Genomic DNA, 57671 nt, shown 5'->3' on the forward strand with positions numbered 1-57671 from the left:
AGAGCGCCGACGACTACGAGGCGCTGCTACCCTGGAAGCTGGGCAAGCGGGAGCACGAAAAAAACGTCTAGGTCAAGTCTGCGGGAGGGACGTGCTTCGCTGATCGCTTACATTCATCGGAACTGCCTTCGTTACGTCACGCTCCCAACAAGTTGACAGTGCCGTGCCGTTCACTATCCTTAAAGTGCACGTGTCAGGTGCATTCATTTTCGTGCATCTTTTGACAAACGGGTGTGGAAGGTGCTCGGTTAACACCATGGGGCTTGTCCGAGCAGTCCTTCTTGTATAACTTCCCAGGGGCGGGGCCGTCCCCAATATTCCGCGAGAAACGATGATGCGATATAACGTAGGTGACCGCGACCACCTGACAACCATGTCCGACGAGCGCCGCCGTATCGTAGCCTTGATCGCCGAGTGCATCTGGGTCAACCCCATCACCGCAGACATAGTCTCCAGCCGGCGGAAAGGCTGGCTGGGCCGTCTCGCCGATGGGACTGGCGTCAGGCGCTTGGTGCTTCGACGGGTCATCTCCGATATGGGTAATCGCGAGTTTGAAGCGCTTTTGGCAGGTAACCCCGTGGGCGACGCTCCCGTGGTAGTCCTCTCCGACAGCGCAATGGCGAGTACGTACGGAAGCTGTCTGCACGGCACTGGGACGTGCGGAAGCTGCCTACACCAAACTGGCACCTGCGGCACCTGCGCTACCTGCTATGCGCCGGAAGTTGGTCTGATGAACTGACGCTGGAATGCGCTCAGTCGAACGGCGCGTTCTTGTCCTTCCGACAGACTACGGCCTTCGGCAATCGAGTGCCGGAGCGTCCGGGGAAAAATTAATGGTCTGGAACTCGAAGATACTGCGCCTGCACGAACGTGCGGCATCAGGCATCGCGTCTGCGCAACCGACCGAAGATGACCTCGCTAGGCTTCGGCAGTGGACGAAACGTTATTTCCTCGGGAAGCCGAGTTCACTCAGTGCTCACCTTAGCTCCGCTGGCCTTTCGCTAGAAGCCGCCATCGCCGCCATGCGTGCGGGAGACCTGCCACTGTCGGAGTCGCGCTGGCATCTGCTTGGGGAGCCTTTGGGCGCGGAAGTCCTCCAGATGGAGGAAATTGTCCTTAGGTCCAGGCATGGAGTAGACGCGGTATGCAGATATCTCTTGGACGAAGCGACTACCCGATTCCGCGACGCCGCGGAAAATACAAGGGAAGCCCGTGTCGCCGATCTGGCATTCTTGGCGAGCGGTTTCAGGGATAACGTCGAGCGTCGACTGTCTCCACTGCTGATGCCATGCCTTGTGCTTGAAGCGAACCTCGCAAGGTTGACGCGCTCGCCTGACGCGACCTCGGCCGACGGTTTGAGCGCGTTCATAGAGCGTTTCCGGTCGCGGGAGGCTCGTGATGCGTTTTGGTCGAAGTATCCGGTGATTCATCGGTTGGCGACGGCGACGGCGCGCAACGCTGCCGCTGCCGCCGTGGAGGCGATCTGCCGGATCGGCCGTGACCGGGATAAGCTTTCGGATGCCTTCGACATCCCCGAATCGGACGCGCTATCCGACATCTCGTGGAGCGGAGGGGATTCGCACCGCCAGGGTAGGAGCGTCTTGATCCTCCGATTTGTCGACCGCAGAGTCGTCCTCAAGCCGCGCCCCATGGCGATCGACGTCGCCTACAATGGCCTGCTTCGCTGGTACGTTAGGCGCGCAGCAGTTGCCGACCCAGAGCGCCTCGTCCCCGCCAGTCATCAGGTGCTGGACATGGGAGACTACGGCTATGCCGAATTCGTTCCTCATCGCCCAGCAGCGGACAACGAGGCTGCCGCGCGGTTCTACGATCGTCTCGGCCAGATCCAATGCATCGCATGGATCCTCGGAATCACCGACCTGCATCACGAAAACTTGATCGCAGACGGCGAGAATCCTCATTTGGTCGACGTCGAGGCGGTAGGCGCCAAGCCCGTCGCGGAGCCCCGCGTACGCCGGACTTACCAACGGTCGATGACACGCGCCTTCAGGGCGTTCGGGTTCGGGACGGGCCTGCTGCCGATGCGGGTGAAAGGGGAGGAGGGCATTGTGGACATGAGCGCCATTGGGTCGCTCGGGCCGCAGACCGCTCCAACAAGACGGCCGCAGATCGAGGGCTATGGCGGCGACGACGCACGCATCGTGGTCAAGAAGGCGATGATGCCCGCGATGCAGAACGCGCCCGTCGTAGAAGGCAAGTCCGTATCCCCGGTCAGACACCTCGCTACACTGAAGAATGGGTTCGCAACTGCGAGACAAGTGTTCATGCAGGGACTTGACGAACTCGAGGCCCCCGACGGCCCACTGAGCGCATTTGGACCCTGCGTCACGAGGTTAGTCGCTAGGCAGACGCAAGATTATGCCGACCTTATCGGCAAGGCTGCCCATCCGAGCATCGCTGTCGATGCGGCGGAGTGCGACGCGATGTGGGCTGGAAGTCTGCGCGGCTTAGCTGGCGACGCCCGCAATCTGGATCGCCTAGTCCGTTCCGAGACGGAGTGCCTGTGGGCCGGTGACGTACCCTACTTCTCTGTCGCGATCGACTCGTGCGACTTGATTGACTCGCGGGGCGACCTCATCCCGGGCTTCTTTGAGGAAGACGGGACCGCGGGCATGTACTCGCGCCTGATGGCGCTCGACCGCATGACGCTGATCCACGATGCAGCGCTCGATTCAGCAATCAGGAGCACCGTCCCGTTGTCCTCCGGGCCGTCCTATGCATCAGTGCCGGAGCGTCTCAGCATTCAGCCAGACGTCTTCGTTAGGGTGGCCTCAGCCATCGGCGACAGTATCGTTGCACACACCGCCTGGGTCGATGGCATGCCGTATGGCGTTGGGCTGATACCACTCGAGGTCGAGAATTACACAGCAGTTGTCCTGCCCGCCGACCTCTATGACGGTCTACCGGGCGTGGGGCTGTTCATGGGGTATCTCGCCCGCCAAACTGGAGACTCCTGTCACGCGACCTTCGCACGTGGTGTGCGGGAGCTCGTCCGCCGCCTGATTCGCGAACGTGCCGGTCCCACAGCATGTGGGGCCTTCAATGGGCTGGCTGGCCTGATCTATGCCGACCTTCATCTATCCCGCTGCTTGGGCCTGCCGTCGTCCGACGAGGCGATGCATGCGTTGCCGCGCCTGCGGCGGCTGGCTGAAGTTGACCCACATTTGGACATTGTGTCCGGCGCGTCGGGCGCACTCCTAGTCTCCTTACGCATGTACGAGGCGACGGGCGACGCGGCCGCGCTGGCCGCCGGTGCCGCGGCGGCGCGGCGTCTAGCCGAGAAGGCGGAGCGGCAAGACCACGGTATCGCCTGGCATACGCTGAAGAACCACGATAACCGTTTGGGCGGCATGGCCCATGGGGCGACAGGGATTGCTTTGGCGCTCTGTCAATGGAACAGGGTTGACGCGAGGGAGGAATGGCGCACCCTGGTCGAAGGCGCCTACGTGTTCGAGCAGTCCTTGTTCGATGAGCGGACCGGCGCGTGGGCGGACATGCGCCGAGAAACCCCGGCCATGACGTGCTTCTGGTGCTATGGCGCACCCGGCATCGGCCTAGCGTTCGACGGCATGCGTGACGTGTTGGGCAATCCGGCCTGCGATCGTGTATTGGAGACGGCGGTCGATGCCACTTGGCAGCGCGGCCTGGTCGACAGTCATTGTCTGTGTCACGGCAACCTCGGTAACGCCGAGACATTTGCCGCGGCGTACATGCGTGACCACGCGTGCCGGTTGGCCGAGGCGGCGTTGGGTGACTTCCTTGAGACCGGCTCGTGGAAATGCGGTCTTCCGGCGGGTGCCACGACGCCGGGCCTTATGTGTGGTCTAGCGGGCATTGGCTACGGTCTGCTGCGTCACGTCAATCCAAATCTTCCGAGACTGCTCCTGCTTGAGGGACCCGCCGCGTGCGATTGATCCGCTCAGACCCTCGCGACACGCTGTCAACTGACAACCATCCGTGCGCGTGCTGGGCTTTGCCGCGACAAGTCTTTCGTGGAAGTCATTCGCACGAGTTGAAATCCGTATTGTTTGCAGTAGCGTGGGTCCCGTCTCCATCGGCTCACGCTTTGTCAGTGGGCGCCCGGCGATCCCGTCTTGACGATACTGATGTGGGTCAGGCCGCCGCTGAGCGTCAATGATGAGGTAGAAGCAGCGAGGGCGACGATCGCCGTGAACGGATTGCGACTTGCGGGGGCAGCGGACAAAATTCTGCAGAACACGGAAACAGTTTTCTGCAAGCCGACGACCGTTGGTTTGCAGAAATCTGTTTCCTGCGTGCGGCCAGTCGAATCGGGACTCGCAGAGGCGCTGGGAACAAGTTTGCTTCAGAAAGTTCTGCAGAAAATTGTTCCTCTGACGAGCGTTTGAGGCAATTTTGTAACTTTCCCGACGCCTCCCGCACGTCGCAGAATTTGAGCTCCGACGAAAGCACTCCCGCTTGACGTTGCCTTGTGCGGTGGGGGTGAGCTTTTGGTATTACGCGGCGCTTGTTTCACGGCTAGAGGCTAGAACAGATTTCTGCAAGGAGCGGGAACGGTTTTATGCAAACCGACGACGACCGCCCCTTAGGAAGGCGTTGCCACCGATTTAATTTGACATAACATAATTTATCAATAAAAGTACGATCGTGCTTTTATTTTGCATCTATTTTACACCGTCCTCGTCGCGAGAATCACCCCCAGCCAGCAGCGGTTTACCGGGCCACGAAATCGTTGGCGGTTAGCGACAGTCGGTCGTCGGGCCGCGCAAGCAGCTTTCTCTGTGCGACCGCGACAATGCGGTTGCGGCCGTTTTCAAATGTTTTGAGCGTGCGCGTCGCGTCGGCGCTACGCGGTAGCCAGAAATGCTCTTCGAGTGCGTCACGGGCAATTGCGCCTTCGACTTCGCGGCCGCGGACGGACAGCATGAAAACCACGGCGCGTCCGTCCGGCGAGACGGCGGGCGCGCGATCAAGAAGTTCCATGACGTACCTCGACAATATCATTCACGGTCTTTGTATTTGTCCTGTGCCGCTCAACGATTAATCTACCAGAAGTCGAGAGCAGCGCAATCGTCAATGACGCAACGGCTCAGCTTCCCCAGGTATCCGTTATCGATAACCGCCGGCGACGTACGTGTTCGTTATTTCTTCAGACGACCGGCGCGTTGCAGGCGGTTTCGTGTTTTGACGTGTACGCAATCGAGACAGACCGTTAGTTGCGTATTAGAAATCAACATCCTCCGTTAGGGTGAGCTTTTTCGGGAGGACGCGTGTACCACCATCTGGCGAGTGATCCGGCACTACAGCGTGAGGACTCCCACCTGTAAGGCTGAATTTATCACCGAGAACGCAATAGTCGTTTCTGGAGAAGCGTTCGTAGATCGCGGCGCGTATCGGTGACGACGTGAATGTAAATCGTGTCGTCGCGCACCTCATAGATAACCCGATTCTGGCCGCTCAACGCTTCCCGGAAATTCAGGCCGCCGAAATCTGCAAGCTCCGCCGGGACATAACCGCTCTGAGGAAACTGCCTGATATTGCCAAACGTGACAGCCAATTCCGCAGACGTCTGCTTCCACGTCTGAGCACCGAAGCTTTTGAGGATGTAGCGACGCAAATCCTTTGTATCCTCCTGCGCCTCGTCGAGAATCAGGAGCTTCAGCATCGCCTGCCCCATCAGCGGATTTTCTCCTTCCTATCAAGATCGTCGAGCTCGGCGAGAAACTCATCAGCGTCCTTGAATTTTCCTTGCTCGATGTCCTTCTGGCCTAAGGCCAGGATCTTGAGCAACGCCAGCGTTTGCTGAGTGTCCTCATAGCTCTGCACGTCCTGCACGACGAGCTTCGCCTCACCATTCTGCGTAATGAGCAGCGGCTCGCCAGAAGCCGTCAAATCCTTGACGATCTGCGCTGCGTCGCTTTTCAGGTAGCTGATTGGCTTTACGTGGTCTGCCAGGCGCATGTCTGATCCTCCGTTGGTCGCGTCATTCAGACCGAATATAGACTAAATTCAGTTTTATGCAAAGTCCTGAATCAGGCAGCGGCCGCTTCGTGGTCTGTCATCGGAGGCCCGATTTTCCCGCCCACAAATATGCTGCCGTTCGGCGCCATTCATTGGTCGCTAAGAATACGCCGCCCTATCCTGCTTCGCCCGCCTCACGGGCCACGGGCGATGCAGCGCGCTGGTCGGGCCTCAGCCTGCGCTTTGCGGCGACGGTGCCGACACATATCCCCTGCGGTTGCCCTTTGACGCCATATCAATTCTACGAACTAGCAACATAAGTAGTACTTCGCATACCGGTCAAATTTCCTCCGCGAGCGTTACTGCGACAGAACCTGTTGATGCGCAGGCTGGCGACTTCGCGCTCGCTTTCGCTATTGGTACCTCAACCGGCGGGAGCAACACCGTCAGCGTTTGGATCACCAGAACGACTCGTTGGCTGAAGACAAGCCCGCCGTGAGTACCCCCTCGCTTATAATCCCCGCATTGATAGTGATTTCACCGGCGGAGAGCCCCACTCTATGAGTCAGCCACATGGGCGATATGCGGGATCTCGAGACAAGGGCCCGCGTCAATCGCGCCAACCGTCGACTTCTCATCGACAGAACAAGCCATACGCAAAAACTCCACCTGCCCGGGATCCAGCCCAGACGGCATCCATTTTCAAAACACGTTCGTTTAAATGGCTGGTCGATGCGGTGGGCGCAGAGAATATTGCACTGGGACTCGATTCCAACCTGACGCGCGTGGCCGAATTAATAAACGGCGAGAGATTCACACCCGAGACGCCTTCCACATTGAAACGACGCTCGGGCTGCCCGATGGGTTTTTCGATCAACCCAACCCCGCCCTCACATCCGAGACCATCGGTCGTTTGAAGGCGCCGCTTGACTTTATTCGCGCTAACGCTGAACCGGAATCGGCGGACGAGCAGGCATCGGAACCGGCTCCTGCAATGCCAGCGAACCGCCGCCCTACCCCCACTGACCGTTTGCCCAGGGAACTAGAAATGCCAAAGAGAACCGATGGTGGCTCGCCACAGGCCGTCGCGAAGAGCAAGCCCACAGCGGCAAGGACTACCACGGTTACTTCGTCGAAACCGGCATCAGCGAAAGCTAAAGTGTCCGTGAAGTCGGGCGCCCAGCAATCCTTGCCGTTGAACGACGTGGTCGCTCTGCAAAACATTCGTCGCGCCAACCTGCACGTACTCACCTCCCGTAAGGGATCGAAGGTGCAACTCAGCGCGGTAATGGGTATCAGCGCCTCCAACCTGGACAATCGTCTGTATGGGCAGAAGCGCATGGACGACGCCGAAGCCAGCCGTTTCACTGAACGCCTCGGGTTGCCAACTGCGTGGCTGGATATTCCGCGTTCAGTCACGGACATTCCGGAGTCTGTGTCGGCTCTGCTTGATCCACAGTCCGGTCGACCTGCATCTGATCAACAGGAGCTATCGGCTAAGATAAGGCCGGAAGCGGCGGTGGCAAGAAAGTCCCCGGGTAAGAAGGCGAAAACCGTGAGCGGTCGACACGCCCAACCGTCCGAGGCGGATCACACCAGCGATGCCGCCGTGACGAAGGCAGACGTGGAGCAACTCGATCCAGTACTCCCATCTGCCTCCGATCTGGCGATCCGGCAAACTGTTGACAACGATGTCACACCGTCCGCCTCTCACCAGCAGACTGTGCCGGCCTCCGTCACAGAGTTCATTGCGGAGCCGCGCCGTTCTGCTACCGTGACGAGCCTGGACGATCTGATAGGCATTGAACCCATAGCAGAAGCCCTGATCAAGACGCTCGCAGGGAAAGCACGGACTGGGCAGCTGGATGAGATGAAAGCGCTGGAACTATTGCAACAGGTCGTGTCGCTCTGACCTGAATCGAAAGTTCAGCAGAATTCCGAGGCGGCGGGGCTGCCCGGTCGCCCGCGTTTGCCTGACACCAGTCCGGCAACGCCCGCGCCCGATAGCGCTGCATCAGGCGCTCGACTTGCCGCACGCTCAACGCAAGGCGGTCCGCTGCCTGACCTGGCTTCAGACGCCGCTCGCAAACGGCCTGTACAACCTTCAACCGGTCCAACTCGGTCATCGACATGGTGATCGTGCCGGATGCGTTCATGGCCAGCGCTCCTCAAGGCATGCTGGCCACCAGCCTGAACCCGCAAACACGACATTTCAATTTAGCGGAAACACGACATCTGAACTTTGGACTAACACAGACCACATAAAGCGATTCTTGGCACCTACGGCGCGGCGTTGCGCGACAAAGGGAATGGTCGATGTCAGCGTTTATCGACGCCTGAGTAATGTTTTGCAAGGGAAAACCAATAGGAACCGTTGCGTCGCATGCGTGGCCATTTCTGTTGCGCAGAATCCGGCTGGAAGCCTTGAGCTGCTGTCGCCGGACGCCATAAAAACGCAACAGTAAAAAAGGTACCTCTGAAAGTGATCATTTCTTTTATGTCAAATTCAGGAATCCTATCTATATTTCTGCACGGAAAGCCACGCACCAGAGCCTCGACTAAGGCGACATCGAAATCGGAGAGTCGCTCTTCCCCGTCAGAAAACACCTCAGATGTCGCTCGGCTTCCAGGACCTCATGCAGTCGCGCGCTTGCGAGCTGGGCGTCATAAAGCGAAAGCAGCGTTTCGAAATCACTGATGACATCAGACGCAATTCGCCATTTACCGGTCTCATGCGCGTGCGCCAGCGTGTTCTCAACGGCATATTCGGCGATCTTGAACTGCTCGGGCGGCAGATTTCCATAACCGGCGCGCTGCAGGTACCAGCTGAGGTACACCGCATGCATGAGCTCGTTGATCAGGTGGCTATTTCCATGGCCGTCACGACAAGCAGCCAGTGCGAGATGACACGATAGCGAACGTTGACTGGCAGAGGACCGGTCCATCGGCAACAGAAGCGTTTTCGTCAGGGGCTTGCGGGCTTGGCCACCGCGAGACTTGCTTTGCCTGGAGGACATTTTTGACGTTATGGCTGGGGAAGCGAGAAATTATAGCGAACCTCTTTCCGCGATTGTCCGCAGTCGACCCTCAACTGCCGTTCGCAGCGGCGAGTCACCAATGGCCGGTCGCCGGGTACAACGGCCCTTTCTTTGATCATTCGTCCGCCCCTTGTCGGTCATATCCACGGTTCGCGACGCCGTGATAACGGCCATGCCGCAATGACCGCTTTTAACCCTCGCCGGGTAGCGGGTGGCACTTTACTGACGAACGTTTAACGCGCGCTCGTGACATACCGCTTACGCCATTCTCGCGGCGACATTCCGTGCCAGCGCCGGAACGCATGACTGAACGAACTCTGGGTCGCGTACCCAAGCAGCCCCGCCATCAATGACAGGCGCACCGCCGGATCAGCAAGATATTTCTCTGCCCCCGCACGCCGTGCCGCCTCGACGAGATCTTCGAATACCAGCCCGTTTTGCTCCAGGCGTCGCTGAAGCGTACGCACGCTCACATAAAAATGACCTGCCACGGTCTCCAGATTGCAGCGTCCCGTCGGCAACAATTTACGCACCATCAGATCTATCTGGTCGCCTAACGAATTGACAGCCGGGTCCGCGCTCTTCTCGATGTAGTTGCTGATCAGACTTTTTAGTTCGGGATCGTTGCGCAACATCGACCGCTTCAAATCGGCAGAAAAAAGCTCCACTCCATATCCCGCTTGTGAGAACCGAACCGGGCAGCCAAAAAAATGCGTGTAGTGCGCCAACGGCAACAACGGCGCGTGCGGTAGCAGGATCGCTTTCGGACGGGCCTTGTCACTTGTTATCAGGCGGAACACGCGTAGTCCGACGGCGAGGGTCCACTCTTCAAACTGACGGGAGGGACCGGCGCGTAACACCTTCAGTTCGTACGACATGCGTGAACCGGAACGCCTGTTCAGCAGTTGCAACTCCAACGCCGAATTGAGGAGATTGAGATAGCGCGCAATCGCCTCGAGGGCTTCGCCTACCGTCGCGCAATGAAGCGCGACCAGCGCAATCGGTCCGAGCGCGTCGCGCCCTTGCGCGAATCCTGCGCGCAGGCCAAAGTCGGGACAACTCAAGTCCTCCGCGCAGGCTTCCAGCAGTCTCACCAGACGATCACCTGGAAACTGCATGTCTGCATCGCCTGTCAGCCTCAATGGCAACTGGAAACGATCCGCGTAGGCATCTAGATCGCCCCCCGCATTGGAGATGGTTTGGCCCAGGCCCTGCAATACCCAGGCGCGGAAATAGGGTATAGACATGCTGTCATTAAATCACAAGTTTATGACATGAAATAGCAAATTCTGTGCTGCCCACTTGCCTAGGATATGGGTCATAACACACCCCCATTGGAGACAAGATGGCAAAGCATAGCGTTGTTGTCTATGGTGCGAGCGGCTATACAGGCATGCTTACCATGGACTGGCTGATCGATCAGAACATTCCATTTACCGCCGTGGCGCGCAATGCCGCGCGCACGCTGGAGATGATGAAACAGCGCGTGGTGCGCCTCGAATCGGCCACCTACGAAATCATCGAGTGCGAGCATGACGTCGACAAGTTGGTCGAGGTGTTTAAGGGCGCAGAAGTCGTATGCAACACGGTCGGCCCCTTCGTCAATTTCGGCCTGACAGCGGTGGAAGCGGCGCTGAAGGCCGGTTGCCACCACCTCGACACCACCGGTGAGCAGGGCTACATCATCGAAGCGCGCGACCGCTTCGGCGAGAGCTACGCGCAAGCAGGCCTGGTGCTGTCGCCCTCGGTCTCGTATATGTACGCCATGGGCGAAATCGCCGCCGAACTGGCGTTGGAAACGCCCGGCGTCGACGCGCTGGAGACGGCCAGCCTCTCGCGTGGCCCGATGCAAGGCTCCGGTGTGACCGTCGGCTCAACTGCGTCAATTTTCGAACTGTTCCGCAGCAAGCAGTTGCACCTGTGGGACAACCAGATGGTTGAATGGTCAGTCGGCAGCTCAGAGGAAATCTGCGTACCCGAGTTCCTGAAGCCGGTGTTTTGCCTGCCGTGGGGCGGCACCTCGCTGCCGGTGATTTATGAGCGTGACCCGCGCGTTCGCTACTGCAGGTCGATGGTCGGCTTCTACGACAACCCGGCCATGCGTATGGTGCACGGCCTGACCAGGAAATGGGAAGAAGAGTTCAAGCATCTGCCGCATGACGCCCAGGACGCCGTCGTGCAGAAGTTCGTCGCCGCCACCACGCCAGCGATGCCGCCGCGCGAACGCACCACGCTGAACCGCTCGGTCGACATCGCGATCGGGCGCGGCCAGTTGGCCAGCGTGCGCGCCAGCGTCACTTCGATTACACCGTATATCGCAACCGGCGCCCTGCAAACCGCCGCCGCCTTGAAGCTGCTCGACGGCGAGACGCGCAAGGTTGGATTTGCTTCGGCATGCCAGGCATTTGATCACCGTTACCTGCTCGGATTCCTCGAGCAACGCGGCCTGGCGCGCGGTCACGTCATGCAGCTGTGACGCTGCCAGTTCGAGGAATGTGATGGCTATTATCGACTTTTTTGACCGCGGCTGGCGCAGCGCACCGGGCACCGTGGCCTATATTCAGGACGAGCGGGAGTTCAGTTTTCGCGAGGTTGGCGAACTGTCGTGCCGCATTGCCCATACTCTGTTGGCCGCCGGTTTGTGCAGCGGCGCGAAAGGCGCTGTCTGGGCCGGCAACGATGTGCAGGCGTGGACCTGTACGCTTGGGCTGTGGCGCGCCAACATGGTCTGGATCCCGGTCAATGCGCGCAACGTGACCGAAGAAAACCAGGCTCTGCTTGACGCGTTCGACTGCGAAGTGGTGTTCTACCAGCACGCTTACGCTCCCGCGATTGAAACGCTGCGCGGCGCATTGCCTAAGGTCCGACTCTGGATCTGCATCGAGACCGAACTGAACGCGTGGTGCGCGGCCCAGCCGGCCACGCACCCCAGGCTCGAATATGGCATGGACGACGTGGTCATGCTGTCGCCGACTGGTGGCACGACGGGCACCCCGAAGGGTGTGATGAACACCCACCGCAGCGTGCAGACGTTCGTGGCGCACTACATGCTGGGTTGCCACTACGGCCACGGCGAGCGGCCGGTCAACCTGGCCGCCGCACCGATGACGCATACGGCCGGAGTGCTGTCGCTTCCCACTACGGCCCGTGGCGGTACGGTCGTCGTGGTGACGAAGCCGGATCCCGCCCTCATGCTGGGTGCCATTGCACGCCACCGCGTCACCGAATTCTTCCTGCCGCCGACCGTAATTTACCGGTTGCTTGAAGTGCCTGGTATCGACAAGTTGGACTTCAGTTCGCTCAAGTACTTCCTCTATGGCGCGGCGCCGATGTCGGTCGACCGGCTGAAGAAAGCCATCAAGGTGTTCGGCCCCGTCATGACAGGCGGCTACGGGCAGACCGAGGCGCCAGCGTCCATCGCGATGCTGCCGCCGGACCAGCACTTCGCCGGCACCACGCTTGCCAGCGACGGGCGTCTGTCGTCAGTAGGCCGTCCCAGCCCGCTGATCCGGGTAGAGATCATGGACGAGCAGAACCGCATCCTGACGCCAGGCGCGACCGGAGAGATCTGCGTGCGCGGCGATCTGGTGATGAAGGGCTACTACAAGGCGCCCGACAAGACTGCCGAAACCATCATCGATGGCTGGCTGCACACGGGTGACATCGGCCACCTCGACGCCGAAGGCTACCTGTATGTCACCGACCGCAAGAAGGACATGCTGATCACCGGCGGCTTCAATGTCTACCCGAGCGAAGTGGAACAGGTGATCTGGGCCCACCCCGCCGTACAGGACTGCGCGGTGATCGGCGTCCCGGACGCCCAATGGGGCGAAGCGGTGAAGGCTGTCGTCGAACTCAATCCCGGCCAGAGTGTTACGGCCGAGGAACTGATCGCGCTCTGCAAGGAAAAGTTGGGCAGCGTCAAGGCTCCAAAGAGCGTGGAGTTTATGCCGGCCCTGCCACGCAGCACAGCCGGGAAGGTGCTCAAGAAAGATTTACGCGCCCAGTACTGGGCAGCTGCCCAACGAAAAATCTGACGAAGAAACAACAGGAGACATTCATGGATTACCAGGCGTTCAATACCCTCCGCGTCGACGTGGTGGCCGGCATAGCCCGTGTCACGCTCGACCACGGTCGGATCAACCTGCTGGACATGGCGATGCTGGCCGACCTCGACCGCGCGGGTCGCATGCTGGAGGAGGATCCCGCCGTCAAGGTCGTCATCCTGCAAAGCGCCAACCCCGACTTCTTCATCGCCCATGGCGATGTGAGCGCGATCCAGCAATTACCGGCCACGCCGACGCCGCGAGAGCAAAAGTTAGGTGACGTCCATGCCATTCTGGATCGCTTCCGCACCATGCCGAAAGCGACCATTGCCAAGATCGAGGGCCGCTGCCGGGGTGGCGGCAGCGAACTGGCGCTTGCCTGCGACATGCGCTTTGCCGCCATCGGCCGCGCGTTCATGTGCCAGCCTGAGGTCGGCGTAGGCATCATCCCCGGTGCGGGCGGCTCGGCCCGGCTGCCGCGCATGGCGGGTCGCGGCCGTGCGCTCGAGATTATCCTCGGGTGCGCTGATTTCAACGCGGAGACCGCGGAGCGTTACGGCTGGATCAACCGCGCGCTGCCGGCAACGGAGATCGACTACTTCGTGAACGCGCTGGCGATCCGTATCGCCGGCTTTCCGGCCGCGACCGTTGCGAAGGCAAAGCAGATGGTAGACGCCATCGACCGCACGATCGAAGACGACCTCGCACTGGAGGAGCGTCTGTTCCTGCAATCGGCTAATAGCGCAGGCGCCAAAACACGCATTGCGGCGGCCATCGGCGGCGGCATGCAGACCAAAGGCATGGAGATGTGCTGCTTTACCCACATCTGGGAACCGATGGCGGGGCTGCAATGAGGAAGGGACAATTCCACGGCAAAGTTGCCGTCGTCACGGGCGCCGGTTCCGGCATCGGGCGCGCGCTGGCCGTCAGGCTGGCCGCGCGTGGCGCCCGGCTGGCGCTGTCGGACATCGACGAAACGAGCCTGGCCGTCACCGTTGGCCTTTGCGACGCAGTCGAGACGCGCGCCTACAAGCTCAATGTGGCCGACCGTGACGCGGTGCTGGCCCACGCGGCCGAGGTCGAACGCGACTTCGGTGCGGTGCACTTTGTGTTCAACAATGCCGGCGCCACCCTGGTGGGCACCTTCGAGCACTCCAGCCTGGAGGAAATCGACTGGCAGCTGGGCATCAACCTGTGGGGAGTGATCCATGGCAGCAAGGCTTTCCTGCCGCTGATGCTCTGCCAGCGCGAAGGCTGCATCGTCAATATTTCCAGCATCTTTGGTCTGCTCGGCTACCCGTCGCAAAGCGCCTACAACATCTCCAAGTTCGGCGTGCGCGGCCTGACCGAATGCCTGTGGTCGGAACTGAAGGGCAGCGGCGTGCGCGCGGTGTGCGTGCACCCGGGCGGCATCAGCACCAACATCGAACGTGCGGGGCGCCGCGTCAAGCTGGCCAACGAGCAGGAAGTGGAGTTCGCCGGCAAGGCCGAGAAGATGCTGGTGACGCCGCCGGAAGAGTGCGCGCAAGACATTCTGCGCGGCATCGAGGCCGGCAAGCAGCGCATTCTGACCGGCTATCGCTCGCGCACTGTGTTCTGGATCTCGCGCCTGTTCCCGAACAGCTATCCGTCCCTCTTCAAATACCTGAGCTGAGGCGCCTCGTGGAACAACTCTATATCGCCGGCATCGCGATGACGGTGTTCGGCCGCCACCCGGCCCGCACCCTGGACGATCTGGCGCGCGAGGCCCTGGACGGTGCGCTGAACGATGCCGGCTGCAGCCGCGCCGACCTCGGAGCGGCGTACTACGCCGGCATGACCAACGGACCGCTCCAAGGCCAGATTTCGATTCCCGGGCAGGTGGTGTTTTCCAGGATCGGTATCGAAGGCATTCCCATCTTCAACGTGGAAAACGCCTGTGCCTCTGGCAGCACGGCCGTGCACCTGGCGCTGCAAAGCCTGAAAGCCGGTGCCTGCGACGTGGCGCTCGCGCTCGGCGCGGAGAAGATGAACATCGCCGACAAGGCGAAGGCCTTCTCGCTTTTTGAGGCGGGTTGGGACGTATCGCGCGCGCAGGAAAACTACGACACCCTGCTCGCGATGGGTGCCGGCATCACAGCGCCACCAGGCAGCGAGTCGGACAGGCCGTACAGTCGTTTCATGGCCATCTACGCCGCGCTGTGCCGTCACCACATGCACACCTACGGAACAACGCAGCGCCAGATTGCTGCCGTCTCGGCCAAGAATCACACGCACTCGGTGCATAACCCGTATTCGCAATTCCGCCAGCCCTTCACAATCGACGAAATTCTGGCCGCACCGCCCATCACCTACCCGCTCACGCTGCCCATGTGCGCCCCGCTGTCGGACGGCGCAGCGGCCGCCATCGTCTGCACCGAGGATGGCTTGCGGCGCATCGGCGCGGACCGAAGCCGATGCATCAAGGTGGCGGCCAGCGTGCTGCGCAGTTTCACGCACCGCCCGCTTGAGCGGCCGGATCTGAACATCGGCAGGCTGGCGGCAAAGCAGGCGTACGAGATCGCGGGCCTGGGCCCGCAGGAGATGCACGTGGCAGAAGTGCACGATGCGTCGGCCATGGGCGAGATCATCCAGGCGGAGAACCTGGGCCTGGCCGCGCTGGGCGAAGGTGGCCCCTGCGCGGAGCGCGGCGACTTTACGCTTGGGGGCCGGATTCCGATCAACACGTCGGGCGGCCTGGAGTCCAAGGGCCATCCATTGGGCGCCACTGGCATTGGTCAGTTATCCGAACTTGTCACGCAACTGCGCGGTGAAGCAGGCGCGCGCCAGGTTCACGGGGCTCGCCATGCAATCCAGGAAAACGGCGGCGGCCTGCAGGGCGTCGAAGAAGCCGCGCTGGCAGTCCACATCCTTAGCAAATAAGAAAGGGAAATCATGCAACTCAAACATGCACGCCTGCTGTTCTACGTCGCCGCAGTCTTCAATTTCGCCGCTGTCGTGCTGCTGCACCCGGCCTCGGGAATGGCCGCCATCCTGGGTCTCAGCCCCGCTCCCGGTTCGGGTGTGTTCGACCAGATCGCGCTGCTCGCGATCTTCGCCTTTGGCGTCGGCTACTGGCTGGTTGCGCGCAACCCCGAGCGCAACCGCGATCTCGTCAAGATCGCCTTGGCCGCCAAGCTAGGGGTCGTGGCCATCATCGTCGCGCACTTCCTCGCGGACTCGGCCAATGCGAGGCTGGTTCTGCTGGTGTCGGGCGACCTGCTTTTCTCGCTGGCTTTTCTCTATTTCCTCACTGCGCGTGCATCGCAGGCGGTTCGTGCGTAGCAAGCCTCGCGCAGATCACCGTCTGCGGCGCACCGGCGCACCGGCGCACCGGCGGACCTGATTCATACACCAGATAAATACGTAGGCTTTCCTGAGACAACTCAGTTGCCGAGAGACATGGCACGTCACGCCATGAGTGTGAATTGAGCAGAACACTATAAAGAGGAGACGAAAATGAAGTTGAAATGGTGGACCGCAGCCGCGCTGGCTGCATTCGGAAGTGCGGCCTATGCGCAATCGTCGGTGACCCTGTATGGCGTGATCGATTCGGGTTTGTTGTATCAGAGCACGTCCGCCGCATCGTTCAGCCCGACGGCGAAGAACCTCGGGTCCGTGTATCGCTACAAGGACGGTGGCATCTATGCGAGTTTCTGGGGCTTGAAGGGCGTTGAGGACGTCGGCGGCGGCTACGCCGTCAACTTCAAGCTGCAGGGCTCGTTCGACAGCGGCACCGGCAAGTTTAGTTTGTCCGATACGGCAGGCGCCGTGGCGATCTTCAACCAGGTGTCGACGGTCGGACTGTCCGGCCCGTTCGGCTCGGTCAACGCCGGCCGCCAGTACGCGCCGATGGCCTTTGCGATGGTGGACACCGACGTTCGCGGGGCCCGCTATTTCGGCAGCATCCTGACTGCCTGGATCGGCATGAACACGGCGGCAGGGTGGCCCGGCACCAGCACCAACGGGCCAATCGGCGCGCTGTACGACAGCAACGCGATCGTCTACCAGTCGCCGAGCTTCGGTGGCGTGAGCGCTGCGCTCGAATATGCGCCAGGGGGCGTAGCCGGAAGCTTCCAGGGGGGCACACGCGAATCGGCGGTCCTGAAGTACTCAAACTATGGCCTGAAATTGTCGGCAGTGTATTACAACGGCCATGACACGAACCCCGGTCCGACGACAGTCCCGAACGGGTTGAACAACAACCGCTTCTGGTATCTGGGTGCGCTCTACACGATCCAGGGCTTCTCCGTTTCAGCGTCGTACAGCAACGGCAGGAATCCTGCGCACTCGAATCTGGTCGACCTCGACCTGTATTCGTTCGGGCTCGGCTACCGCTTCACGCCGGCCTTCCAGATCACCAGCGGCGTCTACTATCTGCACGACCGGAACAATTCCGCCAACAAGTCCACCGAGGTCGCCGCCGGCGCCGAGTACAACCTGTCCAAAGCCACGCTGGTCTTTGCGCAAGTGGGCTACGTGAACAACAAGGGCGATGCGACCACGGCCATCAGCTATGGTGCGCCCGTGGCGCCAGGCGTGGGCACGACCGCTGTCAACATCGGCGTGCGCCACAATTTCTGACCTTTCGAAGAACCGTCTTCTGGCTTCATGGCGCAAACGAGACGGTGCAGAGATGTCAAGATCAGCAATATCGTCAAAGACTGAAGGAGATAGACATATGATTTCGACCAGAATCAGGCATCTGATGCTAGCGACCGCGATTGGCGCAGGCGTTGCAGTCGCGACCGCGGCCATCCCAGGCGCGTTTGCACAAAACGCTCCAGTGCCGGCGCAGGTCACGGACTCGCAGGAGGAGGCAACCGAGATCGCGCGCGAGGCCTACATTTACGCTTACCCGCTCGTCCTGATGGAAATGACGCGCCGGTTCAGCACCAATGTCGCCGATACGCACCGCTTCGGCAAAGCGCCGATGAACCAGTTCGCGAGTGTGCCGGCATTTCCTGACGACAAGTTCAGGGCTGTCGTGCGGCCGAACGCTGACACGCTCTATTCGATATTGTGGTTCGACGTGTCGAAGGAACCAATACTGGTCCGCATCCCGGATTCGGGCGGCCGCTATTATCTGATGCCGACGCTCGACATGTGGACCGACGTATTCGATTCCGCAGGCAAGCGCACGACCGGAACCGGTGAGCAACTCCTGGCGATTGCCGCACCAGGCTGGCGCGGCAAACTCCCTGCGAACGCAACGCTTATCCACAGTCCCACAGCGATCGGCTGGATAATCGGGCGCACGCAGACCAATGGAAAACCTGACTACGACGCGGTCCATCAGTTCCAGGCAGGATTCACCGCGACGCCGCTCAGCCAGTGGGGCAAGCCGTATCAACCACCCGCAGGAAAGATCAACCCCGACTGGGATACCTCGACCCCGCCCGTCCAGCAGGTAGAAAAGCTCAATCCGGGCGCTTACTTTTCGCTGTTTACCAAACTCACGAAGCTCAACCCACCGCACGCGAACGACTACTCGATCCTCAGCCGCATGCGGCGGCTGGGGATCGAACCGGGTAAGCCCTTCGCGTTCGACACGGCATCGCCCGAGGTTCAACGGGCGCTGACCGAGGGATCGGCCGCCGCGCTAAAGGAAATCGAGGCAAGGTTTCGAAACATTGGCGTCTCGAATGCCGGGTGGCGTACCAACCTGACCGCAATCGGGACTTACGGCACGGACTATCTGGGCCGTGCGGCTGTAGCCTTTGCCGGCCTCGGTGCCAATACGGTCGAAGACGCCGTCTATCCGACTGCCGTCACCGATGCCGACGGCCAGCCGTTCAGCAGCGACAAGGCCTACGTGCTGCATTTCGCCAAGGATCAGATTCCTCCTGTGCGCGCGTTCTGGTCGCTCACGATGTACAACCAGGAGCAGTTCTTCGCGGCCAATCCGCAGAATCGCTATGCCATCGGCGATCGTGACGCGCTCAAATACAACCCTGATGGCTCACTCGACATCTATATCCAGCACGAGTCGCCCGGCAAGGACAAAGAGTCGAACTGGTTGCCTGCGCCCGCGAGCGGCGCATTCACGATGAATCTGCGTCTCTACTGGCCGAAGCGCGAAGTCCTCGTGGGCAACTGGTCACCGCCAGGGGTGAAGCGCGTCGAGTGACGCGTGCTTATCGATTCCCGTTGCCGTTAAAGGTCGAACGGCAACGGTGATCGTCAGACAATGAGAAACACTGTCGGGCGAGGCGCCGGGTGAGTTCGGGTTTCGTGACAATCAACACGCGTGGGACAGTGTCTTCATCACCAGTGCCTTGTCACGCGCTCGCTGATCGCGTCGCCGACCCATTGGCCGTCAAACATAGCCATCCGAGCGACCCGATACCGTTGAGGATCGTTAATTCGGCTGGCAACGCCCCCAACAACGCTGATCCAGTCCGTCAATCACGCGGTGGATGGAAATTAGAGGCGTTCGCGTGAACTTAGCAAGCGTGCAACCTGTCACCCTCGACGGAGGAAAAAACGGATCTGAAGTGCTGCAAACCGACCCGCAACTCCCGAACCTGGCGAGTATGCCGGAACTCTCGAAGAACGTTGACGGCTACTTCGACCTTTACTTTGGACCGAATCCGCCCCGGGGAAAGAAGATCAACTGGATTCAAATCATCCGCGGAAAGAGCTGGCTTACGATTTGCGCTGCATAACCCACTCGCGTCGTGATTCGACAAGAGCTGCAAGCCTGACGATATTGGCGAAGCTTCGAACCGGTGCAAAGTTCTATCAGCGTGCTTGTGCGATGACCATTTCCAGAGCAGCTAGGCAGCGGTCACGTCTGTGGATCGAATTGCCGTTGCGCGATGTTTAATTTCGACGCGGGAATGGACCATTGCAAGGCCGTGGTGAGTGGCGCATGTAGCGCCTACACTTTCCGTGCGCGCTGCTCGGTACCGGTCATTCGAAAACAATCAATAGCTGCGAAGCGCGAACCACCGGATTGGCCAACGAGGCCGCATTCGACTTCGCAAACGAATGGCCGCTTGCTGACCGGAGCCGACCTCTGAACGTCAGGGTAATTTAGAAAGCGAATGACGCTTTGTGGCCGAACGCCGTCCGATAGATACCTCGATGGCTCGCTGACTGCGCCCGGTACACGCAAGGCATAAACCGACCCACAACGGCTGGTCAGTTTTCCAGACAATGGACAGTCGCACGTCGTGAACAACCGGCAAGTCGCGATCATCGAGAGAGGACTTGCGGAGATCAATGCACCAGCACGCTCCGACACGCTAAGCCGCTTGCTGCGCCGATGACGACTATTCCGACCATGGATTCGAGCGGGATGTGGGCGATGGACGCCAGCGTGATGGTGGAACAAGTCGATCTCAAGCAGTAATACGCGGACACTACCGACCACGCCACGGAAGAAAAGACGATGCCCATACCTACGAAGGCCGCCCAACTTCGTATCGTCCATTTCTGAATAGCAATTATGCAAAACACATAGATAGGTAGCAGGATCGGGGCTAACCCCACAAGCGAAATGACGCCCGCGATCAACAACGGGAACAGGAATGTCGCTGCAAAGAGATGATGATCGCGTGACGGCTCGTAACCATTCGCACGCAACCAGTTCACCAGAAAAATCGCCGCGACGGCCAGACTGCCAGCGAGGATCGCGACTATATAAGCCACAATTGCGCGCTGGACAGTAATACGTGGATGCATTTGCTGCAGCATGCCGCTCCCTTTCGAGTGAGCGCGCCCCTTGCTCCCTTTCCCGAATGCCGAAATAGCCTCGACCGATCTGTGGATTGTCACCTATCTATCCGACCTCGTCGAACCAAAGATATCACCGTGCCACATATAGTTGATACCGCCACGGCGGAAAATGTAGAGCAAAAGGCGCTGCAATGAACGATTAACCTGGAAATGCTCGACGGCGCGACTGAAATAACGCTGGAACGTTGGGATCAGCAACGCGCCGTCTACGCTCGCCGCGACGGCTGACTAACGGAACACCACTCGTGGAATCTATATCACCGACCCAATGTTCGAACCATCTGCCCACGCCGTGGAATAGCGCCTCCTGGCGAATCCGCTGATTTTGCGTATACATCACCATAGTTACGCTGTGCGGGACCTTGATGGAAGCAGCAAGCACGTCGTTACCCACAAACCGCTTTGAAATCAGCAATCTGGAGGACGTTTTCGGAAGATATCGGAATTGCCCAGAAGCCATGTCTGGCGGAAGGCAGCCGATTCCAACAGTTGACCGCAAAGGACCGCCAGGTTTGACTCCCGCTCTGCTAAACCGCACCGTACCCATTACCCTACCCATATTACGAAGTGAAGCACCCGGATCAGCATCTAACCAGGTTTCCGCCGCGTCGTCCGGCACCCTTCTTATGAGACCCTCCAGCGTGGTCAGCCGCGTGACGCGCGACCGTTAGCTTCCGCACCCATGCTACCGCGCCGGCAATACCGACATTTCTTCACGGCCAGGTTACGCGGCCGGACGGCCTCCCTCCCACGCACGCTGTAGCAATGCCCTAAGCGGTTCCTCCTCAATCGGTCGCGGGTTCCAGTATGGATTCGACAATGCCACTTCGCACGCGTAATCGAGGTCAGATTCGCTCAACCCAATTTCGCGAAGACCTCGCGGAACGCCAAGTTCTTCGTTGAGTTGGTAAAGGCCGTCAGGCGCTGAGTCTACGTTCAATGCCCTGGCGATTCGGCCCATCGCCTCATCCGCAACGATACTGTTATAAGCGAGCGAATGAGGCAGAACGATTGCGTGCGTCTCAGCATGAGGGAGGTTAAATGTGCCACCCAAGGTGTGGCACAGCTTGTGATGAAGCGCCATGCCAACATTGCCGAGCACCATTCCGCACAGCCACGCGCCGTAGAGGCATTCGCTGCGCGCCGCTTTGTCCTTGCTATTCTTCTTCACGCCGCGCAGGCCGTTGGCGAGCGAGCGAATACCCTCCTCCGCCATTAGCGACATGACAGGGTTTCCGTCCTTTGCGTACAGCCCCTCGGCAGCATGAGCGATAGCGTTGAGGCCACTGACAATCGAGAGATGAACCGGGAGCCCGGTGGTCAACTCCGGGTCGTACAGCACTACCTTGGGAATGACCTTGGCGTCCCGACCCGTTTTCTTCAGGCCGTTTTCCGTTATTCCATAGATTGGCGTCATCTCCGACCCGGCATACGTCGTCGGTATCGCGATGATCGGCAATGACGATTCGAGCGCGATCGCCTTGCCAAGCCCAATCGTCGAACCGCCACCAATAGCCACGGCACAGTCTGCGTCGACCGACTTGGCGTGATCGCGCGCGCGGCGAGCATTCTCGATGGGAACATGCATCTGGGCGCCATCGAAGACTCCCGCACTCGCAGGTCCAAGTAGAGCCGAAATCACTTCGGCCTGAACCTTTTGCTCGGGCGTACAAAGAACCAGCGCCCGGCGAGCCCCCAACGTCTCCACTTCCTGTTGAATCAGCTTCATGCTTCCCGCACCGAATACGATTCTCGACGCCTGCGTGGTATAGGTGAACTCATACATGAGATTACTTCCTGTGTCATCAAACGGTACAGCCCGCTTAGATGTAGTCGACCTGATGGCGAGCGATACGAACGTCACCCACGATTTGCTTCACTCGCAGATGCTCAGGGTGCGACGCATACGCGTCGAGCAATTCCTGACTTTCGAACTCCGTATACAAAACCACGTCGCAGGCGTAGTCCACGGCGCTTACATCCAGCCCGACCTCCAGCCTCGTAAGCCCGGGAATCTTTCCGCTCAGACTCTCGAACGCAGTCTTTACCAGCACTGCGGCTTCCTTCTTTTTCTCGGGAGTCTCACCGCGCACGTTCCACATCACGATATGCTTGACCATATTATGTTCCATTAGTGATACTTATTAACAGGCCAAATGTTCGAGATGCAATCTCATGACTCAAGTATGCATATCAGCTGGGCCTCGCCATGCACCAGGCCCCGCTGAGTTCTAAATCCGGTCTGCCTTAGAAAAGATCGTTACGCCTTATTCTTGTTGTACACGTCGACGAACACGGCGGCGAGCAGAACGATGCCTTTGATGACCTGCTGATAGTCCACACCGATACCCATGATGGACATGCCGTTGTTCATGACGCCCATGATGAATGCGCCCACGACCGCGCCAACGACCTTCCCGACACCGCCGGAGGCGGACGCCCCGCCGATGAAACATGCTGCGATGACGTCGAGCTCGAATCCGGTGCCAGCCTTCGGCGTTCCGCTATTCAGACGTGCGGCGAAAATCAGACCTGCCAGCGCGGCAAGCACGCCCATGTTCACGAAAGTCAGGAAGCTCACTGCCGGAACGCTGACGCCTGACAGCCGCGCGGCCTTCGCATTCCCGCCAACCGCGTAGATTCGACGCCCGATTGTCGTACGATTCATGATAAACGTGTACACGCCAATCAACACACCCATGATGACGAGCACGGTAGGCAAGCCACGATAGGACGCGAGCAGGTAGCAGAAGAACACAATCAGTGCCGTCAGGACGACATTTTTCGCCACGAACATTGAGAACGAGCCACTCTCGACGCCATGTTTCGCCGCGCCGGCACGATGCCGAAGCTCAATCACAAAGAAAAGCGCACCGACAAACACGCCGAGAAGAATCGAGGTAATGTGAAGCGTCTGTCCGTGAAAAAGATCAGGGATGAAGCCCGAACTTACGGCGCCGAACGCATCAGGGAACGGGCCGATGGACTGGCCCTGGAGCACGAGGTTTGTCATGCCACGGAAAACCAGCATGCCGGCCAGCGTCACGATGAACGACGGCATCCGCCAGAACGCAATCCAGTAGCCTTGCACGGCGCCAATCAGCGCGCCGGCCAGAATACAGATGATGGTTGCCCAGATGTAGTTGACCTCGAACTGCACCATCAATACTGCCGCCAGCGCGCCCACCAACCCGGCCGTTGAACCGACGGAGAGGTCAATGTGGCCTGAAACAATCACCATGAGCATACCAAGGGCCATGATGACGATGTAGCTGTTCTGAAGCACCAGGTTGGTCAGATTGAGCGGTTGCATCAGTACGCCGCTCGTCGAGAACTGGAAGAAGACCATGATGATGACGAGCGAAATGAGCAGTCCATACTCGCTGCCCACACGCTTGACCACACCCAACACTTCGTTTTTCTTAACCTCGGCGCCGTCGGCCGCCACCGGAGAGAGTGCCTTACGCATTTTCGATACCTCCATTTCGCATAATCGCTCGCATAATCTTTTCCTGCGAGACTTCTTCTGCGGTGAATTCGCCGACAAACCGGCCTTCGTTCATGACGTACACGCGGTCACACATGCCAAGAAGTTCGGGCATTTCCGAGGAAATCATGACCACACACTTACCTGCCGCAACCACCTGATTGATGATGTTGTAAATCTCGTACTTCGCGCCCACATCGATGCCTCGCGTGGGCTCGTCGAGAATCAGCACCTCGGGTTCGGAGAACAGCCACTTGCTCAGCACGACCTTCTGCTGGTTTCCACCCGACAGGTTGCCCACCACGTGGGTCACGCCTTGAGCGCGAATTCGAAGCTTCTTTAGAAAATCGGTCGCAACCGTTATCTCTGCGTGCTCGTCGACGACGCCAAATTTTGAAACGCCGGACAGGTTGGCCAGCGTGATGTTTCGCTTGATGTTGTCGTCGAGGAGCAGGCCGTTGCCTTTCCGGTCTTCGGTCACGTAAGCGATGCCCGCCTTGATGGCCTTCTGTACCGATGAAACGTCGACCTGCTTGCCGTGCATCAGCACCTGGCCAGTGATGTCCTGACCATACGTGCCGCCGAAGACGCTCATGGCCAGCTCCGTGCGCCCGGAACCCATCAGTCCGGCAATGCCGACGATTTCGCCCTTGCGCGCTTCCAGATGGACGCCTTTGATGACGGCACGGTCCCTCTGCGTGGGATGTTGGACACGCCAATCCTTGACTTCAAAAATGACTTCGCCGATGTTCGGCGTGCGGGGTGGGTACCGGTCAGACATCTCCCGGCCAACCATCGCCTTGATGATTCGGTCCTCACTAACGCTCTCGGTTTTGCAGTCGAGGGCGTCGACCGTCGAACCATCACGAATAACGGTGATGCCATCCGCGACACGCGATATTTCGTTAAGCTTGTGCGAAATGATGATCGACGTCACACCACGCGCCTTAAGCTCAAGCAGAAGACTCAGCAATGTGTCGCTGTCTTTTTCATTCAGACTTGCGGTGGGCTCGTCGAGAATCAACAGGCGAACCTCTTTCGACAACGCCTTTGCAATCTCGATGAGTTGCTGCTTGCCGATCCCGAGCGTGCCGACCGGTGCATCGGGCGAGTCTGAGAGGCCGACCTTCGCCAGCAACGCCTTTGCCTTCGCGCGCGACACCTGCCAATCGATGACGCCCCGCTTCGACTGCTCGTTGCCGAGATAGATGTTCTCGGTAATCGAGAGCATCGGGACGAGGGCTAGCTCCTGGTGGATGATGATGATTCCGACCGCCTCGCTATCGGAAATATCGGCGAATGCCCGCTCCTGACCGTCGTAAAGGACGTCGCCAGAATAGGAGCCGTGCGGATAGACGCCACTGAGGATTTTCATCAGAGTCGACTTTCCCGCGCCATTCTCTCCACAAATAGCGTGAATCTCGCCCTGACGGACCCTCAGATTGACGTTATTCAGGGCTTTGACAGCGCCAAAGCTTTTCTGAATTCCACGCATCTCCAGAATGGTATCCATGGTCAAATTCCTCCGATTGGTCACGCTCGCGAGCGTGTCTGCGTGAAGCGAGGCCCCGGTGGGTGCCCCGCCACGCGGACGTTCAGCTGCATTACTTGATTTGGGCCTGCGTGTAGTAACCGCTGGTCACCAACTCCGACTGGTAATTAGCCTTGTCGACGAGGATCGGCTTCACGAGGTAGGTCGGAACAATCTTCGTTCCATTGTTGTAGCTCTTCGTGTCGTTGACGGGCACCTGCTTGCCGCTCAGCGCGTTGTCAACCATTTCGGCAGTCACACTGGCAAGCTTGCGAGTGTCCTTGAACACGGTCGAGGTCTGGTCGCCCCGCACAATGTTCTTGACGTTCTGGATGTCCGCGTCCTGTCCCGTGACAACGGGCATGGTTTGTTGCGCCGAACCGTATCCAACGCTCTTAAGAGAGGAGATAACCCCAACTGCAATTGCGTCGTTGGGGGTCCAGACCGCATCCAGGTGGTCCTTGCCGTAGAAAGCGCTCAGCAGGTTATCCATTCGAGATTGCGCCGTCGCGCCATCCCAGTTGCGCGTGGCCACTTTGTCGAAGGCCACCTGTTTGCTCCTAACCACGAACTTGCCGCTGTCGATGTACGGTTTGAGAACCGACATGCCGCCCGCGTAGACCATGTGGGCATTGTTATCGTCCGAGGAACCACCGAACACTTCGATGTTGAACGGAGTCTTGCTGCCGGCCTTCTGCCACGCGCTGACGATACTCTGTCCTTGAAGAACGCCGACGCCGTAGTTGTCGAACGTTGCGTAGTAGTCGACATCCTTGGTGTTGCTAATCAGGCGGTCGTAGGAGATGACCTTGATGCCTTTCTTCTGAGCGAGCGCCAGCGCGTCGGAAAAGGTCTTGCCGTCGATCGGTGCGATGACCAGTGCTTTGACACCCTTCGCAAGCATGTTCTCGACCTGATTCACCTGCGTCGGAACGTCGTAATTCGCGTACTGCAGGTCGGCCGAGTAGCCTTTCGCCTTTAGCGCCTCGACCATGCTTTTACCGTCGGTGATCCACCGGGATTCGGTCTTGTCAGGCAGCGAAATGCCAACAACACCCTTATCCTGGGCGAAAGCAGCGCCAGACATTGCCGAGAAAGCTGCCGAAGCGGCCAGAATGACCGCGACACTCTTCAGAATCTTCATGATTTCGTCTCCTATTTAGGAATGCGTATTTGTGATTCCGGTTTTCCATTTGCGGAATCCTTGGCTGACGACCTTGGGCGTCAGCCACTCGAGCGCTTAGCCGATAGCGACCTCTGCACCGGCCTCTTTTGAAGAGGCGAACATAGCCTCGATGACACGACTTATGTTGTACGCCTGCGTGGCGGGCACGACCGACTGCGTGCCGTTGCGCAATGCGTCAAAGAACGCGTTCGACTCGCGGTCGAAGTAAACCGGATTCCCGATTTCAGCAATATCAGGCGAATACTCCGTCTTTTTCGTCGCCCAGATTTCCGGGAAGCTGGTCTCTTGCCACTCAGTCCAACCCTCCGGATGGTCGCCTTTGCCGGCGTCATAAATCTTGTAGCTTGAGGGGAGCGAGCGGGAAGACATGATGCCTTCCGTTCCATAGGCGGTGATGTCCCAGCTCTCGGTCCACGGCAGGACGTCCCACGACATGAAGTCGACGGTGACAATCTTGTCTTCGTAATTCAGCACTGCGCCTGCCGCGTCTTCACGCGATTCGTCCCCGTGAAAATTCGGGAATTTCGTGATTCGGGCGTTCACAGAGCGCGGCAAGCCGAAATGCAGAAGAATGCGGTCGATGAGGTGGCAACCGATAACGAACACGGCACCGCCAATATCGCCAGGCTGAGTCATGTGCGGAGTGCCCGCCTCGTCGTGTGAACAGCCTCCGTGAGCCCGCACCTGGACGACTTTTCCGAGACGACCGCTCTTGAGGGCGGCTTGCATCGCGTCCACCGAGGGAGCAAAGCGCCAGCAATAGCCGACTTGCACGAGCCCACCCGTACGCTCCGCCGCATCGACGATGCGCTTGGCATCGACCGAACTGCGGCCAGCAGGTTTCTCGCACAACACTGCCTTGCCAGCCTCGAGCGCCTCAATGGTCAGGTCGGCCATCTTCTCGCTCTTGGAGTGGACGAGCACGACATGCACATTCTCGTCCGCCAGGATGTCCTCCTTCGAACGGGCCTCAAGACCGAGAGCGTCGACGAACGGCGTAAGCAGCGGGCTTGTATCCCACGCACCGAGCATCTTTGCGTCGGTGCGACGCTGGATTGCCTTGACGCGCCCGGACGTATGGGGGTGAGTGATGCCAAGACAAGCTACGCCGAGCGTTTCGTCGGGACCAATCTTTCGTGTCATGACTTATCTCCTCCAGATTTCCACTTACACCTTGACCGCTTTGCCCGACAAAGCAGACTCACGCGCGCAGTCCGCGAGACGCAGCGCTTTCAGTCCATCCTGTACAGAAGTCGGCAAAGGCGAGTTCGCGTTCAGTGCGTCGACGAAAGCTTCGAGTTCGGCCTTGTATGCAGCTTCATAGCGCTCGAGGAAGAAGTTGAGCAGCGGCTCGCGGACGTCGGTCGCTTCCTTGGACCAGCGTCGAATCGTCGAAGGACGGAGGTTTTCTTGCAAGAGCATTCCCTTCGACCCCGACACTTCCATGCGCTGGTCGTAGCCGTACACGGCTTCACGACAGCAGTTGATGTGGCATTGCTTGCCCGACGCGGTGCGCAATTGCACCATCACCGTATCGAAGTCGGTGAGCTTCTCAAGCGACTCGTCAACGAGACGGCTGGCCATGGCCATGACCTCGACCGGCTCTTCGCCGAGCAGCCAGCGAGCCATGTCCAGATCGTGGATAACCATGTCGCGGAAGATGCCGCCCGAGTGTTCGACATAGTCACGAGGCGGCATGCCCGGGTCCCGGCTCGAAATGATGACCTGGCGCACTTCGCCGACGTCACCTGCGTCGATCGCTTTGCGGAAGGCTTGCGACGTCGGGTCGAAACGTCGATTGAAGGCGAGCATGACGCGACCACCCAGTCGCTCGACTTCGTTAGCAGCGGCTAATGACTTCTCCATGTCGAGGTCGATGGGCTTCTCGCACAGCACAGCCTTGCCGCGCTTGACGGCTTCGAGCATGAACGTGATGTGCGTATCAGTCGGCGTACCGATGACCACGGCGTCGATGTCGTTGCGCTCGAGGACGCCTGCGGGGTCCGTCGAGGCCTCGCAGCCCAGACGGCTAGCCAGCGACGTCGCTGCACTTTCAACCGGGTCTGCCACCGCGACGAGTTTTGCGTTCGGGCTCGCGGCGACGTTGCCAGCGTGAATGCGACCAATGCGGCCAGCACCGAGTACGGCGATTCGAATCATGTGAGTCTCCAGAAATATTTGTCGGTTAAGGTCAAGCGCTTCAGGCGGCGGTCGCGCTTTTTGCCGAGAACTGCGCGATGGTGGTGTCGTAAGCGCGCTTTGCCATCTCGTCCAGCGGAAATTTCCGGTGCACCTCCGAGATGAGTTCCACGCCGTAGTACGGGAGCGTGCAGCCTGCTTGTTCCAGCGCTTCGACAAAGGTGGGGCAATCGCCTGCGCCTTCGCCACAAAGCTGGCGGTTATAGGTCGAATCATCAAACAACGAGCCTTTGACCTGCGCGCCGACGTCGTCCATCTCTACGCCCTTGATGAAACGCGCGGGAATTTGCGCGACTTCGCTATAGGGGCTGCCACCGCGCGCCACATGCCAGTGATCAACCATCAGACCACCATTGGGTTGGTTGGCGCCTTCGGCAACCCTCAGCGCTTCTGCGATGTTTCGGATAGGAGAGAAAGGCATGAACTCGATTGCCACCGTCGCGTCAACCGCCGCCACATCCTGGCAAAGCTTCGCGAATTCGTCGGTCATGCGAGGGAAGTCGGCCGGATTCTTGTCGAAGGGGCTCGCGCCGATTTTGAGGTTGCGCATGCCCAGTTCGCCGCCCAGTTCGATGAAACGGCGACGGCAATCGTCCGACTTGACACGCGCCTCTCCGTCGAAGTACCAGTCCATGAGGATCTCGAGCTCGAAGTACTTCATGCCCGTGTCGTCCAGAATCTGCTTGACGCCGGACACCCCGTACTTCTCGATGCTGTACTCGAGGTCATCGAGAATGAGGCCGACGCCACTCCAGCCGGCGCGTGAAGCCGCTTCGCAGCGGTCGCGCAACGGGAACGGGCTGATTTCGTTCGGTGCACACGGATAAACGTCGCCAGCGAGTGTCCAGTACGCAGCCAGCAGCTCTTTCTTCGCATTCATATGTAGTACTCCTGTGTCTATCAATGTCGTCGGTTTTTGAGGCGGCACGCTCCCGCGCACCAAACGATTAAGAGATTGCCCGCGCGGGCTTCGTGGACGTCGCGAGGGTGAAGTCCCACGACACAGACCAGAACGGTGATGAGAACCCGACGCGCTTAGCCGCTTCCGGGTCGTCAATCTTGTTGAATTCGGCGATGAGTTCACGCTTGACGCCGAACACCGCATCCTCGGGGAGATATGGACAGTCGGGCGTGAAAATGTGCGTGATGACCGGGTCAAAGCCTGGCGCCGTCACGATGAAGTGCAGATGAGCAGCACGGTTGGGGTGTCGGCCTATTGCCGCGAGGAGCTTGCCGACCGGGCCGTCCGAAGGAATCGGATAGTGACGCGGCTTAACAGACTTGAACCAGTAGCGGCCTTCGGCATCCGACGTAAAAACACCGCGAAGATTTGAGTCAGGCTGAATGCCTTTCTGTTGCACGTCATAGAAGCCGTCGTCGTTGGTCTGCCACACCTCAAGCTTCGCATCAGGAATCGGGTTTCCCTGAATATCGGCTACCCGCCCTTCGACGACCATGGGCTCGCCCTTTCCATCCAGGCAAATGTTCGCGCCGTTCGGATAGTCGGGTGCATTGGCGATGTAGAACGGCCCCAGAATGGTGTTCGGCGTAGCACCGCTTGGACGGCGATGATTGATTGCATCAACGAGCATCGAGACGCCGAGAATGTCCGACAGCAGGATGTACTCTTGCCGCCAGTCCGTGCACATTTGACCCGTCTCGGTCAGAAAGCGGATGGCGGTGAACCACTCTTCATGCGTCGGCTCAATTTCCTTAACCGCGGCATGAAGGTGCTTGACCAGAACCGACATCACCTCGCGCAGTCGAGCGTCGCCGTCTTCGCTCATACGAGCATTGACGACTTCGGCCGAGTGCGCTTCATCGAAGTACGGGGACGTGGACTGAACTGTAGGGGTTGCGCTTTGCATTGAGTGTCTCCATCAATCTTTTCTGCAGCTTTGAGACGAGTCTATATTCGCCGCGGTTGGCAAAACAGAGCTGGAAAGGGAAAGTCTTTCGCGCTGAGTGGGAAGAAACCTCAAATGCAGTGAGCACGGCGCTCACGTGGTCCAATGCCGTTCGTATTCGTTCTGGTGAAACCGCTCCACAAGCGCATCAATGAACAGGCGTACCTTCACGGGGAGATGGGAGCGGGTCTGAAACGCGATGTTCATGGTCAGCCGGGGAAGGTCCCAGTCGTCGAGCACCGGGACAAGGCGGCCTGCCTTGAGGTCGTCGTAGATTATGTATTTCGGCTGCACCAGAATACCCATGCTGTCTAGCGCGGCAATACGCAATATCTGGCCGTCATTCGATTCCACCAAGGGCTTCACTCTGACAACGACGTTCTCACCGCCACGGGTAAACGATAGCTCGCGTGGATTGTCGGCAAGTTGATAGTTCAGCAGCCTGTGCTTCGCAAGCTCCGCCGGGAAGCGAGGGCGCCCGTGCGCCTCGATGTAACAGGGCGATGCGGCCAATATGCGGCGCGTTGAGGCCAGTCTTCTAATCGTGATGTTGCTGTCTGGCTCGAGGACTTTCGTACGAATCGCGACGTCGATGCCGTTCTCGATAATGTCGCAGTAGCGGTTGGCCGCTACCACGTCAACTGTGATGTCGGGATAACACGCCGTGAAATCAGGAAGCATCGGCGCAATGTGCAGCATGCAGAATGATAACGAGGCAGTGACGCGCAGGACCCCGCTTGGACGCACAACCGCCTCTTTGACGACGGATTCTGCTTCGCCAAGGTCAGCGAGGATAGATTTGCAGCGCCGATGATATTCGGCGCCAGCCTCAGTCAGATAAAGGTTGCGCGTCGTTCTGCGCACCAGTTGAACCCCGAGCCTCCCTTCCAGCGAAATCAAATACCTGCTCGCCGCCGAGATGGAAAGATCGACAGCTTCCGCCGCCCGGCTGATGCTGCCCGTCTCGGCCACCTCGACAAACAGCTGTAATTCCTTGAACTGGTCCATGCCCTTGCACCATTACGCCTTGTCTCCGCCCGCATCTGAGCCGAATGCGGGAGCACGCGCGACTTCCCTGAGTCATTTGGTGTGTCGCGTCGACGTCATAATAGTGCCGGTGATCCATCTTTTTAGAATGAAAACACATCAATAATCTATCAATCTGCTTGCCTCGCCAGGGCCATGGCGCCAGGCATGCTCTGCGAGGGCTCGCGCAAACTCCGCAGGCCTCCAGTCCTCCCGAAGCGCCCGCAGCATCATCTGGCTCTGGCTCTCCGGCGCGAGTCCCTTGGCTGGCGGGTCTCTGTCCAGGTTTGTCGGGAACGAATAGCCTTCAGCGCACGAAGCAATCACCGATAGCACCTCAAGCTCGGTGATGTCGCCGCCCTTCAACCTGTCTCTAAGGACCGGATAGAGGGTCTCGGACATGCGCGTTCGATTCACCACCTCCATCGCCCGACCATAAGCTGACGAGATTTGGAGGAGGTTTGCCATGCGCTGCACGTGGCTTGTCCGGTTCGTGCCAGCGGCGTGAAAGAGCGCCGGATTGAAGAACATGGCGTCGCCCTTGATAAGCGGCACCTGGACGAAGTTGTTCTCGAAATATTCCCGGAAATCGGCTCTGCGCCACGCCACGTAGCCTTGAGCGTAGCGTTGCGAGTAAGGCAGGAGCTTGGTTGGGCCGCTCTCAACCGGCATATCGCTGTGCGCGACGGCCCCTTGCAGCGTGAGGAAAGGCGACATCGCATGCACGTGCGCAGGAAAGGACGCTGCCACCTCGGTTGACTGGAAGCCCAGATGGTAGTCACGATGAACTTGCTGTGCCTCCCCGCCGGGTCTGACGACATTGACCTGGGATGTGACCTGAAAACAAGGGCCGAGCCATGCCTCGGCGGCCGCCGGCAGCCACTGGTTCGAAAAATACGTGGTGAAGACCTCAGGCGCTGTCACGCAGAGTTTTTCCTGTGCGTTCCAGATGCGGTCGTTCGCGCCTGCTCTCGCGAAATGGTCAGCCTTCGCGCCCGATTTCTTCTCGGCTTCAATAATCGATTCGAAGACCGTGGTTGCCTCATCCACACATCCCGTGTCGGAAAACGCGCGGTCGAGCACGAAGACGCCCGCGCCGTGCTGCAGGACACCGGCCCATTCCGACAGCAATTGAGGCCGCGCCACACTGGATGAGACCACCGCTTCCAGATCGCGGCATTCGTATACAGGAATCTCCCGGACCAATCGGGCCGCGTAGCGTAGCGGCCGCTCCTTACCCGCGTTGAGCACGGTCACGAAATCACGCACGCTGCAGTCGCTTCCGCGATACCAGTTAGTTCGTCCAGCGAGATAGTCGTCGCGTTGGTGGTCCATGCGTGCCTCCTATTTTCGATGTAGGATAGCTTGCAACGCCAAATTTGAAGCCTCAAAAACACATCAAAAAACTATCAAACAAAGGAGGGTCCGATTGGCTCACCGCTTCTTGATCAAGGAAATCGCCCTTCAGGCCGGACTCGGCGTGGCGACTGTTGATAGGGCCTTGAACGGGCGCGCAAACGTCCGGGAGCACACTCGCAATCGCGTTGAGCAAGCCATCAAAGAACTTGAGAAGCAGGAGCTGAACCTGGCCAACACTGGGCGGAAGCTCATGGTCGACGTTGTAGTGGAGGCGCCGGCGCGGTTCAGTGACGAAATAAAAAATGCGCTTGAAGCGGAACTCGCATTACTGCACCCGGCGGTTGTCCGTCCGCGCTTTTTGCTGCAGGAGACCATGACGACGGCCGAAGTCGTGGAGGCGCTTCGTTCTATCTGCAGAAGAGGAAGCCACGGCGTTTTCCTGAAAGCCCGCGACGTTCCTGAAATTGCCGAGGCAATCGGCGAGCTACAGCGCCACGGCATTCCCGTCGTCACACTCTTCACCGACATACCTCTATCAGGCCGGATCGCCTACGCCGGGCTCGACAATCGCGTCGCTGGCGCCACTGCCGCCTACCTGCTCGGCCTATTGCTGGGACCGCAGCCGGCTAATGTGTTGATAACAATGAGCGATGAGAATTTCCGGGGTGAAGAAGAACGCGAGATAAGTTTTCGTCGAGCATTGCGCAAGGGCCACCCCCAACTCAAGCTGATTGATGCAAGCGGCGGACATGGCATTGATTTGCCAACTGAAGAACGGGTCCGAAGCGTTCTCAGCGACGATACGCGCATCGCTGCCGTGTACTCCATGGGCGGCGGTAACGTCGCGATTCTTCGCGCGCTGGCAGCGCAGCAGCAAGCGCCGGTCTGCTTCATCGGTCACGACCTGGACAAGGATAATGTGCGGCTTCTACGCGCGGGCAGGATTCAAGCCATCTTGCATCATGACCTCCGACAAGACATGCGCTCCGCCTGTCATCACGTCATGCACTTTCACAAGCTCTTGCCAGCATCATCTGTAGCGTCCTCTTCTTCGGTTGTGGTCGTGACGCCAGAAAATATTCCGGACCACATCGCCAGTCGCTTCCGCAATTGATTCGACCGCTCACTACCGCGCTTCTGTCCTCGCAAGCCCCACCTGGTTGCTTACCCGCGCGAACCACCGGCGTCCGCTCCGAAACCATCCACGCGCAGATGGGGTTCTTGAGAGGTCCGGGAGAAAGTTGTCACTCGGACCTCCCGGCCACATCAGAACTGTGTCGCCACTCCTGCAATAACGCCAAACTGGCTTTTGCCATAGTTCGGGTTGGTGCTCGACGCGCTCCCGTTGATGGGGTCGTTGTTGATGTTCGCGCCATACAGACCGCTGTCGAGGCCGATGTTAGACGACGAACTATTTCTAACGTACGCCAGTTCCGTGTACAGGAGAGTTCGCTTGGACAGCGAATAGTTCGCACCCAATGTGTAGAGTGTTGCGTTCCCGTTCCCATTGTTTGCGTTTGCGTGATAGACGGCGCCGGTGATAGCAAGCGCAGGCGTCGTCTGCCAGATCGCGCCAATCCACTCATGATCGACGGCTGTCGGGAGGCTCGTTCCTGCCGGTAACGCTGACGGGGTCGCCGTGCCGAAATAGCCCGCATTCGACGCATCCGGAGCGCTCAGATGCTGGTAGCCAACGTATCCCGTCACAGGACCGAATGCGTACGTCAAGCCTGTGAGAATCGAGCGAGAAGCAAGGTACACGTTAGTGAATTCGCCGTTTCCGTCACGAACCTCGTCATAGGTCGCCTGCCAGAACAGGCCCTTGTTCGCATAGGAGAGTTTGATGCCGTCTGAGCGGCCTTGCGAGCTTCCGAGTCCAGTAGACGTGCCGAGTTGACCCGGTGCACTTCCAGGATTTCCGGCGTTCCACTTCGTCGAATTCGTCAGGTCGTACTGGCCTTGCAGGGTAAAACCGGCGATGGTCGGCGACAAATACTCCGCGCCGTTCGCTGCTTGCGAGAAGATACGGCCGCGCACCAGTGTGCCAATCGCATACTTCTTTGTTTGCTGTGGGTCGACATCGCCCGAGTATTGACTGATCTCAGCCGAGCCCATGTTGCCCAACTTGATTTGACCCCAGGTGTCGTTATGCAGGCCCACGGTCGCCTGTCCCTCGAAGAAACTTCCGTTCGCGAAACTCCCGTTCATGGTATTGAGCCGGGACTCCAACTGGAAGATTGCATGAGTGCCACCACCGAGATCCTCACTGCCTTTAAGACCAAATCTCGATTGCGCCCAGCCTCCACTTTGCGCACCAAATACATGCCCCTTCGGTTGATTCGTCTCGTATGCGATACCGTTGTCCACGATTCCGTATAACGTAACGCTGCTCTGAGCCATGGCCGTTGCCGTCGCAGACAATGCAAACACGCTGAACAGAAGTTTCTTCATCGCTATCTCCATTAATATAGTTGTACTACGTACCTTCTCTGCTCTCCAGAGTACCCAAACCTTCCCGAGCGTTCGTCTATCTTCCATCGAGCGCGACGCGACTAAATGACGTGGCGTCTCACAGACGCTCGCATGGAAGAAAATGAGAAGAAGAAACAAGTACAAGAGTGAGGCTTATGCGGAAGGCGGTAATTTCCGTGAGGCACGTCTCCTGAACTGCGCTTGTGTATTTTTGCCCGAGTGTATATTCCCCATTGGCTCGAACAAAGAGCAGAAAGGGGAATCTCTTTCGTGAAATTAGGGAAAATGCGCGTTAAAGCAAGTGTGCAAGAGCCTTTCAGCGTTATGCTGGATCACCTCCTCGCGGTTAACCCCTGTATCCCTGTCGACGTCTCATCGATTACGGTTCCGACGTTCCAATGCGAAGAGACGCGTTCGCCTCAGGAACCAACCAAAATGGTCCGTGAGCAGTTTCACGCCGCCTAACGCACCCATACGGAGATACGTATGAAGTTCAAGCAACTGTCTGTTTTTTCTGTTTCAGTAGGTATGGCTTTGAGTATCCTCTCACTTCCGATGTTGCAAGCTCATGCAGCGACAACCGATGCCGGCGCCTCCGATAGTGCAATGTCGAAGCAAGAGATGGAGGCGCAAAAGAAGGCCGACCGCAAGGCGCGCCGCGCGAAGAAAAACGCCGAGCTCAGCACGCTGGAAAAGAACGGGTACAGTCCGGCCGGGAATCAAACGAACTACCCGCAGAATCTCGAGAACGCCCAACAGAAAGCGGCCGGTCAAAAGCCAACCAACGCACCTGCTGTCGCGCCTTGACGCCTTACGCGTACTGGATCGCACGCGTGGCCAAGCTGGTGGTGGCTCGAGTCACGCGGGCGATCGAACAAAGAGCGCGGACGGAGACGGAAATTGTCGAGAGGGCTCTGCTAATCATGTACCCGGCCTCGCGCCGTTCCGGTAGGACGGCTGGCGGAGAGTCAGGGGTGCGAGACCGACGTGACGCACAGGAAGCGGGCATGAAAAAGTTTGGCGGAATCGACCTGCACTCGAGCAACAGTGTGGTCGTTGTCATCGATGAGGTGGACCACATCGTCTATCAGCGGCGACTGCCTAATGACGCGTTGCAGATCCGCGCCGCACTGGCGCCGCGTCGCAAAGAACTGGAAGGTGTGGTCATCTAGGCGACGTACAACTGGTACTAGTTGGTCGATGCACTGCTTGCGGATGGATACCATGTTCATCTCACCAACCCGGCAGCGATCAGGCAGTACGAGGGGCTGAGATACAGTGGTGATTTCACCGATGCGGCCGATCTCGAATAATTACTGCGTCTGGGGCGGCTCCCCGAAGGCTACATCTATGCCCAGCGGCAACTGCCTGTTCCCGCGAGAGTGGTCTTCGCCCCAATGGTCGAAGCATCGATGCCACCTTCTCAACGCGGCTGCTCCTCTCGTTCCCATCCGCCATCGGCGCTCCTCATAGACATTCGTCAAACGCATTGGCAGAATTAAAGGACACGGCGGACGCGCTAGAAAAAATAACGGACATCCTGCCGCTCACCCGTTGCCGAAACGCAACGGGTGACAGAACTGCCACCTGGCCTCTCAGCCTTATCTGGTGGCGCCGCGGCCCTTCTTGCGCAAGCAAACGCGATGAACATGGCTAGCAGAAGTGATGGACACCAACAGCTTTTAGCCAAGTTCAAATGTCGGCTTTCGTGGTGCGTACGTTGACCAGCGACCGGTACCCCGGCGCTGGAGGCATTGATCGTTGCGACCAAACGGATAACGCATGACGATGCGCGAACTCAACAGGTTCAAGGTCATTCAGGATGTTGCCGACGACAGGCTCAAGCCGTGGCGGGCGGCGGAACGGCTCAGGTTGACCACGCGACAGATCCGTCGCCGCGTTGCGCGACTGCGCGAACACGGTGCGGGTGGTCTGGTATCGCGCCGGTGCTCGAAGCCCAGCAACAACCGTCTGGATTCTGTGAAGGCCGATCGGGCGCTGACGATCATCCGTGAACGCTATGCCGACTTCGGACCGACACTCGCGTGCGAGAAGCTGTACGAATGTCACGGCATCTGGCTCGCCAAGGAGACGGTCAAGCGGCTGATGACGGATGGGGCCTCTGGGTGGCCGCGTCGGCAGCGACCGCGACCGCCGAAGATTTACCAGCTGCGGGCACGGCGTGCGTGTCTGGGCGAACTGGTGCAGATTGATGGCGGCGATCATCTGTGGTTCGAGGAACGGGCGCCGGCCTGCACATTGCTGGTGTACGTCGACGATGCGACCAGCCGGCTGATGCATCTGCACTTCACGGCGAGCGAATCGACCTTCAGTTATTTCGAGGCGACGCGTGCGTACGTCGAAAGCCACGGCAAGGCGGTGGCGTTCTACAGCGATAAGGCGAGCGCGTTTCGCAGTGACAAAGCCCATGAAACCGGCAGCAACGTGACGCCTTTCGGCCGGGCGATGTACGAGCTGCACATCGACACGTTCTCTGCGAACAGCAGCTCAGCCACTGCGCCCGCTGTTTGGAAGGTAGTCCCTTCAGCACGATGATGTAATGGTAAATACGCCGTTTTTCGGTCGCGCCCGTAATTTTCACCACAGCCAAATCGGAAAATCGTTCACCGCGCGTACGAGGCCATATGAGACTTGTGTCGCTCGTATCTGAGTCAGGCAGGGCCGCCCGCCCCGCAGGCGCGCATCAAGGCTGCGGGCCAAGGAACCAGTCTTTGTATGTCCGAACGTCTTGTGGCGTGAAGCCATACGCCCGTCGAAACGCGCGCGTGAAGTCCGATGCGCTGCTGAAACCGACGGAGAAGGCGATCTGAGCGACGGGAACGCCGGGGAATCGCACGAGATCGTTCGCCGCAGCCCGCAGCCGGAGGTGACGGATGTAGGCGTGGAGTCCGCCTTCATGTTGAAACAGCCGGTAGACCGTCGCCCGCGAAAGCGCGAGCGATTCGACCACGCATGTCGGAGAAAGGTCGAACTCAGTGAGATTGGCCTGCACAAACCGGCGTGCTGCCTCGAACGTGACGGCGCGGGTAATCGCATGTTTGCTCCCACTCAACCCGGCCTGCTCTCCAAATGCATCGGCAATCAACTCAACGATTTCGCGGAGATGCCGATGAGCTTCGTTGAACAACATGTGGGGAATGCTCGCAGAAAATACCTTCACGCGCTGCCTGATAACCTGTGCGGCCGGCTCGTTCATGGTGAGGACGCGGCCGTGTAACGCACCGGGGTCCGGAAACACCTCTTGCAACGCCGTGTAGGGCACAAATAGCGTCACGTGTCGGCACGCACGCCGCACCACGTGTACAGGCTGATCGAAGTCAACCGCGAGGATGCCAACCTCAATCGACGTGTTCTCGCGCTTCCCCGGTCGGGTAACCAGAGTCGTGGCGTCGCCGTCGATGACAATATGGAAGGCGATGCCACGTGCGTTGTCCTGGGAGATCCGCCCGATAGTACGCTCGCGTGTCAGCTCATCGGTGTACGTGTCGGCGAAGAGAAGCTCGCCGAACTCATACCAGTCAATCGTCCCGCGAAAAGGCCGCTCGATTTGTGCGCGCGTCGGCAATACGTCCATGATCGGACCGAGGCGCTCGCGCCATGTCAGCAACTGTCGGTGCACAGGCTCGGACCGTACGTCGAAACGGACGTGAACGATCCTGCTCTGGGACTCCGGGCTTGCACCGGGATAGCTTCGACTATGCGGCATGCGGCCTAACTTGAGAAGGTCGGTCTGGTTCACATCAACATTCTTACTGGAGAATTATTGCGGCATTTGTCGAATTTAAGACTCTTCGAACTGACAACTTGTCTCGCTCATCCTGTGAAAAACGTGAAGTCGCACGCGCACCTCCTGCTCCGTCAGGGATCTGGATTGACAGAATCAATACGATCAACGATCACGGCAAGAGCCCCTAGTAGGCGAGCAACCCTCGCCCGCTGCTGCGGAGTTAGCCCTTGCGTAATACTCACCTGCTGAATACGGGCGCGCCAGTAGGTCCTGCTGAACAACGCGTCCACACCGTCGGCGCAAAGGATACGCTCAAGATGGGAAATCGCGTCCTCAACAGTGTGGGGCGTATAAGGGCTCCCGGCTTTTGCTCGGCCTTTTTCGACTGTTGTCTTCATTTACATCTCTTGCATGGTGCGGTCACTGACTGAATCCGGCCCGTACGCCGAGCTTCAGATGACACTGTCTCCGTCAAACAATCAACGCGGGGCTCCTCGCTGAAAAAAACCCTTACCTATATCTCATAGCGGCTTGTCGTTGAGACCGTCGTTCAATTACATATATTCGCGCGCCCCGGGAAACCGTGACTCTCCGCCTCCCGGCGCATTGGGCTCTGCTTAACATTTTCACGAGCGAAAATCCGCTGCCTTGCTCCTCGCCATACTGCATCGGCGAGGCGCACTCTCCCAGGCGTCAGACTTTAGTAGTGCGGCACACTATGCCTGCTCGGGGACCACCAGCTCGCCGTCAACCAGGCGCCACACGGCCAGTGGATTAGCTTCCTTAACAGATGCCGGCAGCAATGCATCGGGCAGATCCTGATAGCATACAGATCGCAGGAATCGGTCAATCGCTGTCGCGCCCACTGACGTGAACATCGAATTCGAGGTGGACGGGAAGGGACCGCCGTGAACCATCGCCTGGCAGACTTCCACCCCTGTCGGAAAACCATTGGCGAGGATACGCCCGGCTTTGCGCTCAAGCACCGGGAGCAGGCGCCGCGCATCTGCGTGGTCAACAGCGTCTATATGCAGCGTAACGGTAAGCTGCCCTTCCATATGCTCCGCGACCGACAGCAGCTCCTCAAAATCGCTAGCACGAACTACAACAGATGCCGGACCAAACATCTCTGTTTCGAGCTCCAGCGAGGCCAGCAGGCGCTGTGCATCGGTCACGTACAGGGCAGCCTGCGCGGCATTCGGAAGTTCGCCCGCCGACACGCCCTCCGCCACCTTCGTAACACCCTGAATCGCGTTGACCTTTTCCGCTTCACTGCGGAAGGCTTTGAAGATTCCGGGTGTCAACATGGTCTGGGCCGGCTTGGTGGCCAGCGCTTCACCCGCTGCCTTGACGAAACGGTCGAGGTCAGGACTATCCACTGCAAGGACCAGTCCCGGGTTCGTGCAGAACTGCCCGGCACCCAACGCCAGCGAGTCTGCAAAAGCTTTCCCGATCGCTTCGGCGCGACTTGCGAGCGCACCCTGAAACAGAAACACTGGGTTGATGCTGCTCATTTCGGCATAGACCGGAATGGGCTCAGGTCGAGCGTTTGCTATCCGGACGAGTGCCTGGCCACCTTGACGGGATCCGGTGAAGCCAACCGCCTTGATAGCGGGATGCGCGACCAGCGCTTCGCCTAATTTGCGACCCGCGCCGAAAAGCAGAGAAAACACACCCTCCGGCAAGCCCTGCTCCCTGACGGCTTTCTGGATCGCGCGACCGACCAGCTCTGACGTTCCTGGATGCGCGCCGTGTGCCTTCACGATAACCGGTGCCCCCGCTGCGAGGGCGGACGCCGTGTCGCCTCCTGCAACCGAGAAGGCAAGCGGAAAATTACTCGCACCGAACACGGCGACGGGACCAACGGGTACTTTCGCAAGGCGCAGATCTGCACGTGGCAGGGGCTGCCGCTCAGGCTGCGCATGATCGATCGTGGCACCGAGAAAGTGCCCGTCCCGCACGACTTTCGCAAAAAGACGCAGCTGCCCGACAGTCCGGCCACGCTCGCCCTGCAAACGCGCGATGGGAAGACCTGTCTCCGCATGTACCCGCTCGATCAGTTCATCTCCGATACCGACGATGTTGTCGGCGATTGCATCCAGAAACGCGGCGCGCTTCGCAAGCGGAACATTCCGGAAAACGTCGAAGGCTTGCGCAGCCAGCGATGCTGCCCGCTCGACTTCCGCAGCGCCCCCCATACCGAAGGATGGCTCCGGGATCTCCGAGTCGGTCGCGGGATTGAACGCGCGCTGGCTGCCTTCGGTGCCGCGCACCGCGGAAAAACCGATCAGCATTTCGCCAGTAATAGTCATGTCGATATCCTCAAAAAAAGTCGGGCCGGGTTTTCAACGTCGACCGTCGAGCAGGCCGCGCGTCGCGAGATTGCGATACAGCGCACGTACCCCAAAGGTCCACGGCGCGATTTCCGTCGATAACCGCACGGTGTTCACTAGCGCTCCGAGTGTCGGCGTCGAAATCGTCACCACATCGCCCATGTGGTGCGTAAATCCGCCACCCTGTTCGTCCCGGTCTTTAATCGGCGAGAACATCGTCCCAAGAAACAGCATGAATCCATCGGGATATTGGTGATGCGCTCCGAAGGTCTGGCTGACGAGATCGAGCGGGTCGCGGCTGATCTCGGTCATATGGCTAACACCGTCGAGCACGAAACCATCGTCGCCTTCGATACGTAGCGAGACGCTCGCATTGCGCACGGTGTCGATGGTAAAGCTGTCATCGAACAGCCGAACAAAAGGACCTATCGCGCACGAGCCGTTATTGTCCTTCGCCTTGCCGAGCAACAGCGCGGAGCGACCTTCGATATCACGCAGGTTCACATCGTTGCCAAGCGTCGCACCGACCACCTGCCCTGATGCATTGACGGCCAGCACGATTTCCGGCTCCGGATTGTTCCAGGCTGAAGTCGGATACAGGCCGACATCGGCGCCCATTCCGACCGACGACAGCGGCTGGGATTTCGAAAACACCTCCGCGTCCGGGCCGATTCCCACTTCCATGTATTGCGACCACGCGTTGCGCCGCTGCAGTTCTTCCTTGAGCTTCATGGCGCCTTCAGAGCCAGGTTTGATCTTCGCGAGGTCGGTGCCGATCAGCCCGGCAATCGTGCTGCGCACTTCGGCAGCCTTGGCTGCGTCACCGCCTGCCTGCTCCTCGATCACGCGTTCGAGCAGACTAACTGCGAACGTGACGCCGCAGGCCTTGATTGCCTGCACGTCGCACGGCGCGAGCAGGCGCACGATGGCGTCTTCGGACGGCGCGAGACTGGCTTCGATCAGCGGACCGACTGGCCCCAGCGGCTCGCCGGGCGCAGTGCGAGCAAGCTCGACGGCATCGGGAAGGTCAAACAGATCTGCGGTGGTCGGCGCGAAGCGCGTGATGTCGAACACCTCGCCGCCGCGGACCACGACGACGGATGGGCCGTCGACGGGGGCGGACCGCCACACGCGTCCGATCAGCAGCGCGCGGCCGAGGTCGTCGGGAAGGAAACGAAAGCGAATAGAGTTCATAGGGTCAAGTCCAGCCAATGTTGGTTTAACTTTGATGGATCACAAGCCGCGGTCCGGATTAGCGTTGTCGCCGCACGCTCGACCCGAAAATCGCGTGGGACGCACTCGCCCCCCGTGCCACGTTGTCCATGTCTCAATTCGAGCGTGCCGTCACGCGTTCCATCGCGTCGCGCATCGCGTCGTCGAAACTCTGCGCCGTCGCGACATGCCGGTTGTCGACACTGACGAGCCATCCTCGCGCCGAACAACACCAGCGAACGCGGCGCTCTTCGACCAGACGCGAAAACCACCGCCAAAGGTCGGCGTCTTCAGCGTTCGCGGCAAGGGCGGCCCGCTCGCGCATCATTAGAAGATCTTCCCGGGGTTGAGGATCGCGCGCGGATCCAGCGCCGTCTTGATCAGCCGCATGGCCGTGATCTGCGCGTCGCTGCGCGTGTGGCCGAGGAAAGCCTTCTTCTTGACGCCGATGCCGTGCTCGGCGGACACCGAGCCGTGAAATTCGCGCGTCACGTCGTAGATCACATTGTCGATCTCGTCGTGCAGTCGCCCTTCCGAACCGGGGATATCGACAACGATATGGAGGTTACCGTCGCCTAGGTGCCCATAGATCATGACTAGCGCATCAGGCCACCGTTCCTGCAAACGTTGCTCGCAACGCGCGGCCACCTGCCCGACATCGCTGATCGAGAAGCTCACGTCATATGCGCTATGGTGCGGAATAAACTTCGGATACTCGCCGGGCGCATCGCGGATCGTCCAGAAAGCGAGCGCATCCGCTTCGGACTGCGCAAGCGCCGCATCGCTGACCACGCGCTCTTCGAGCATGTTGCCGAGAAACGCTTCGAATGCCTCGGCATGCGGTTCGGGATCGCTGCCCACACTTTCGAGCAGCACGTAGTAAGGATGGCGTTTGTCCAGCGGTGCGCGTAACTGCCCGAGATTCGCCAGCACGGCATCGTAATAGCCGGCCCACATCACCTCGAAAGCGGACACGCCAGCGGACAGCTGCGCCTGAGAGCTGGCCAGCAATTTCGTTACAGCGTCGTAGTCGGGCAATGCGCACCATGCGGTGGCGACGGCCGTCGGCCGTGGACGCAAGCGCAGCACTGCCCGCGTGATCACCGCAAGCGTGCCCTCGCTGCCGATCAGCAGATGCCGCAGATCGTAGCCGCTGTTGTTCTTGATCATCTTGTGCATGCCGCTCGTCACTTCGCCGTTCGCGAGCACCGCTTCGATACCAAGCACCTGGTCGCGCATCATGCCGTACTTGATCACACGATTGCCGCCCGCATTGGTCGCGAGATTGCCGCCGATGGTGCAACTGCCGCGCGCGCCGAGGTCGAGCGGAAAATAGAAGCCCGCGTCGAGCGCGGCCTCCTGAATGACCTGCAGGGGTACGCCCGCCTCGACCGTCATCGTCGCTGAAGTGCGATCCACTTCCACAATCCGGTTCATCCGCTCGAGGCTCAGCGCCACCTCGCCGCCAAGCGCGTTCGCGCCGCCGACGAGACCCGTCAGACCGCCCTGCGTCACGACGGGCTGAGAGAACGCGTGGCACACGCGCAACGCCCTGGCCACGTCCTCTGTACTGCGCGGCCGGATCAGGGCGGCCGGCACCGCGCCAGGCACCCCGCTCCAGTCCTGCAGCTGGCGGCTGCCGAACCCGGCCGGCAACTGCACGAGATCCGCGCCGAGCTCGGCGAGCAGCGCATCGATTACTGTCGATTCCGACATGTCAGGTTTCCGTTGTTTCAGATGTGCGTTTTCCGTAGCGTGCGAGCACGACCGTTCACCAGATCGTGTAGCCGCCGTCTATTACCAAGTCCGAGCCCGTCATGAACGCGCTCGCTTCGGACGCGAGGAAGATCACACCCGGCGCGATCTCGTCGGGTGTCGCGAGCCGTCCCATCGGCGTGCCGTTCACCCAGGCATCGCGCCAGGCTTCGTTAGCGAGACCCGCCTGGGTCAGTTCGGTCGCGACGTAGCCGGGTGAAATCGAATTGACGCGAACCCGTCCCAACGCCCACTCCGCCGCCAGCGACTTCGTCAGATGGATGACCCCGGCTTTCGACGCGTTATAAGAAGCCTGCGGTTGCGGACGATTTGCAATCGACCCGCTCATGCTCGCCACGTTGACGATGCTTCCGCCGCCCTGCTTCAACATCAACTGGCCGGCCTTGCGGCAGCAATAGAACACGCCGTCCAGGTTGACGGCCATGACGGCTCGCCACGCTGCATCGTCGGTATCGGTAGCGGCCGTGTTGCGCACGACGCCCGCGTTGTTGACCAGCACGTCGAGACGGCCGTGCCGGTCCACCACGGTGTCGAAAGCGCGTTCGATCGAGCGCGTATCGGTCACGTCGAGTTGTACCGCATCCGCACCGATTTGCTCGCCGCAGCGTTGCGCGCCGTCGATATCTATGTCTGCAAGAACGACAATGCCGCCCGCGTCCTTGAGCCCGGCGGCAATCGCCCGTCCGATGCCACGCGCGCCGCCCGTGACGACACAGACTTTGCCGTCGAGACGAAAGCGCTCCATGGTCGCCCCCGCGTTATTGGAGTCCGATGCGTGAGCCATGTCAGAACACCACGATGTCTGAAGATCCGTCGGCATGACCGACAATCATTTCATCGGCAATGCCGACGAACAGTCCGTTTTCGACCACGCCGGGAATCGCGTTGAAGCGCGGTGCGAGCACATGCGTGTCATGGATCGATTCGAGGTGGCAGTCGAAGATCCAGTTGCCGCTGTCGGTCACCAGACGCTCGCCGTCTTTCATCCGTGTCGTGATCTTCAGGTCCCGGGCATATCCCGCATCGGCCAGCAATTCGCGCAGCAAACGCTCGGTGCTCTGCCAGCCGAACGGAATCACCTCGACAGGCAGCGGGAAGCGCCCGAGACGCTCGAACACCTTCTTATCGTCCACTACCGCAACCATTTTTTGCGACGCGGCGGCCACGATCTTTTCCCACAGCAGGCACGCTCCGCCGCCCTTGATCATGCTTCCCTGGTGATCGATCTCGTCGGCGCCGTCGATCGTCACATCGAGCCGGTCCACTGCGCCAAGATCCGTGAGCGGCACGCCGAGTTCGAGTGCGAGTTCACGCGTTGCATTGGACGTCGGCACGCCGGCGATCTCGAAACCCTGCGTGACGCGTTGCGCGAGAGCGCGAACGAACCAGTGGGACGTCGTACCCGATCCCAATCCGACCTTCATGCCGGGCTTCAGGTAATGATCCACCGCCCTGATGCCGGATGCCAGCTTCGCCTTGTCCTGTTCGGACTGCGGCGTCATGCGCGCATAGCCAGGTTCGATATGAGTTGCCATTCACTTCTCCATGTGTCGAGGTATTCGAGCCACAAGTGCTCAGTCCATAAACTTGTTGGTCAGCCACGGGTCGAGCGCCGCCAGATTGTCAGGCAGCTCGTGGCCCTGCCGGCTGCCCAGCATCGCCACCAGCATGTTGACGACCAGCAGATGATTGATACGCGCTGTCAAAGGGGTATAGAGCTCGGTGTTCTCGTAGGCCGGCACGCCGATGGTCAGATCGCAGGCCTGTGTGAGCCGCGAGCCCGGCGCGGTAATCGCGATCGTGTAAGCGCCCTTTGAACGCGCGATCGAGGCGGCCTCCACGAGCGACTTCGTCGCGCCTGAGTGCGAAAAGAACACCGCAACTTCATCGCTGCGCAATGTGGGCACGAGCAATAGTTGCTTCTGCGCCTCCATGACCGCGCGGCAACGCAGGCCCAGCCGGAACAGCTTGTGTTCGGCATCGAATGCGATCGTTTCGGAAATGCCGAGGCCGAACAGGAATACACCGCGCGCTTCCATCAGCTTGCTCACGGCCTTGTCGATTGCCGCCGCGTCGACGTCCGACGCAAAGCGCTGGATCGCGTGCAGCGAGTTGGTGACGACCTTGGCGCACAGGCTTTCCGGAGAATCGGCCAGCGTGATGGTCTCGTAATCGAACGGTGCCTGCGGAATCAGGCCCTGCGCCAGGCGCACCTTGAAATCCTGATAGTCTTCGCAGTCGAAACGCCTGAAAAAGCGCACTACCGTTGGATCACTGGTGCCTGACGCACGCGCGAGCTCGGCCATGCTCATCTTGATCACGGCCTCCGGATCGCCGAGCACGACATCGGCAATCCGTTCGGCTGGACCGACGAGCTGCGAGCGCTCCATCGCGATGCCGCGGAGTAGATCATTTCTCATCGTTTTCCCGGTTGATTTGAACAACCGTGTTTTCGCACAGAAAACGTAATTCGCCAAATGACCCGAGCCGTTCCGAAGCGGGCACCGGGACTTTCCTGCCGCCGCCCCAATCCACGATCAGGCAGCGCACTTCGGCGCGGCGGCCGCATTCGGCGTCGATCGGCGTGTCGCCGACAAAGATAGCCTCGCCCGGATCGACGCTCATGCGGCTCAGCGTCTCGAGCAAATGCTGCGGCGCGGGTTTGCGCTTCTCCAGCGCGTCACCGCCGACAATCGCGTCGAAGTAATCGCGCAAACCGAAATGCCGGAGAACGGCTTCCGCGATAAGTTGGGCCTTGTTCGTGCAGATGCCGAGCCGCACACCCGCAGCATGCAGCACTGGAATCATTTGGGCCGCGTCGGCGAAGAGCGTCGAGTGCCGCACCGGGGTGGCGCGGTACACCGCGAGATACGCCTCCACGTCAGCCGCGACGCGTGCGGGCGTCGCCGCGACGCCGAGCGCTTCGTACAGGTTGGCGACGAGTCCGTACGATCCTTCCCCGATAAACTGTTCGACGAACTCGACCGTTTGCGGCGCAATGCCATGCGTGGCGAGCACCTGGTTGAGCGACTCCGCGATATCGGGCGCGCTGTCGACGAGTGTTCCGTCCAGATCGAATACCACGCCGACAATCGGTTGGCGGGCGCTGGCAAGCGCATCAGAAGCGTTCATAAGTTTGGCCGTGTGAAGTTCAGACAGGACGGGACGCTTTGCTGTCGCGTCGCGGCGGCGTGACAGGCGGCTCGAGGGCGATCTGCTCGAAAATCTGCCGTAGCGTGTCGTAAAGGCCGCGAAACGTCGCGAACCTCGCATCGTAGAGCGGGCCGAGTGAGCGGTCGGGCTGATGGCGGCTCACGATACGCAGGCAACCGACGGCTTCGTCAAGCGAGGCCCAGCGTCCGCTGCCCACACCCGCCGCCAGGACAGCTCCATGGGCGCCCCCTTCGGCGGAACCGGTGACCGTGCTCACTTCGCATTGCTGTACATCGGCCAGAAGCTGCAGCCAGAAAGGCTCGCTGGTCGCTCCGCCCGATACGCGCAACTCACGTCCGCCAAGCCCCGCTGTCGCGCACAACGACGCGATGCTTCGCAGGTTCAGCAACACACCTTCCATCGTGCTGCGCACGAGATGCGCGCCCGTGTGCAGCGTCGTGAGACCGATCCACGCGCCACGTCCGTTCGCGCTGATGTGCGGGCACCGCTCGCCCAACAGGTAAGGCAGGAACAGCAGCCCCGCGGCGCCCGGCTCGGTGCTGCGGGCAAGCTCGACGAGCGCAGCGTAGCTGGGCAGCGTGCGTTCGCGATCAAACTGCACGAGTGCGTTGCGCAGCCATTCAAATGCACCGCCCGCACTCAGCGTCACGCCCATCACGTGCCATCGTCCCGGCGCGTTACCGCAGGAAATCTGCAGGCTGCCGTCGGGAACCGGGCATTCGCGGCCGCCTGCCGCGACTATGCCCGCTGTCCCGAGCGTCACACCGAGGGTGCCGCGATCAATCACGCCCATCGACGTCGTCTGGATGACCGAGTCGCCGCCGCCGCCGAAAACCGGCGTATACGCCGGCACGCCCCACCGCTCGGCCAGCTCGGGCAACAGCGTTCCCGTCCGTTCCGACGACTCGACGACATCCGGCAGCAGACTGGGCGGCAGATCGAGCAACGACAGCAGTGGCGCCGACCATGTGCGGTTGCGCACGTCGAACAGCCCCGTGCCCGACGCGTCGGACACGTCCGTCACGAATTCACCCGTCAGGCGATAGCGCAGATAGTCTTTCGGGTTCAGCATGTGGCGCATCCGCGCGAATAGTGCGGGCTCGTGCTCACGCATCCACAGCAGTTTGCCGGCCGTGAAGCCGGGCAACATGCGGTTCTGCACGAGTTGCAGCAAACCTTCGAGGCCACCGGCCCGCGCGGTGATGTCGTCGCACTGCGGCGCAGCGCGCTGGTCGCACCAGAGAATCGCCGGCCGCAACACCGCACCGTTCCCGTCGAGCGGCGTCAGGCCATGCATCTGCCCACTCAGGCCGATCCCTTCGATCGCGCGCCGGTCCGGCAATGCGGCCAGCACCTGCTCGACCGCACGCTGAGCGGCGTCCCACCAGTGCGCAGGATCCTGTTCGGCCCAACCCGGTTGCAGCGACACCACCGGGTAACCGACCAGCGCCTTCGCCGTCACGTTGCCCTGCCTGTCCACCGCAATCGCCTTGCAGGCCGACGTGCCAATATCGATTCCCAGCAACCAGCTGTCCATGACGACTCCGTTCACGCGCCGTGATGCACGCGCAGGTGTTTCAGATGCAGATAGCCTTCAAGACCTTCGTGCCCGTGCTCGTATCCAATGCCGCTCTGCTTGCGACCGCCATACGGTGCGTTCATGATCCCCGCGTCAACGTTGTTGATCGCCACGCTGCCGAATTCGAGCCCGCGTCCGATCTCGAACGTCTCGCGCAGATCCTCCGTATACGCGTAGGCCGCGAGCCCAGCGGGTGTCCCATTAGCCAGTTCGATCGCTTCGTCGAGCCTCGCGAACGGTGCTACGCCAACAACTGGACCGAACGTCTCTTCGTGCATCACCAGCATCTGCTGCGGACAGTCCGCAAGCACGGTAGGCGCATAGAACAGGCCCTTTGAATCGCCGGTGCGACTGCCGCCACACAGCACGCGCGCGCCTTGTTTCCGCGCGTCGGCCACGTGACGCTCCACTTTATCCACGCCAGCACGCGTAGCCATCGGCCCCACGTCGGCCTGCTCGTCGATGAGACCGTCGGCGACGACCAGCGTCGCCGCGCGCGCTGCCAGCATGTCGACAAACGCCGCGTACACGGATTCATGGACGTACGCGCGATTGATCGCGATACAGATCTGCCCGGCATTGCGAAATCCGCGGCGCAATGTACCCGCCACGGCCTTCTCGATATTCGCATGCTTCGTCACGACGATCGGACAGTTGCCGCCGAGCTCCAGCGAGAACGGCGTGATACCCGACACCGTTCGGTAGATGTCTTCGCCCGCCGCTCCCGAGCCCGTGAAGGCGACTTTGTCGACGTCCGGGTGCCCGACCAGTTGCTTCCCGGTCTGACGAGCGCCGGTCACGAGATTCGCCACGCCAGCGGGCACGCCTGCCGCATGCACACAACGGAACAGCGCGACCGCAGACGATGGTGTGTATTCCGACGGCTTCACGACGATCGTGCATCCAGCGGCGAGCGCAGCCGCAAGCTTCCAGCCGATCAGCTCGACCGGATAGTTCCAGGGCGCGATCGCCGCCACGACGCCGACCGGCTCACGCTCGATGATGCTCGTGAAACCGTCCTCCTCATTCGGAATCGTTGCGCCGAATACACGCACGGCTTCTTCCGCGTAGTAATGGAACGCCTTCGCGAGCTTGCGCACTTCACCGAGCGCTTCGTCGAACGGCTTACCCATTTCTTCCGTGATGGTCGTCGCAATCGTCCGCTCATCATTGTCGATTTCGTCCGCAATCCGATGCAGCACTTGTGCCCGCTTGAACGGATTCGTCCGACGCCAGCCCGGCCATGCGCGTCGCGCCGCTTCGACTGCCCGATCGACGACTACGGCCCCTGCTTCGGGCGCGCGTGCCACCACTTGGCCGGTGGCGGGATTGATTACGTCGATCCACTCAACGACGCCGTCGTTCGACATCTGGCCGTCGATATATTGCGTACATTCCCTGATGACTGTCATATCGGTTATTCCAAAAAGTACCCAGTAACGTCAGGCTCAGCGACTCGCGAACTTCACGCGCACAGCATCGACCGCAACCGCGACAAAAATCAGGATGCCGCCGATCATCTGCACGTAGAACGAAGGAACCGACGTAATCGCAAGACCGACGTGAATGACGGTTAGCAACAGTACGCCACCCAGGATGCCCGCCGTGCTCCCACGGCCACCGAACACGCTGACTCCACCGATGATCGGCGCTGCGATCGCATAGAGTTGAAACCCCTCGCCCTGATCGGACGTGATGGCCATCTGCCACGCCGCTAGCAGATAACCCGCTATGCCGGACAGCAGGCCGGAAAGCGTGAATGCAATAATCTTGACCCGATTGACCCGAATACCTGCGGAATTCGCGGCGAGCACGTTGCCGCCTGTTGCATAGAGCTTGCGACCCAGCACGGTACGACGCAGCAGGAACGCCATCCCGATGAGAGCAATCACGAACACGATCGGCATTACCGGCCAGTTATCGATCGTGTACTGCCCGATCCAGATATAACCGTCCGACATGTCCGAGATCGTGTTTCCTTGTGTGGTCGCGAGCAAGGCACCCTGCAGGAAAATCATCATCGCGAGCGTCTCGATCAGCGACACCATCCTCAACCGCGTCACGCACAGCCCGTTGATGAAACCGATCGCGGTAGCCACCAGAATGCCGACCGGCACACCAACCATCGCCGGCACCCCAAAGCGGGTCGACAGCAATGCGCCCACGGCTGCGGAAAATCCCATGTTGCTCGCGATCGACAAATCGATCTCGGCAACCATCAGCGGCAGCGACACGGCGAGCGCTAGCAGCCCCAGCACGGTGGATTGCAGGATGACATTCTGGAAATTCGACACCGTGAAGAAGAACGGGTTGAGCACGCCAAAAATAATGATCAGCGCGGCGAGCCAGATCCAGACGACGTTCTGGAACAGCCATTGGCCGGTGGACTGCCGGGACGACCGTCGGGTAGCAGCTGGGGCCGTTGCCGCGCTGCTCGCGGCGGCCGTGCCAGCAGGAGAATTGTTGTGACTTTGCATGTTGCCGTCTCCAGTATGTAATTAGACCGTCGCGGTGCCGAACGCGGCTTCGAGGATGACGTCCTTGTCGAGTTCCGCACCCACGTATTCGTTTTGCACGCGGCCTCCGACAAAAACGCATACGCGGTCGACAAGCCGTACCAATTCGTCGAGATCGCTGGTAATGACGATCACGCTCAATCCCTCGCTGGTCAGCGAATCGACGAGTTGATGAATCTCTTCCTTCACGCCAACGTCGATGCCACGCGTCGGCTCGTCAAGAATCAGTAGCCGCGGCTTGGTGGCGAGCAAACGGGACAAAACGACCTTCTGCGCATTTCCGCCACTCAATGTACCGACAGCGATTTCCGACGTAGCGGCCTTGACTCGCAGCGTGTCAAAGTAGTGATCGACCATCCGCCGCTCGTGGGTTTTATCGACGATACCGGCCACCGACAATTCGCCGAGACTCGACATCGAAATGTTGTTGCCGATGCTTTGCAGGCCGACGAAACCATCGCGACGCCGATCGTCGGACAGGTAAGCGATGCCCGCGGTAAACGCGCTCTGAGGGTGATCGGGAAGCGCGATCGGCTTGCCGGCATGGCTGAACGACCCGGCAGAGGCGCGATTGAGGCCAAACAGCACCTTGGCGAACTCCTTGGCCCCGGAACCCGGCAGTCCGGCAAAGCCAACGATTTCGCCGGGTGCGATATCGAAATGATCAATCTCGACGCCAGGCGCTCGCAGTCCGTCTATCCGCCATCCCGAGCCCGTCTTCTTCCCGGGGTTCTGTCGATGAAACAGCGGCACGTCCCGCCCGATCACGCGTTGGGACAACGCATCGGAATCGATCGACTCGAGCGTGTCCATCTCGCCGGCAAGTCGGCCGTTTCGCAACACCGAGACGCCGTCACAGATATTGAGGATCTCCTCGTTGTAATGCGAAATGAACACGAAACTCACGCCGGTCGCTTTCAGTTCGCGCATGAAATCGAACATGTGATCGCGGTCGGCAAGCGTGAGCGCAGCAGTCGGCTCATCGAGGATCAGCAGTTTTCCGCCGCTGAACAACGCGCGAAGGATATTGAGCTTGCGCTTTTCCACGGCCGAGAGCCGGCCGGCAAGCATCCCGGGATCGAGTCCTGTGTCGGCCAGCGCCCGCACCGCCTCGTCGTGCAGCGCACGCTGGTCGACCACGCCCGGAAAACCGCGCTTGACGGGCCAATGCCCGAGCATCAGATTGTCCGCGACGGTCATCTGCTCGACGATCATCGGTTCCTGCGTGACCAGGAAGACGCCACGCGCTTCCATCTCCTTCACGTCGCTGCCCTGGACTTCCTCGCCATCAAGAAAAATCTTGCCCTCGGTCGGAGAGATGAGACCCGAGATCAGGCTAACGAGGGTCGATTTGCCGGCGCCGTTTTCACCCAGGAGTCCGTGGATCGTCCCTCGGCGGATATGCACGGAAACGTGATCGAGGGCGACCAAGGCCTTGTAACGTTTGACGACTTCCTGCGTTCTCAGAATGTAGTCGGTCGATGCTTGCGTCATGGTTTGCTTCCTGATCCGAATCTGGCATGCAACCGACGATGCGCTGTGTCGGTTGCACGCATGCCTGGCGTGTACTATCGAGACCTGTCGGCCGATCAGTTGTAGCGCAAGCCCCATTCGTTGTACGCGATGTTCCCCCAGTGACGTTTGTCGTGTACGGAACTCTGATCGATGATGTACGGCGGAATGACGAGGCTGGGGCCGGAATCGGATTTGGTAATCTGCCCCCTCTCCCAGAAATACTGATTGTTCTCATACGGACCGAGCGGCACCGATTTGCCCTTCATTGCGTAACGGTCGAGCATATCGACCGTGATCTGCCCATACGCGATCGGATCCTGGGACACGACGGCATCCATATAACCATCGCCGATCCATTGGATCGCAGCAGGCTCGCCGTCGATCGTCACGAAGATCACGTGCCCCTGTTCACCGACCTTCTTCCATTTGCCCTTTTGCTGCAGGGCAGTCGCGATGCCGCGGGCCGGCGAATCGCTCGGCGCATGCACCGCATCGAGATCCGGGTACTCGGACAGTGTCGACAGCGTTTCCGACAGCATGTTCTTCAGCAAGCCCTCGGTCGGCCGGCTGATGACCTTGATCTGCGGATACTGCTTGAACGTCGCGTCCATCCCTTCCTTGCGCAGTCGCCACGCCACCGATTGCAACGCGCCATAGCAGTTCAGCACCGTGCCCTTCGGGGTACCGTACTTCTTCTTCAGCGCGGCGATAATCGTGTTCGCCGCCATCACGCCACCCTGGTAGTTATCGAAATCCACCGTGATCGCGACGTCGCCGCCTTGAGACGGCGTATCGATGATGCCGACCGGAATCTTCTTCATGTTGTACTTCCGGATCGCGCTGACGATTGCCTGACTGTCGATCGGATCCGCGATGATCGCGGCGGGATTTTTCAGCAACAGGCTCTGCCACTGCTCAAGCTGCGTAGTTGTACTGAAGTTGGCGTTGACGGACTGAAACGTCCATCCTTTCGCCTCGACTGCCCGCTTGACGGCTTCCTGTTCGGTCGCGAAGAAGTAATAGTCGAGACTCTTGTTGCTGAAGGGCACGAAAGGCCGGTCCTGGGCGGTCGCCCAGTTCGGCAGCGCCAGCGCGCCGGCTGTCGCGGCCGCTGTGGCCAGAAACTGCCTTCGCGTAGCAATGCGTGCATTCTTGTTCATGTCGAGTGTCTCCTGCTCCTGGTTATGAATGCGGCGCTCAGTGCGGGTCGCCGGCAAAAGCGGTTGGCGCGATAGCGTTGCTTGCGGCGACGTAGCAATACTACGCATAAAACCAAGCCTTCTCAACCAAGGGGTTTTACCTAGATGATGCAAATCAACCCTTTAAAACCCAATAATCTGGAGATTTCAGGCGCACGCTCGTTAGATCGGGGTGTCTCTTTCTGGTTTGCAGAGTAAAAATACCAAATTTTTGCAGCGCTATATCGTAGTGTTGCTACTTATACTGGCGCCGGCTTGCCGTCGCGCCAAAAAATTTTCACTTCGCTCGCAGGAAGAGGAGACCATTCCTCTTCCCCGAAAATCCTCTGCGGCGTGCAGCTGGCCTGCTGAAGCGGTGGAGATGCCCAGCTAAGTCAAGCCCCATTCTGGGCGCGTTCAGCCAGTCCCCAGCCTCCGGGTCTTGGGGGCATACGCCCGGTGCACGAGGCACTAGCCCTCTGGCGTTCTCGATGTGGACCACTGCACATAAAGCTTCACGATGGGACTCCTGGCGGCTATCGGGATCGGCTTTTGTGAGGAGCTCAATCATAAGAAAATCCGGCCTGAGGACATCGAATTCCTGAGCCCGTATCCGACGCACAACATTCGCCGGTTCGGGCGCTACAGCCTGCACCTGGATCGCGCGCCGGACAGTAGAAAAATACCATCCAATCTAAGTTTTATACATGGACGCATCGTCATCCGCGCAATTAATCTTCGCCGGCTGATGTTCGGTACGCGTTTCGCGGGAATCGACATCGAGCACGCAAAAAATACAATCAATCAACGGAGATCAGATTGACCAGCGAAACTACTTCAGGCCGTCGGCTTACCCTACCGTTACCGGCCTCCGCGCAGACAAACAACGACCTGATGGGCCGCCACGAACCGACTCTCCATCCGTAAGACCGTCGCATATCCGGGCGTATCGGCACGCCCAATAGCTCCACTTCATGACATTTATATTAGTTATACGAACACAATAATTTTCTATTCACACCGGCATTCCGGTGTTAATAGAAACGGAGATCCCGCATGAAAAGGTTTATCACTCTTGCATCCGGCGCAGTCTTGTCCTGCGCGTCCGCCACTTCCGTGTTCGCGCAGTCGAATGTCACACTCTATGGCGTGCTCGACAATGGCTTCGTCTATCAGAGTTCGGGCGGCAACAATTCGGCAATCCGCGCGGTACCCGGCGGACTCTTCTCGACACGCTACGGCTTCAAGGGAAGCGAGGATATCGGCGGCGGCCTGCACGTCAATTTCCAGTTGGAGCAAGCCTTCTCCGGTCAGACGGGTGCAGCGACAAACCCGGCTGATGCCTTTAATCGTCTAGCGTTTGTCGGCCTGTCCGGCGGCTTTGGTGAAGTCCGCTTCGGCTTGCAAAACTCGCCGCAATACGACGTGCTCCAGGCGGCAATGGATCCGTCGTGGGTGAAGAGCATTGCGTCGCCCATGAATAATTTCAATGCCCTTATCATCCGCGCGAACAATGGCATTTCGTATTACACCCCCACGTTTGGCGGGCTGAATGCGAAGTTCATGGTCGCATTGCGCGATGGATCCAACTCGACGGGCAGCGGCATCGGCTTTTACAACGTTGTCCTCCAGTACGTCAACGGGCCGTTGAATGTGGCGGCCGGCTACGAACGAGGAGACGAACCAGGCGTCGGAGCAGGTGGGAGCTATACGCTCGCGGGCGGTGCTGCCGCGGGGCCTGGCGCTGTACTGAGCGTGTTTAACGCGGGTGCTTCGTATGCGATCGGGGCCAACCGCATCTGGCTGGCCTTTCACACGGAGAACCTGACCAATACGCCGAAATACATGCAGCACGACGTCTACCAGATATCGGACTCGTATCAGATCAACCCCTTCGCGCTACTTTCGGTGATGTACGGGTACCTGCACGACCGCACAGGGAAGGGCAACAATGCACAGGAATTGGGCCTGCTTTTCGAGTACTCCCTGTCCAAATCGACCGAGCTCTATACAGCGACCGGTTTCATTCAGAACAGGAACCAGGCGGCATACACGCTCTCCGGTACGGCGTATTCAGGCCTTGCGGTCACTCCCGGTACCAACAACCGCGGCATCGGGGTCGGCCTGGTACACAAGTTCTGACGCCACGGCAGAGACGCCGCCTAGCTACGTCCGGATCATCCGCGACGCGGTACTTACCCTGGCACCTCACCGATTAAAAAGTGCCAGCGAATCTCAATTTTGTGTAAAGGCATTCGCGCGGGCATCGCATACATTCCATCACACCGCGACAGGCTTCATCGTGTTGACGTCCGCAACCTGTTATCGACGGTACAAAAATCGATGGTCGTTGAACGACCGCGTCTTGCATATCAACAAAGTATGGAAGGAGACATGAAAAAATCTAACGCCGTCCGCGTACCACTGCTAGGTATCGCTCTTTTCGGTTGCCTCACGGGTCTGGCGCATGCAGGAGATGCGCCGCTGGCCTCAGGAGGAGATGCACCGACACTGCAGCTTGCTCAGACGGACATCACCGCCCCCGCAGCCACGTCGGATTTGGGCGCGGCACCCGTGACGCTGTCCCAAGCCAGCACACTCAATGCGCCGGTTTTACCGCCGCCGGAGCTATTCGCCCCACCGTCCTCGTGGAATGACACGTATATC

The 57671-nt window shown here is 59.6% G+C and carries 51 protein-coding genes and 3 pseudogenes (1 of these 54 running past the window's edge); 20 read left to right on the forward strand and 34 right to left on the reverse strand.

Annotation, left to right across the window (positions count from 1 at the left end):
* Window positions 1-1157 precede the first annotated feature (1157 nt).
* Window positions 1158-3935, forward strand: coding sequence for a type 2 lanthipeptide synthetase LanM (lanM, locus tag KHO31_RS31250; RefSeq protein ID WP_211625008.1), 2778 nt, complete (start codon window positions 1158-1160; stop codon window positions 3933-3935).
* 180 nt (window positions 3936-4115) lie between these two features.
* Complete coding sequence (locus KHO31_RS31255) at window positions 4116-4388, forward strand: hypothetical protein (RefSeq protein WP_211625010.1); 273 nt, start codon at window positions 4116-4118, stop codon at window positions 4386-4388.
* A gap of 325 nt (window positions 4389-4713) precedes the next feature.
* Here KHO31_RS31255 and KHO31_RS31260 read toward each other — a convergent pair whose 3' ends face one another.
* The 3 genes from KHO31_RS31260 to KHO31_RS31270 all read right to left on the reverse strand — a co-directional run bounded on the left by KHO31_RS31260 (window position 4714) and on the right by KHO31_RS31270 (window position 5961).
* Window positions 4714-4983, reverse strand: coding sequence for a DUF1488 family protein (locus tag KHO31_RS31260; RefSeq protein ID WP_211625012.1), 270 nt, complete (start codon window positions 4981-4983; stop codon window positions 4714-4716).
* Window positions 4984-5338: 355 nt separating this feature from the next.
* Complete coding sequence (locus KHO31_RS31265) at window positions 5339-5677, reverse strand: type II toxin-antitoxin system RelE/ParE family toxin (RefSeq protein ID WP_007182989.1); 339 nt, start codon at window positions 5675-5677, stop codon at window positions 5339-5341.
* Complete coding sequence (locus KHO31_RS31270) at window positions 5677-5961, reverse strand: type II toxin-antitoxin system Phd/YefM family antitoxin (RefSeq protein ID WP_007182990.1); 285 nt, start codon at window positions 5959-5961, stop codon at window positions 5677-5679. Before KHO31_RS31270 ends, KHO31_RS31265 begins: the two co-directional genes overlap by 1 nt.
* A gap of 1048 nt (window positions 5962-7009) precedes the next feature.
* On the opposite strand from KHO31_RS31270, the gene KHO31_RS39905 reads away from it, so the two are divergent.
* Window positions 7010-7873, forward strand: a complete 864-nt coding sequence (locus KHO31_RS39905) for a hypothetical protein (RefSeq protein WP_328822744.1) — start codon at window positions 7010-7012, stop codon at window positions 7871-7873.
* A gap of 47 nt (window positions 7874-7920) precedes the next feature.
* Here KHO31_RS39905 and KHO31_RS31280 read toward each other — a convergent pair.
* A pseudogene (locus KHO31_RS31280) lies at window positions 7921-8117 on the reverse strand (helix-turn-helix domain-containing protein); the annotation flags it as partial.
* Window positions 8118-8573: 456 nt separating this feature from the next.
* On the opposite strand from KHO31_RS31280, the gene KHO31_RS31285 reads away from it, so the two are divergent.
* Window positions 8574-8876 carry a hypothetical protein gene (locus KHO31_RS31285; protein WP_201082144.1) on the forward strand — a complete coding sequence of 101 codons (303 nt, stop codon included), beginning with the start codon at window positions 8574-8576 and terminating at the stop codon, window positions 8874-8876.
* Between the two features lie 356 nt (window positions 8877-9232).
* Here KHO31_RS31285 and KHO31_RS31290 read toward each other — a convergent pair whose 3' ends face one another.
* Window positions 9233-10246 carry an AraC family transcriptional regulator gene (locus KHO31_RS31290; RefSeq protein ID WP_201082142.1) on the reverse strand — a complete coding sequence of 338 codons (1014 nt, stop codon included), beginning with the start codon at window positions 10244-10246 and terminating at the stop codon, window positions 9233-9235.
* Between the two features lie 98 nt (window positions 10247-10344).
* Between KHO31_RS31290 and KHO31_RS31295 the strand changes: the two genes are divergently transcribed.
* The 9 genes from KHO31_RS31295 to KHO31_RS31335 all read left to right on the forward strand — a co-directional run bounded on the left by KHO31_RS31295 (window position 10345) and on the right by KHO31_RS31335 (window position 19731).
* A complete protein-coding gene (locus KHO31_RS31295) occupies window positions 10345-11475 on the forward strand; it encodes a saccharopine dehydrogenase family protein (RefSeq protein WP_201082140.1) in 1131 nt (376 codons plus the stop codon).
* Between the two features lie 22 nt (window positions 11476-11497).
* The gene (locus KHO31_RS31300; protein ID WP_201082131.1) at window positions 11498-13036 is read left to right on the forward strand and encodes an AMP-binding protein; all 1539 of its coding nucleotides are present in this window, start codon (window positions 11498-11500) and stop codon (window positions 13034-13036) included.
* 23 nt (window positions 13037-13059) lie between these two features.
* A complete protein-coding gene (locus tag KHO31_RS31305) occupies window positions 13060-13899 on the forward strand; it encodes an enoyl-CoA hydratase/isomerase family protein (protein WP_201082129.1) in 840 nt (279 codons plus the stop codon).
* On the forward strand, window positions 13896-14699 hold the full coding sequence (locus KHO31_RS31310; protein ID WP_201082127.1) for an SDR family NAD(P)-dependent oxidoreductase: 804 nt from the start codon (window positions 13896-13898) through the stop codon (window positions 14697-14699). The genes KHO31_RS31305 and KHO31_RS31310 overlap by 4 nt, the downstream gene beginning before the upstream one ends.
* An 8-nt stretch (window positions 14700-14707) precedes the next feature.
* Window positions 14708-15946 carry a thiolase family protein gene (locus KHO31_RS31315; RefSeq protein WP_201082125.1) on the forward strand — a complete coding sequence of 413 codons (1239 nt, stop codon included), beginning with the start codon at window positions 14708-14710 and terminating at the stop codon, window positions 15944-15946.
* A gap of 12 nt (window positions 15947-15958) precedes the next feature.
* Window positions 15959-16348, forward strand: a complete 390-nt coding sequence (locus KHO31_RS31320; RefSeq protein WP_201082124.1) for a hypothetical protein — start codon at window positions 15959-15961, stop codon at window positions 16346-16348.
* Window positions 16349-16522: 174 nt separating this feature from the next.
* A complete protein-coding gene (locus tag KHO31_RS31325; RefSeq protein ID WP_201082122.1) occupies window positions 16523-17647 on the forward strand; it encodes a porin in 1125 nt (374 codons plus the stop codon).
* 97 nt (window positions 17648-17744) lie between these two features.
* A complete protein-coding gene (locus KHO31_RS31330) occupies window positions 17745-19193 on the forward strand; it encodes a DUF1254 domain-containing protein (protein ID WP_201082115.1) in 1449 nt (482 codons plus the stop codon).
* A 310-nt stretch (window positions 19194-19503) separates the two neighbouring features.
* Window positions 19504-19731 carry a DUF1214 domain-containing protein gene (locus KHO31_RS31335; RefSeq protein ID WP_201082107.1) on the forward strand — a complete coding sequence of 76 codons (228 nt, stop codon included), beginning with the start codon at window positions 19504-19506 and terminating at the stop codon, window positions 19729-19731.
* Window positions 19732-20287: 556 nt separating this feature from the next.
* Here KHO31_RS31335 and KHO31_RS31340 read toward each other — a convergent pair.
* The 13 genes and pseudogenes from KHO31_RS31340 to KHO31_RS31400 form a co-directional block, all read right to left on the reverse strand.
* A complete protein-coding gene (locus KHO31_RS31340; RefSeq protein ID WP_211625014.1) occupies window positions 20288-20764 on the reverse strand; it encodes a hypothetical protein in 477 nt (158 codons plus the stop codon).
* A gap of 90 nt (window positions 20765-20854) precedes the next feature.
* Window positions 20855-21034: pseudogene (locus tag KHO31_RS31345) on the reverse strand (lipid II flippase family protein); the annotation flags it as partial.
* A gap of 496 nt (window positions 21035-21530) precedes the next feature.
* Window positions 21531-22592: a maleylacetate reductase gene (locus KHO31_RS31350; RefSeq protein ID WP_201082103.1), complete on the reverse strand. Its 1062-nt coding sequence runs from the start codon at window positions 22590-22592 to the stop codon at window positions 21531-21533.
* A gap of 37 nt (window positions 22593-22629) precedes the next feature.
* Window positions 22630-22926: a Dabb family protein gene (locus KHO31_RS31355; protein ID WP_201082101.1), complete on the reverse strand. Its 297-nt coding sequence runs from the start codon at window positions 22924-22926 to the stop codon at window positions 22630-22632.
* A 140-nt stretch (window positions 22927-23066) separates the two neighbouring features.
* Window positions 23067-24275 (reverse strand): multiple monosaccharide ABC transporter permease, encoded by a 1209-nt coding sequence (mmsB, locus tag KHO31_RS31360; RefSeq protein ID WP_201082094.1) that lies wholly within the window; start codon window positions 24273-24275, stop codon window positions 23067-23069.
* Window positions 24268-25806, reverse strand: a complete 1539-nt coding sequence (gene mmsA, locus KHO31_RS31365; RefSeq protein ID WP_201082092.1) for a multiple monosaccharide ABC transporter ATP-binding protein — start codon at window positions 25804-25806, stop codon at window positions 24268-24270. Before mmsA ends, mmsB begins: the two co-directional genes overlap by 8 nt.
* Window positions 25807-25897: 91 nt before the next feature.
* Window positions 25898-26968, reverse strand: a complete 1071-nt coding sequence (gene chvE, locus KHO31_RS31370; protein WP_328822624.1) for a multiple monosaccharide ABC transporter substrate-binding protein — start codon at window positions 26966-26968, stop codon at window positions 25898-25900.
* A 96-nt stretch (window positions 26969-27064) separates the two neighbouring features.
* Window positions 27065-28153, reverse strand: coding sequence for a Gfo/Idh/MocA family protein (locus tag KHO31_RS31375; protein ID WP_201082086.1), 1089 nt, complete (start codon window positions 28151-28153; stop codon window positions 27065-27067).
* Between the two features lie 24 nt (window positions 28154-28177).
* Window positions 28178-29170, reverse strand: coding sequence for an inositol 2-dehydrogenase (iolG, locus tag KHO31_RS31380; protein WP_201082084.1), 993 nt, complete (start codon window positions 29168-29170; stop codon window positions 28178-28180).
* 40 nt (window positions 29171-29210) lie between these two features.
* Window positions 29211-30149 carry a sugar phosphate isomerase/epimerase family protein gene (locus KHO31_RS31385; protein ID WP_236071571.1) on the reverse strand — a complete coding sequence of 313 codons (939 nt, stop codon included), beginning with the start codon at window positions 30147-30149 and terminating at the stop codon, window positions 29211-29213.
* A gap of 7 nt (window positions 30150-30156) precedes the next feature.
* Window positions 30157-31077 (reverse strand): intradiol ring-cleavage dioxygenase, encoded by a 921-nt coding sequence (locus tag KHO31_RS31390; protein ID WP_201082082.1) that lies wholly within the window; start codon window positions 31075-31077, stop codon window positions 30157-30159.
* A gap of 132 nt (window positions 31078-31209) precedes the next feature.
* On the reverse strand, window positions 31210-32124 hold the full coding sequence (locus tag KHO31_RS31395; protein WP_201082081.1) for a LysR family transcriptional regulator: 915 nt from the start codon (window positions 32122-32124) through the stop codon (window positions 31210-31212).
* A gap of 138 nt (window positions 32125-32262) precedes the next feature.
* Window positions 32263-33477, reverse strand: coding sequence for a phytanoyl-CoA dioxygenase family protein (locus tag KHO31_RS31400; RefSeq protein WP_201082079.1), 1215 nt, complete (start codon window positions 33475-33477; stop codon window positions 32263-32265).
* Between the two features lie 94 nt (window positions 33478-33571).
* Between KHO31_RS31400 and KHO31_RS31405 the strand changes: the two genes are divergently transcribed.
* Window positions 33572-34615 carry a LacI family DNA-binding transcriptional regulator gene (locus KHO31_RS31405; RefSeq protein ID WP_201082073.1) on the forward strand — a complete coding sequence of 348 codons (1044 nt, stop codon included), beginning with the start codon at window positions 33572-33574 and terminating at the stop codon, window positions 34613-34615.
* Window positions 34616-34767: 152 nt separating this feature from the next.
* Here KHO31_RS31405 and KHO31_RS31410 read toward each other — a convergent pair whose 3' ends face one another.
* Complete coding sequence (locus KHO31_RS31410) at window positions 34768-35952, reverse strand: porin (RefSeq protein ID WP_201082071.1); 1185 nt, start codon at window positions 35950-35952, stop codon at window positions 34768-34770.
* 507 nt (window positions 35953-36459) lie between these two features.
* On the opposite strand from KHO31_RS31410, the gene KHO31_RS31415 reads away from it, so the two are divergent.
* The 3 genes and pseudogenes from KHO31_RS31415 to KHO31_RS31425 form a co-directional block, all read left to right on the forward strand.
* Window positions 36460-36780: a hypothetical protein gene (locus tag KHO31_RS31415; RefSeq protein ID WP_201082069.1), complete on the forward strand. Its 321-nt coding sequence runs from the start codon at window positions 36460-36462 to the stop codon at window positions 36778-36780.
* A gap of 200 nt (window positions 36781-36980) precedes the next feature.
* Window positions 36981-37145: an IS110 family transposase gene (locus KHO31_RS39545; protein ID WP_236071573.1), complete on the forward strand. Its 165-nt coding sequence runs from the start codon at window positions 36981-36983 to the stop codon at window positions 37143-37145.
* 585 nt (window positions 37146-37730) lie between these two features.
* Window positions 37731-38487: pseudogene (locus KHO31_RS31425) on the forward strand (ISNCY family transposase); the annotation flags it as partial.
* Window positions 38488-38677: 190 nt separating this feature from the next.
* Here the strand turns inward: KHO31_RS31425 and KHO31_RS31430 are convergent.
* From KHO31_RS31430 to KHO31_RS31500, 15 genes are all read right to left on the reverse strand, one after another.
* Window positions 38678-39733, reverse strand: a complete 1056-nt coding sequence (locus KHO31_RS31430; protein WP_236071575.1) for a helix-turn-helix transcriptional regulator — start codon at window positions 39731-39733, stop codon at window positions 38678-38680.
* Between the two features lie 119 nt (window positions 39734-39852).
* Window positions 39853-40119 carry a hypothetical protein gene (locus KHO31_RS31435; RefSeq protein WP_201082067.1) on the reverse strand — a complete coding sequence of 89 codons (267 nt, stop codon included), beginning with the start codon at window positions 40117-40119 and terminating at the stop codon, window positions 39853-39855.
* A 318-nt stretch (window positions 40120-40437) separates the two neighbouring features.
* A complete protein-coding gene (locus KHO31_RS31440) occupies window positions 40438-42033 on the reverse strand; it encodes an aldehyde dehydrogenase (NADP(+)) (RefSeq protein WP_211625016.1) in 1596 nt (531 codons plus the stop codon).
* Between the two features lie 33 nt (window positions 42034-42066).
* Complete coding sequence (locus tag KHO31_RS31445) at window positions 42067-43248, reverse strand: fumarylacetoacetate hydrolase family protein (protein ID WP_211625018.1); 1182 nt, start codon at window positions 43246-43248, stop codon at window positions 42067-42069.
* A 133-nt stretch (window positions 43249-43381) separates the two neighbouring features.
* On the reverse strand, window positions 43382-43594 hold the full coding sequence (locus KHO31_RS31450) for a hypothetical protein (protein WP_201082064.1): 213 nt from the start codon (window positions 43592-43594) through the stop codon (window positions 43382-43384).
* Window positions 43594-44982, reverse strand: a complete 1389-nt coding sequence (locus KHO31_RS31455; RefSeq protein ID WP_201082062.1) for an FAD-binding oxidoreductase — start codon at window positions 44980-44982, stop codon at window positions 43594-43596. The genes KHO31_RS31450 and KHO31_RS31455 overlap by 1 nt, the downstream gene beginning before the upstream one ends.
* A 55-nt stretch (window positions 44983-45037) precedes the next feature.
* Window positions 45038-45826, reverse strand: a complete 789-nt coding sequence (locus KHO31_RS31460; protein WP_211625020.1) for an SDR family oxidoreductase — start codon at window positions 45824-45826, stop codon at window positions 45038-45040.
* Window position 45827: 1 nt separating this feature from the next.
* Complete coding sequence (gene rpiA / locus KHO31_RS31465) at window positions 45828-46577, reverse strand: ribose-5-phosphate isomerase RpiA (RefSeq protein ID WP_211625022.1); 750 nt, start codon at window positions 46575-46577, stop codon at window positions 45828-45830.
* Between the two features lie 39 nt (window positions 46578-46616).
* Window positions 46617-47462 carry a MurR/RpiR family transcriptional regulator gene (locus tag KHO31_RS31470; RefSeq protein WP_201082058.1) on the reverse strand — a complete coding sequence of 282 codons (846 nt, stop codon included), beginning with the start codon at window positions 47460-47462 and terminating at the stop codon, window positions 46617-46619.
* Window positions 47452-48174: an HAD family hydrolase gene (locus KHO31_RS31475; protein ID WP_201082056.1), complete on the reverse strand. Its 723-nt coding sequence runs from the start codon at window positions 48172-48174 to the stop codon at window positions 47452-47454. The genes KHO31_RS31470 and KHO31_RS31475 overlap by 11 nt, the downstream gene beginning before the upstream one ends.
* Before the next feature lie 19 nt (window positions 48175-48193).
* Window positions 48194-49753: a xylulokinase gene (gene xylB, locus KHO31_RS31480; RefSeq protein ID WP_211625024.1), complete on the reverse strand. Its 1560-nt coding sequence runs from the start codon at window positions 49751-49753 to the stop codon at window positions 48194-48196.
* Between the two features lie 11 nt (window positions 49754-49764).
* Window positions 49765-51207: an aldehyde dehydrogenase family protein gene (locus KHO31_RS31485; protein WP_201082052.1), complete on the reverse strand. Its 1443-nt coding sequence runs from the start codon at window positions 51205-51207 to the stop codon at window positions 49765-49767.
* A gap of 36 nt (window positions 51208-51243) precedes the next feature.
* Complete coding sequence (locus KHO31_RS31490; protein WP_211625026.1) at window positions 51244-52272, reverse strand: ABC transporter permease; 1029 nt, start codon at window positions 52270-52272, stop codon at window positions 51244-51246.
* A 21-nt stretch (window positions 52273-52293) separates the two neighbouring features.
* The gene (locus tag KHO31_RS31495; protein ID WP_201082048.1) at window positions 52294-53805 is read right to left on the reverse strand and encodes a sugar ABC transporter ATP-binding protein; all 1512 of its coding nucleotides are present in this window, start codon (window positions 53803-53805) and stop codon (window positions 52294-52296) included.
* Between the two features lie 95 nt (window positions 53806-53900).
* Window positions 53901-54986 carry a sugar ABC transporter substrate-binding protein gene (locus KHO31_RS31500; RefSeq protein WP_201082046.1) on the reverse strand — a complete coding sequence of 362 codons (1086 nt, stop codon included), beginning with the start codon at window positions 54984-54986 and terminating at the stop codon, window positions 53901-53903.
* 538 nt (window positions 54987-55524) lie between these two features.
* Between KHO31_RS31500 and KHO31_RS31505 the strand changes: the two genes are divergently transcribed.
* From KHO31_RS31505 to KHO31_RS31515, 3 genes are all read left to right on the forward strand, one after another.
* Entirely contained in the window at window positions 55525-55827 is a 303-nt protein-coding gene (locus KHO31_RS31505) for a hypothetical protein (RefSeq protein WP_201082044.1), read from the forward strand.
* 233 nt (window positions 55828-56060) lie between these two features.
* Entirely contained in the window at window positions 56061-57146 is a 1086-nt protein-coding gene (locus KHO31_RS31510) for a porin (protein WP_201082043.1), read from the forward strand.
* Between the two features lie 252 nt (window positions 57147-57398).
* Window positions 57399-57671, forward strand: partial view of a hypothetical protein gene (locus KHO31_RS31515; protein ID WP_236071581.1) — the beginning only. It continues 795 nt past the right edge of the window; only the first 273 of its 1068 coding nucleotides appear in the window; the start codon lies at window positions 57399-57401; the stop codon falls past the right edge of the window.

The organism is Paraburkholderia domus (assembly GCF_905220705.1).
In the GTDB taxonomy this organism is placed as follows: domain Bacteria; phylum Pseudomonadota; class Gammaproteobacteria; order Burkholderiales; family Burkholderiaceae; genus Paraburkholderia; species Paraburkholderia domus.

Coding starts and splice junctions, on each gene's coding strand:
- iolG (WP_201082084.1), bottom strand. CDS start 29,170: ATGATTCGAATCGCCGTACTCGGTGCTGGCCGCATTGGTCGCATTCAC.
- KHO31_RS31475 (WP_201082056.1), bottom strand. CDS start 48,174: ATGAACGCTTCTGATGCGCTTGCCAGCGCCCGCCAACCGATTGTCGGC.
- KHO31_RS31270 (WP_007182990.1), bottom strand. CDS start 5,961: ATGCGCCTGGCAGACCACGTAAAGCCAATCAGCTACCTGAAAAGCGAC.
- KHO31_RS39905 (WP_328822744.1), top strand. CDS start 7,010: ATGCCAAAGAGAACCGATGGTGGCTCGCCACAGGCCGTCGCGAAGAGC.
- rpiA (WP_211625022.1), bottom strand. CDS start 46,577: ATGGCAACTCATATCGAACCTGGCTATGCGCGCATGACGCCGCAGTCC.
- KHO31_RS31375 (WP_201082086.1), bottom strand. CDS start 28,153: ATGACACGAAAGATTGGTCCCGACGAAACGCTCGGCGTAGCTTGTCTT.
- mmsA (WP_201082092.1), bottom strand. CDS start 25,806: ATGGATACCATTCTGGAGATGCGTGGAATTCAGAAAAGCTTTGGCGCT.
- KHO31_RS31485 (WP_201082052.1), bottom strand. CDS start 51,207: ATGACAGTCATCAGGGAATGTACGCAATATATCGACGGCCAGATGTCG.
- KHO31_RS39545 (WP_236071573.1), top strand. CDS start 36,981: ATGAAAAAGTTTGGCGGAATCGACCTGCACTCGAGCAACAGTGTGGTC.
- KHO31_RS31495 (WP_201082048.1), bottom strand. CDS start 53,805: ATGACGCAAGCATCGACCGACTACATTCTGAGAACGCAGGAAGTCGTC.
- KHO31_RS31500 (WP_201082046.1), bottom strand. CDS start 54,986: ATGAACAAGAATGCACGCATTGCTACGCGAAGGCAGTTTCTGGCCACA.
- xylB (WP_211625024.1), bottom strand. CDS start 49,753: ATGGACAGCTGGTTGCTGGGAATCGATATTGGCACGTCGGCCTGCAAG.
- KHO31_RS31490 (WP_211625026.1), bottom strand. CDS start 52,272: ATGCAAAGTCACAACAATTCTCCTGCTGGCACGGCCGCCGCGAGCAGC.
- KHO31_RS31470 (WP_201082058.1), bottom strand. CDS start 47,462: ATGAGAAATGATCTACTCCGCGGCATCGCGATGGAGCGCTCGCAGCTC.
- KHO31_RS31505 (WP_201082044.1), top strand. CDS start 55,525: ATGGGACTCCTGGCGGCTATCGGGATCGGCTTTTGTGAGGAGCTCAAT.
- KHO31_RS31510 (WP_201082043.1), top strand. CDS start 56,061: ATGAAAAGGTTTATCACTCTTGCATCCGGCGCAGTCTTGTCCTGCGCG.
- KHO31_RS31455 (WP_201082062.1), bottom strand. CDS start 44,982: ATGTCGGAATCGACAGTAATCGATGCGCTGCTCGCCGAGCTCGGCGCG.
- KHO31_RS31320 (WP_201082124.1), top strand. CDS start 15,959: ATGCAACTCAAACATGCACGCCTGCTGTTCTACGTCGCCGCAGTCTTC.
- KHO31_RS31265 (WP_007182989.1), bottom strand. CDS start 5,677: ATGGGGCAGGCGATGCTGAAGCTCCTGATTCTCGACGAGGCGCAGGAG.
- KHO31_RS31400 (WP_201082079.1), bottom strand. CDS start 33,477: ATGGACCACCAACGCGACGACTATCTCGCTGGACGAACTAACTGGTAT.
- KHO31_RS31435 (WP_201082067.1), bottom strand. CDS start 40,119: ATGAAGACAACAGTCGAAAAAGGCCGAGCAAAAGCCGGGAGCCCTTAT.
- KHO31_RS31295 (WP_201082140.1), top strand. CDS start 10,345: ATGGCAAAGCATAGCGTTGTTGTCTATGGTGCGAGCGGCTATACAGGC.
- KHO31_RS31460 (WP_211625020.1), bottom strand. CDS start 45,826: ATGGCTCACGCATCGGACTCCAATAACGCGGGGGCGACCATGGAGCGC.
- KHO31_RS31390 (WP_201082082.1), bottom strand. CDS start 31,077: ATGCAAAGCGCAACCCCTACAGTTCAGTCCACGTCCCCGTACTTCGAT.
- KHO31_RS31340 (WP_211625014.1), bottom strand. CDS start 20,764: ATGCTGCAGCAAATGCATCCACGTATTACTGTCCAGCGCGCAATTGTG.
- KHO31_RS31305 (WP_201082129.1), top strand. CDS start 13,060: ATGGATTACCAGGCGTTCAATACCCTCCGCGTCGACGTGGTGGCCGGC.
- mmsB (WP_201082094.1), bottom strand. CDS start 24,275: ATGCGTAAGGCACTCTCTCCGGTGGCGGCCGACGGCGCCGAGGTTAAG.
- KHO31_RS31300 (WP_201082131.1), top strand. CDS start 11,498: ATGGCTATTATCGACTTTTTTGACCGCGGCTGGCGCAGCGCACCGGGC.
- KHO31_RS31355 (WP_201082101.1), bottom strand. CDS start 22,926: ATGGTCAAGCATATCGTGATGTGGAACGTGCGCGGTGAGACTCCCGAG.
- KHO31_RS31285 (WP_201082144.1), top strand. CDS start 8,574: ATGTCGCTCGGCTTCCAGGACCTCATGCAGTCGCGCGCTTGCGAGCTG.
- chvE (WP_328822624.1), bottom strand. CDS start 26,968: ATGAAGATTCTGAAGAGTGTCGCGGTCATTCTGGCCGCTTCGGCAGCT.
- KHO31_RS31415 (WP_201082069.1), top strand. CDS start 36,460: ATGAAGTTCAAGCAACTGTCTGTTTTTTCTGTTTCAGTAGGTATGGCT.
- KHO31_RS31445 (WP_211625018.1), bottom strand. CDS start 43,248: ATGAACTCTATTCGCTTTCGTTTCCTTCCCGACGACCTCGGCCGCGCG.
- KHO31_RS31395 (WP_201082081.1), bottom strand. CDS start 32,124: ATGGACCAGTTCAAGGAATTACAGCTGTTTGTCGAGGTGGCCGAGACG.
- KHO31_RS31310 (WP_201082127.1), top strand. CDS start 13,896: ATGAGGAAGGGACAATTCCACGGCAAAGTTGCCGTCGTCACGGGCGCC.
- KHO31_RS31325 (WP_201082122.1), top strand. CDS start 16,523: ATGAAGTTGAAATGGTGGACCGCAGCCGCGCTGGCTGCATTCGGAAGT.
- KHO31_RS31290 (WP_201082142.1), bottom strand. CDS start 10,246: ATGTCTATACCCTATTTCCGCGCCTGGGTATTGCAGGGCCTGGGCCAA.
- KHO31_RS31440 (WP_211625016.1), bottom strand. CDS start 42,033: ATGACTATTACTGGCGAAATGCTGATCGGTTTTTCCGCGGTGCGCGGC.
- KHO31_RS31410 (WP_201082071.1), bottom strand. CDS start 35,952: ATGAAGAAACTTCTGTTCAGCGTGTTTGCATTGTCTGCGACGGCAACG.
- KHO31_RS31330 (WP_201082115.1), top strand. CDS start 17,745: ATGATTTCGACCAGAATCAGGCATCTGATGCTAGCGACCGCGATTGGC.
- KHO31_RS31260 (WP_211625012.1), bottom strand. CDS start 4,983: ATGGAACTTCTTGATCGCGCGCCCGCCGTCTCGCCGGACGGACGCGCC.
- KHO31_RS31450 (WP_201082064.1), bottom strand. CDS start 43,594: ATGATGCGCGAGCGGGCCGCCCTTGCCGCGAACGCTGAAGACGCCGAC.
- KHO31_RS31350 (WP_201082103.1), bottom strand. CDS start 22,592: ATGTATGAGTTCACCTATACCACGCAGGCGTCGAGAATCGTATTCGGT.